Source organism: Micromonospora desertarenae (genome assembly GCF_056150265.1).
In genome coordinates, this window is record NZ_JAXCFQ010000008.1 from 1 (window position 1) to 56,569 (window position 56,569).

The following is a 56,569-nucleotide window of genomic DNA, read 5'->3' on the forward strand; positions in this document are numbered from 1 at the left end:
CCGATCACACCCACGAACCCGACAAACACCCCACACCGGCACGGCGGCGGCCCATGTGCCGGCCGCAGCCGACGCATGATCGACTCCATACCGCCGATATGGGGCCATCCCGACCCAGTTGACACCGCCACATCGGCGAAACGGCGCACGCTTCTCAGGCGGATACCGTCACATCGGCGACACGGCGCAGGCCCCGGGTTGACACCGCCACATCGGCGAAACGGCGGGGGGTCCTCGCATGGGGGTGCCGGGGTGTGCGAGGGCTGCTGTTCGCCGAGGTGGCGGTATCGCATCGGGCGGACCGCGGCCACCAGCCATCAACGGCGACATCGGAAGCACGAACGCGCCGCGGACCCGGCACAACGAGGGCTGGCGCCCGTCGGAGAGTTCCGACGGACGCCAGCCCCAGGTGCCTCCGGGCCCTGCCCGGTGCTGAATCCGTCAGCTCGCCCCCGTACCCACGCGGTTGCGGCGACGCCAGGCGAGCGTCATGAGCAGCAGCACCGCGCCGGCGCCGACCAGGCCGCCGCCGAGCTTCATCGGCGTACCGAGGCTGTCACCGGTGACGGGCAGCGGCTGCTGGTCACCGCGCCGGGGCAGCACCCGGACCTCGGTGGAGGCAGTGCGGCCGGACTCGTCGCCGGTCGCCGTGAAGGTCAACAGGCCGGTGATCGACGGCTTGTACGGCTTGGTGAACCGGCCCCGCGAGTTGGTGTACGCGTAGAAGGTCAGCGGTGCCGCGGCCTGGAAGGCCACCGGGGCCATCGCGACCGTGCTGCCGTCGCTGCGCCGCGCCTGGCCGGGGGCCGGGGCGGCGAGCGGGGCGACGCTGACCACGATGGTCACGCGCTCGTTGGGGCCGAAGTTCCGGCCGGTGAGGACGACGGTCTCACCGAGGGTGATGGTGGCACGGTTGACGGTCAGCGTCGCCACCTGCCCCGGTGGGTACGGCGGTGGTTGGGGCGTCTCCGTCAGCGTGGGCGCCGGCTGCGGCTGCGCCGCCCCCGCTGCGGTCGGCACGGCCACCACGGCCAGACCGACCGTGAGCGCCATGATGATGCGGGATAGCCGCATGATGGTTCCCTCCTACTGGTCACAGCTTGGTGCGGTAACAACTTGGGTGGTCCATGGGGTGGCGGTGGGCGTGAGCCACAGCTCGGCCGCTCCGGCGCCGGTCTTCGCCGTCAGCACCGAGACCTCCAAGGTGCGGGAGGCTCCCGGTGCGACGTCCACGTTGGCCGTCGCCACCTGTCGGCGCCGTTCGGTGCCGGAGCCGAGCGCCACCTCGGTCCCGTCGAGACGGGCGTCGAGCACCGATCCGCCGGCCGGGCTGTACACCGAGACGAAGGTCCGCACGGTGTACGGGTCGCCCGCCAGGCCGAGGCCGAGAACGGACTTGCTGAGGCCGGTCTTCGGCGCCGTCGAGCGCAGGGTGACCCGCAGCCGGAGCTGCCGGCGGCCGTCGGGTCGGCATTCGCCGACCGTCAGGTCCGCCGCCGGGCGCAGGTAGTAGCCGAGCTTCGCGCCGCTGCCGTCGTTGAGGAACACGCCGACGGTCGGCACGGTGTCCTGCTCGGGGAGCGTTCCGGCCATCCGGCTGTCGCCGAACGTCCGCTGCTCCTCCGGGCGGGCACTCCAGAACAATATCCGGCGTTCCCGGACAGCACGGTCGAATACGGACAATAACACCTTCGGGTTGACATTCTTCTTGAAGAAGGTGTCGAAGACCGCGGCCGCCGCCGCGGTGAAGTACTCGTCCTGCTGCCGGGTGTCGAGTCGCTGGTAGCTGTCGCTGAGCAGGGTCCGCACCGCGGTCTCGCTGTCCAACGGGGCGTGCCCGGGCACCAGCACCGGCCCGGTCGCCTTGAGCAGGTACGACAGCACCACGGGGTCGACCGCCAGCACGCCGTCGACGTTCATGCCGGTCTGCCGCCGGACCATCTGCCGGTAGAGGTTCGCGGCGGTCGGGAAGTGCGGGGTCAGGTTGACGTCCGCCGGGTAGATGCCGGGCAGGTCGCCCCAGAGCCGGCGCACCTCGGCGGGCACCGTGAACGGCTTGGTGAAGCGCCCCAACGCGGCACTGCTGCCCTGCCGGCCCATCCGCACCCGGCCGTCGTCGGCGTGCAGCACGGCGTACGCGCCGAACATCCCACCGGTGGCCCGCAGCTCCGCGTTGTTCTGCGAGACCAGCAGGTAGCGGCGCGGCCCGTCGACGCCGAGCAGCGGCGGCAGCAGTCGGGCGGCCTGGTCGGCCGCGGCGGTGAGGTCGGCCAGCCGGTCGATCTCGCCGCGCAGGTCGGTCAGCGCCTGGCGGACCTGGCTGACCAGGTCGTCGACGGGCACCTTGGCGAGGCTGGTCCGGGTCTCGCGAACCGTCCGGTGCACGGTGGACAGGTCGGTGGAGAGGGTGCGCAGCCGGGCCACGTCCAACCGCCCCTCGGTGGGCACGAGGCCGGCGAGGTCGGTGCGGAGCAGGCTCGGGAACGCCTGCCGGGCCAGGTCGTCGATCGCGATCGAGATCTGGCGTACGGCGGCCAGGTCGTCGCCCGCGAACGGCGCGCGCCGGCCGACCCACCAGCCGGGGTCGGCGGTCGCCGCCCGCGCGGCCCCGGACTGCTCCTGCAACGCGGCGAGGGTGCGCTGGGCCCGCGCGGTGTCCCCGCCGACGACCTGGGCGCTGAGCTCCCGGGCCAGCCCGGCGGCGTTGACCAGGTGGGCGCGGGCCTGCCAGCCCCGGAAGCCCACCCAGCCGGCGGAGACCAGCAGCAGCGAGCCGACCACCAGCGCGCTGAGCAGGGCCCGACGCAGCCGGGCGCGCCGGCGCCGCCGGGACCGACCGCGCCGGCGGCGCGGGCTTTCGCTCTCCGTCACACCGTTCTCCATTTCCGAAACCGGACAGAAGGGCACGTTTTTCTCTGACGTTCTTAGCACGTAACGAGTCTTCTGGGTCGGAAATGACGGTCTGACCGGTATGCGAATATCGCTCGTCGGTCAGCGGGCGCCGGCGCGGGCCGCAACGACCTCGTGGAGCAGCCCCTCGATCCGGTCCACCCCGGCGCCCAGCGACATCTCCCGCAGGTACGCCTCCCGGCCCCGCCGGCCCATGTCGACCCGGGCGGGCGGCGGGATGGTGGCGGCCAGCCAGAACCGGTCCGCCAGCGCGGCCCAGTCCTCGGGCGGGCAGGAGAGCCCCGCCCGGGCCCGCTCGACCAGCTCGGCGGTGTCGCCGCCGGCGGACGCGACGACGGGCGCCGCGCAGGAGAAGGCTGCCTGGAGCTTGGCCGGCACCGTGCCGCGCAACTCGGGCAGGTCACGGAGCATGACCAGCTGGTAGTCGGCGGCGGCGTACAGGTCCGGCATGTCCAGTGGAGACCGGCGCTCGACGAAGCGCACGTTGTCCGCCCGCAGCTCGGCGGCGAGCCCCCGCACCCGCCGCTCCTGCGCGCCCGACCCCACCAGGACCAGGTCCATCGTGCCGTCCAGCGCGGCCGCCGCGCGGACCGCGGTCTCCAGGCCCTGCCGGTTGCCGATGGTCCCGGCGTGCATCACCACGCACCGGCCGTCCCGGCGGACCAGCCGCTGGGCGGCGGGGCTCGGGCGGGCCGGGTGGAAGATCCGCTCGTCGGTCCAGTTGAGCACCACCCGGACCCGGGCCGGATCCGCGCCGGCGGCCACCACCGTGTCCCGCAGCGACGGCGCGGCCACCGCTATCGCGTCGGCCGCCCGGTAGGTGCGGGCCATCGCCGCGCTGATCCGCGCCGTCCAGCCGCCGCCGTCGGCCGCGCCCGGTTCGTCCCGGGCGCACACGTCCGGCACGTGCAGGACGGTCGGCACCCGGCCGAGCAGCCGCAGCAGCCCGGCCGCGGCGAACGCGGTCGCCGGCGGCTGGTGGACGTATAGCGCGTCCACCTCGGCGAGGTAGCGGCGCCCGGCCAGCACCGCGCTGCCGGCGAAGGAGAGGTAGCCGGCCATCCGCGCCGCCACCGAGGCGTCCCCGCCCGCGTACCGGGGCACCCGCCGGACGGTCAGCCGCTCGCTGCGCGTCTCGTGCTGCCAGCGCTGGCGCCAGCCCGGATAGACGTGCCCGCCCGGGTAGTCCGGGAAGCCGGTGAGCACCCGTACCTCGTGCCCCCGGGCGGCGAGTTCCTCGGCCAGGCTGCCCGGGATGAAGGCCGGCTCCGGCGGGAAGTGGTACGACAGCAGGCCGATCCTCACCGGGTCACCTCCGTCCGGCGCGGACGGTCCGGCGCGGCAGCACCGGTCACCGGGGGGTGCCCCGCGTACGATGCCGACAACCCCTCCGCGGTCGGCCGTCCCCGGCCGGCCGCCGTCGCGGCGACCCGCGCCGCGACCGCGCCGACGAGAGGGGTCCAGATGACCGACCGGGTGCTGTTCGTCTGCCACGCCAACCTGTGCCGGTCGCCGATGGCCGAGTACCTGGCCCGGCGGCTGCTGGCCGATCGACCGGTCACCGTCTCCAGCGCCGGCACCGACGCCGTCGAGGGCCTGGCCATGCACCCGTACGCCGCCGAGGTGGCGGCCGAGACCGGCGCGGACCCGTCGGGGTTCCGCAGCCGGCTGCTGCGCCCGGAGCACCTCGAGGGCGCCACGTTGGTGCTCACCTCGACGCGGCGCCAGCGCTCGGTGTGCACCGCGATGGTGCCGGCGGTGCTGCACCGCACCTTCACCCTGCGCCAGTTCGGCCGGCTGGCCGCGGCGGCCGAGCCGCCGGAGGACCTGGCCGACGACTCGCTGCGGGCCGCCGTCGTGGCGGCCGCCCGGGCCCGGGGGCGGCTGCAACCCGCCGCCCCCGGCGCGGACGACCTGCTGGACCCGATCGGCGGCACCGCCACCGACTTCCGAGGCTGCGCGGAGGAGATCGAACGGTCGCTACGACCCCTCGCCGCGCTCATCGGGGCAGCCGGGTGAGTTCCTGCGTGCGGTCCGGGATCCCGGCGTCGGCGCGCTCGGCGTGCCGGCCGCTGGCGGCCCGGTCCGCCGGTACCGACGTGGTGGCGGTCGAGGCGACCACCCGGTAGGCCTCGTACTGGTACGCCTCGGTCTTCGGGACCTTGGCCATGTTCAGCACGCAGCCGAGCAGGCGCACCGAGACCGAGTTCAGCGCGCGGGCGGCGGCGGCCACCTGGGTACGCGAGGTCCGGCCCTGCTGGGAGACGAGCAGCGCGCCGTCGGCCTGCACGGCCACCACCACGCCGTCGGTGACGGCCAGCAGCGGCGCGGTGTCGATGATGACGATGTCCGCCGACTCCCGCAGCGCCAGCAGCAGGTCCGCCATCGCCTTGGAGCCGAGCAGCTCGCTCGGGTTCGGCGGCGCCGAGCCGCTGGGCAGCACCAGCAGGGACTTGTCGCCCCAGCGCTGCACCACGTCCCCGACCTGCACGTCGCCGACCAGCACGTCGGTGAGGCCGACGCCGGCGTCCAGGCCGAGGTAGTCGTCGACCTTGGGCCGGCGCAGGTCGGCGTCGACCAGCAGCACCCGCCAGCCGGCCTCGGCCAGCGCGATGGCCAGGTTGCAGGAGAGGGTGGTCTTGCCCTCGCCCTGCAGCGCGCTGGTCACGGCGATCACCCGGGCGGGCTCGTGCACGTCGACGAAGCGCAGGTTGGTGCGCAGCTTGCGGACCGCCTCGGCCCGCGCCGAGTTCACCGCCTCGCCGACGATCAGCGGCTCCGACCTGGCGCTGCCCTCGAACGGGATCTCGCCGAGCAGCGGGCTGCCGGTGGTGCGTTGCAGGGTGGCCGCGTCGCGCAGCCGGACGTCGGCCAGGCCGCGCAGGATCGCCAGGCCCATCCCGCAGAGCAGGCCGAGCAGGCCGCCGATGGCGAAGTTGCGTACCGGCTGGGGCGAGACCGGGCTCGAGCTGACCCGCGGGCCGCTGACCACCTCGATCTTGATCGGGCCGGTCTGTCCGTTCGCCGGTGTCTCGACCTTCTGCACGAGTTCGACGAACTTCGCCGACAGCGTCTCGGTCACCCGCAGCGCGCGGGTCTGGTCGGTGTCGGTCACCGACGCCCGCAGCAGGACGGTGCCGGTCTCGGTCGAGGTGCTGACCCGGCGCTGGACCTCCTCGGCGGTCAGCCCGACCGAGTTCTCGGCCACCACGGCCTGCGCGAGCCGGTCGCTGGTCAGCAGCTCGGCGTACGACTTGACGCGCTGCTGCATGAGCAGGCCGCCCTGGTAGGCGTCCGTGACGCCCTGGCTCGGGGTGGTGACGAAGAAGGTCACCGAGGCGACGTACCGGGGCTCGGCCCGGACCGTGACGAAGGCGGTCACCCCGAGCGCCACCATGATCGTGAGCAGCACGATCCACCAGTGCTGGCGGACCAGGCGAAGCTGGCGGTACAGGTCCATCAGGCGCGCCTCCGTACCAAACCGGTAACGCCAAAGAACTTCACGAAAACCCCCAAGGTCGACTTAATCTCGGGACCATTAAAGCCGCTCATACGCCTTTATGTCCGGAGTTATCTGTTTTCGTCGACGCGAGAACGCGCGCCCGGAATTACCAACCCGAGAAGTGGTCGTTCGGCATCGCCCCGGAAGCAGAAAAAGCCCGCCCGGTGCGGGACGGGGACCGACCGGTGGGCGGCGGCGTCACCGGCGGCCGGGAGGGCCGGGAGCGGCTGGTGAGCGAACGCGGGGGTGTGGCGGATCGCCGCCCCGCCGCGGGCGGGACCCTCGCCCGACTCCCATGGCGGGCGCGGTCGGTGTCGTCGCCTGGGGGCGCCCGGGTCCGAGCCGGACCGGACGAGGAGCCGGGACGGCGAGCGGGGGCGCCGGCCACGCCGACGCCCCCGCTCGCGTACGCCTCAGCGGCGCCGGTCGGCCGGCGCCCGCTCCTCGGCCTCGTCGGCGAGCGCGTCGGTCACCGGCTCGGTGAAGTCGTCGGCCGGCACCGCCACCTCCTCGGCCAGGTCCTGCTCGTCGGCCCGCCCACCCGGCGGCGGCTCGGGAGCGGTGGCGCCGCCGGCGAACCCGTACTCGTTCGGCTCGTCGTGCTTGCTCATCTGGTCGTCCTCCCGGTTTCTCCGCTTTTCGCCTGCTACCGCTCACGGTAGGTGGTGATCCCTGTGCCCGCTGGGCGCCGGCGATAGTCACCCCGGCGGCGGATGATCGCGGACTGGCGCTGCCGTGCCCGGCTCAACGCAGCTCGGCCACCGCCTCCAGGATCAGCCAGAGGCCGCAGATGGCGAAGAGCACAGCGGCGCCGTAGCGGATGGTCCGCTCCGGCAGCTTCCGGCCGAGCATCCGGCCGACCAGGATGGCCAGCGCGTCCGCCGCCACCATGCCCACTGTCGAGCCGAGCCAGGTGCCGAACCAGCCGTACTTGGTGGCCAGGGTGATGGTGGCCAGCATCGTCTTGTCGCCCAGCTCGGCCAGGAAGAACGCGACCGACACCGCGATGATGGCGGACTTGCTGGTCTTCTCCGCCTTGCGCCGCTCCTCCTCGGTGAGGGTGTCCCCGCGCAGGGTCCACGCCCCGAAGCCGAGGAACGCCAGACCCGCGATCAGCGAGATCCAGCCGGTCGGCAGGGCGGCGCCGAGGCCGTAACCGATCGCCACCGAGGCCAGGTGCACCACGGCGGTGGCCACGGTGATCCCGATCAGCACCGGCAGCGGCTTGAAGCGGGTGGCGAAGGTCAGCGCCATCAACTGGGACTTGTCGCCGAGTTCGGCGACGAAGATGACGCCGAAGCTGACCACCAGCGCGACGAGGAAACCCTCCATGACATCCTTCCGGTCCACGCCGGGAGGAGGTACGGGGCGACCTCGACCCGGCTGTACAGCCTGGGTCGAAGGTCTCGCCCGCCCCGCCGCCGGCGGGGCCGCGTGGCCGGATGCGGAACGCACCAGTATGTCGACCACGACATTGGGGGCTACTCCCCTTCGCGCCGGTCAGCCTAGCCGATCACCTCCGCGCGCGGCCCCCGGGGTGAACAGGCTCACCCGGTTCAGTCCGCCCGGGCCAGCGTGACCCCGAACAGGCCGTCCGGATCGGTCCAGAACTCCTCGACGGCGAACCCGGCAGCGGCCAGTTCCCCGGCGATCCCGGCCGGGCGGAACTTCGCGGAGACCTCGGTGCGCAACTCCTCGCCCGCGGCGAACCGGACGTCCAGGTCGAGCACCCGCACCCGCATCGGCCGGCGGGCCCGCAGCCGCATCTCGATCCACTCCCGCTCCGGATCCCAGCGGGCCACGTGGTCGAACGCCGCCGGGTCGAAGTCCGCGCCCAACTCCCGGTTGATGACCCGCAGCACGTTGCGGTTGAACTCGGCGGTCACCCCGGCCGCGTCGTCGTACGCCGGCACCACCACGGACGGGTCCTTGACCAGGTCGGTGCCGAGCAGCAGCCAGTCCCCCACCTCCAGGGCCGCCCGCATGTCGGCCAGGAACCGGGCCCGCTCGGCCGGCAGCAGGTTGCCGATGGTGCCGCCGAGGAAGACCACCAGCCGGCGTCCCCCCGTGGGCAGCCGGTCGAGGTGCCGGGTGAAGTCACCGACGATGCCGCGGACCCGCAGGCCCGGGTAGTCGGCGGCGATCTCGGCGGTGGACCGGCGCAGCGCGCTGACCGAGACGTCCAGCGGCACGAAGGTGCCGAGCCCGCCGTGCCGGGTGAAGGCGTCCAGCAGCAGCCGGGTCTTCTCGGACGAGCCGGAGCCGAGTTCGATCATCGTCTTCGCCGCGGTGAGCTCCGCGATCCGGTCGGCCCGCCCGGCCAGCACCGCCCGTTCCGCGCGGGTCGGGTAGTACTCCGGCAGCCGGGTGATCTCCTCGAACAGCTCGCTGCCCCGGGCGTCGTAGAACCACTTCGGTGGCAGCCACTTCGGATCGGCGCTCAGCCCGGTGCGGACGTCGTCGCGCAGGCCACGGTCGAGGTCCCCGGGTTCGAGGTGGATCTCCAACGGCTCGGTGCTCATCTGGGCTCCCTTCGTACGGGCGACAGGTGCTCTCCCCGGCCGGGCGGCGGTCACACCTGCCCGATGGCGCGCACCCGCACCACGGTCGCGGTGCCGGACACCAGGTGCCCGTCGGGCACCTCCCGCCAGCCGGGTTCGTCGTCGTGCGGTTCGGACGCCAGCAGCACCGACCGCTGTGTGGTGCGGATCGACAGCGCGTGCCCGGCCGCGCTGGCGGCCACCGTCCGCCCGTCGGTGAGCAGCAGGTTGAGCCGGGAACCGGGAGCCGCGGCGGCGACCGCGGCGACCGTCTCGGCCACCGCCCGGGCCGGGTCCACCCCGGCGCGCAGCCGGTGCCGCACCAGCGCCCAGAGCAGCGCCGAGTCGGTGGCGGCGTCCAGGGTGAGCAGGTCACGTACCGGCAGCCCGGCGGCCAGCGGCACCATCGAGTCGGGCCAGCCGCGCACCACCCCGTTGTGGCTGAACAGCCAGCGCCCCTCGGCGAACGGCGCGGCGGCGTTGTCGAGCACCGCCATGCCGACCGTGGCCGAGCGCACCGCCGCCAGTACCGCGCCGGCCGAGGTGACCGCGGCGAGTTGGGCGATCGTCGGGTCGCTCCAGATCGGCTGGGCGCGCCGGTAGCGCACCGGGTCGCCGTCGCCGGGATACCAGCCGACGCCGAAGCCGTCGGCGTTGATCGTCCCGCCGCCGCGCATGTCGCGCGGCGCCCAGGACTGCCGCAGCAGCGAGTACGGCGGGTCGAACAGCAGCTCCCGCAGGGTGACCGGCGGCCCCAGGTAGGCCAGGTGGCGACACATCAGCCGGCACCGCCGCCCGCGCGCCGGGTGGCTGGCGCCGCTTGGCTGGTACGCGTCGCGGCTGCCGGGGTCACCCGTGCGCCTCCTCGGCGGTGGCGTCGCGGGCGCAGCGGAAGCCGCTGAAGATCTGCCGGCGGATCGGGTAGTCCCAGTTGCGGAAGGTGCCCCGGCAGGCGGCCCGGTCGGTGCCGAACGACCCGCCGCGCAGCACCCGGTAGTCGTCGCCGAAGAAGACCTCCGAGTACTCCCGGTAGGGGAAGGCGGTGAAGCCCGGGTGCCCGCGGAAGGTGGTCGAGGTCCACTCCCACACGTCGCCGATCAACTGGTGCACGCCGAGCGGCGAGGCGCCGTCCGGGTAGGCCCCGACCGGGGCCGGCCAGAGGTGCCGCTGGCCCAGGTTCGCGTGCGCGGCGGTGGGGTCGTCGTCACCCCACGGGTAGCGCCGGGAGCGGCCGGTGGCCGGGTCCCAGCGGGCCGCCTTCTCCCACTCCGCCTCGGTGGGCAGGCGCTTGCCCGCCCAGGTCGCGTACGCCTGCGCCTCGTGGAAGCAGACGTGCACCACCGGCTCGTCGTCGCGGACCGGGGTCCACCGGCCGAAGCGGCGGCAGGCCCAGCCGTCGCCGTCGCGCCGCCAGTGCATCGGCGCGGTCAACCCGGCCTCGGTGCGGTGCCGCCAGCCCTCCGGCGTCCACCAGCGCGGGTCGTGGTAGCCACCGTCGGCGATGAACGCGCGATAGGCGCCGTTGGTGACCGGCGCGGCGTCGATGACGTACGCGGGCAGCTCGACCCGGTGGGCCGGGCGCTCGTTGTCCAGCGCCCAGGGGTCGGTGTCGGTGCCCATGGTGAACGGCCCCGCCGGCACCAGCACCTCGGCGCCGACCCGGGCCCGCGGCTCGGGCGGCGGGGGCGCGTCCAGCACCGCCGGGCCGGCGCGCAGCTGGTGGGTGGCGAGCATCGTCTCGTCGTGCTGCTGCTCGTGCTGGACGATCATCCCGAAGGCGAACCCGTCGGCGACCAGCGGCCGGTCGGTGAACCGGATCCCGTCCAGCAGGTCGAAGACCTTGTCGCGGACGGTGCTGACGTAGGCGCGGGCCTCGGCCGGGGGCAGCAGCGGCAGGGCCGGGCGGTCCTTGCGGGGCTGCTTGAACGCGTCGTAGAGGTCGTCGATGTCGCGCCGGACCGGCTCGCGCCCGCCCACGTCGCGGACCAGCCAGAGTTCCTCCTGGTTGCCGACGTGGGCGAGGTCCCAGACCAGCGGGGACATCAGCGGCGAGTGCTGCCGCATCAGGTCGGCGTCGTCGACCACCTCGGTCAGCAGGGCCGTGCGGGCGCGGGTCCGTGCCAACTCCTCGGCGATCCGGCCGCGCAGCCGTTCCAAGCCGTCCCGCTCGGTCACTTCTCCGGTCACCGGTGTCCCCTCTCCGCGACGGCGCGCCGCCGCCGTACGCCTCGGTGGATCTCGTCGTGCAGCGCCGCCGGCAGGTCGAGCCGGGGCAGCGCCGCCAGGGCCAGGTCGAACAGGGTCGCCGCGGCGGCGGCCAGCGCCCGGTCGCGCAGGCCGAACCGGGCGGCGGCGTGCCAGCGGTGCGCCACCGGCGCGGCGACCGCCCGGGCCGCGTCGACGGTGTCGGGGCCGCTGAGCAGGGCGGCGAGCACCCCCAGCGGCAGCGTCCAGCCGCGGCCGGGCTGCGCGTCGAGGTAGCGCAGTTCCAGGTAGCCGCGCGGGCGCACCGGCGGGAAGAGCGTGCTGACGTGGTATTCCAGGTCGTCGGTGGTGGGCGGCCGGGGCAGCGCGCCGTCGATCCAGTCGGCGAAGGTGACCCCGGGTGGCGGGGTCCAGTCGGCGCCGGTGCCGCGCAGGCAGAGCAGCGGCGCCGCCAGCACGTACGCCGTCCAGGCCGGCACCGGGTCCAGGTCGGCGTGCCGCGGCGTCCAGACCGGCCGGGTGCGGGCCGGGTCGATGCTCAGCCAGGCGGCCATCCGGGCCGACGCCCAGCCGGTGGGCCGGCCGGCGTGCCGGTCGGCGGTGGCGAAGGCGGCCAGCAGCGGCGGACCGACCGCGTGCACCAGTGCCCAGCGGGCGGCGAGCCGCTCCGGCTCGCCCGCGTCGAGGCAGATCTGCAGGCCGGCGGTGCTGTACATCATCGTCCGGCCGGCCGGCCCGCGACGGTCGAAGACCTGCCGCATGGCCCGGTAGCGGGGCGTCTCGACGACCGGGCGCGGGAGCCGGTGGGGGTCGATGCCGCTTCGCCCGAGGGTCAGCCCGGCGCCGGCCAGCAGGCCGGTGAGCTGGGCGATGTCGGCCTCGGTGGCCTGGACCAACGCGGCGATCGAGGGCCGCGGCGCGGTGGAGACCTCCAGTTGCCCGCCCGGCTCCACGGTCACGGTGCTGCCGTGCCGGAGCTGCTCGGCGGGGCTGGCGGGATCGAGGGTGACGGGGCTGTGCCGCCCCAGTGCCGTCCGGAGCCGCTCGCCGCCGATCGGGCGGGCGGGATCGGCGGCGTCGTGCACGGTCCATTCCAGTTCGACGCCGGTGCGGGTGGGCGGGCCGGTCTTGAAGCAGATCCGGGCGAGGTGGCGGGCGGCCGCGCCCGACTCGCGCAGCACGGTGGACTGGTCCAGCTCCGGCGACGTCACCACGGGATTCCCCCTCTCCCTGCCGACCTTGGGCCACCGTAACCCGGCCCACCGACAACGATGCGGGCGTCCGCGGCGATCAGCCCCGGGTAGCGGCGCACGGCGCACGGGGACCCGGCCGTGCGAGCGGCCGGCGCCCAGGTGGGCCGGGCCGGCGGTGTCCAGGCAGCCGGCCGGGCGGTGCTGCGCTTTGAGCTGGGCGGACCGGCGCCCGTCCCGGCCGCCGGGGTGGGCGGGGGCGCCGGGCGTTCCCGTGGAACGGCGACTCGAGCGGGGCGAGAAGGGGCCGGCAACCCGCCGGGGCGGGCGCAGGGCCGGTGCTACCGGGGCGCGGCGCCTCGGAGCCGGACGAACGGGGGCCGGGTCAGCCTGCCCGGGGCAGGGGCGGGGTCGGTGTTACAGCGGCGCCTCGGAGCCGGACGGATCGGGCCGGTCAGCTGGCCCGGCGGGCGGGCGGCCTCGGGTCTCGGCCGGCCGGCGGAGCGTCCGGGTCCGCCGACGGAGCGTCCGGGTCGGCCGACGGGATGTCGCGGCCGGCGGCGGGCGCGGCGGGCGGATCGGCGGCGGGCCGGTTCGCCGGCTTGGCCTTCGAGGACTTCTCCGGCTTGGCGTTCTCGGACTTCGCCGGCCTGGCGCTCGCCGGCGTGGCCGGCTCGGCCGCGGGAGACCCGCCCGGCTCGACGGCGTCGGGCGCCAGGGCGTGGCAGTAGTCCTCGACCCGGTCCCGACCACCGGCGGCGGTGACCAGCCGGCCGAACGCCGGCGTGTCCAGCGCCTTCGCCCGCTGCGCCGGCGACTTCGCCAGGAACGCCCGGCACAGCCCGGCGAGCTGCTGCTCCCCGGCGGGCGACGAGGGCCCGCCGGCGGGCCCGCTGGTGGGCGCCGCCGGGTCGGGCGCTTCGGTGCCGCCGGGCGTGGCGGGCCCGCCGCCCCGCTCGCTGCTCGGGGCCGGCGCCGGGGTGGCCGGCGGGGCCGGGGGCACCGGATCGTCCGGGCGGTCCAGTGTGGCGGCGGCGAACGCCGCGCCGGCGGTCGCGGTGGCCGCGATTCCGGCGATCCAGGCCACGGCGCCGGCGGTGAACCCGCGACGGCGCGGGGCCCGCGCCGGCGCGGCGGCCGGACCGGCCGCGCGGGCGGCGCGGAAGGCGGCCAGCGCCGCTTCCTCACCGGCCAGCTCGCCGGGACGGGCCGGGGCGGCCGCCGCCGACAGCAGCCGGGCGAGCGGATCGGTCCCGGTGTCAGTGCCGGGACCGGCGGCGTCGAGCAGCCGGTCGGACTCGGTGCGGTCGGCGGGCCGACCGGACCGGCGCAGGCTCATCCTGAATCCCCTCACGTCAACCGTCCGCCGGCTCGGCGTGCGGCGTCTGCCGCCGCCCGGTACGGGGACGGGGCGGGGTGGTGCTCTCCGACGTGGCCGGCTGGTCGGCGGGGTCGTGGCGTTCCATCAACGCGGCGAGCCGCCGCAACCCGCGGTGCGCGGCGGTGCGCACCGCGCCGGGCCGCCGACCGAGCACCCGGCCGGCGGTCTCCGCGTCCAGCCCGATGACCGCCCGCAGCAGCACGGCTTCGGCCTCCCGGGGCGGCAGGGTGGAGATCAGTGCCAGCGCCGCCTCGGTGCCGATCGTCTCGCCGGCCCGTTCGGCGGTGTCGGCGTCGCCGGCGAGTTCGCTGAGCGCCTGCACGGGCACCGGCAGGGACGGTCGGCGGCGCTGCCGGCGCAGGTGGTCCATTGCCCGGTTGCGGGCGATGGTCACCGTCCAGGCACGGAACTCGCCGCCGGTGAAGCTGGGCAGGTCGCGGGAGATCTGCAGCCAGGTCTCCGAGGCCACGTCCTCGGCGTCCGCGCCGACCAGGGCGGTGAGGTAGCGCAGCAGGCCCGGCTGGAGGCTGCGGTAGAGGTAGCGGAACGCGTCCTCGTCGCCGGCCTGGGCGGCGACGACCGCCTCGGTCAGTTCACCGGACATGGGTCCGCCGGCTCCGGGGCAGGGTGCGGCGGCGCACGCCGGACGTGGCGTGCGCGACGCCAGCCCGGTCCGGCAGCCGGACCTGATCCCGCACCCTCAGCCCCCCGCTGACCTGTTCGCACCCCCGACCGCCGTGGCTCGGACGGTATGTCTGGACACTCGCCACGGCGCGGGCCGGCGGCGTGGGGCCGCGGCGGGGCCGTGGGGCGGGCCCGAGTTCGGCTAACGCTAGGAGCCGGTGGCCGATCCGACAAGTCGGTGACCGTGGGGAAAAGAGTGAGATTTATCTGGCCGAACGGACGGCGAGTCGCCGTAACACCATCCGCGCACGGGACGCTGCGGCGTCACGAATGGGACGGCCAACGCGCTCTTTCCGACCATTCGCCCAGCCCAGCGCGGACCCGAGCGGATCACGTCACGCATCGTCCCGGCCCGGTCACAGCGTATCGGAGGAGATCGAGGTTCCGCTGCCCCGCCCGCCCCGGCCCGCCGCCGGGGACGCCCCGGTCGCGGCGCGTGCTTTCCGGCACCGCTGGGTACGGTAATGCCTGTGTTGTCATCGGAGGTCGTGCTCAGCGGTCGCTACCGCTTGGACGAACGTGTCGCCACCGGCGGCATGGGCGACGTCTGGCGTGCCTCGGACCTGGTCCTCGGCCGTTCGGTCGCGGTGAAGGTGCTGCTGCCGGCGCTGGTCTCCGATCCCGACTTCATCGCCCGCTTCCGCGCCGAGGCACGGATCATGGCCGCGCTGCGGCACAAGGGCATCGTGCAGGTCTTCGACTGCGGTGAGGACGAGCTGCCCGACGGCTCCCGGGCCGACTACCTGGTCATGGAGTTCGTCACCGGCGAGCCGCTGTCGAAGCGGATCGAGGCGCTCGGCCGGTTGGACGTGGCCGAGACGATGTCGATCGTGGCCCAGGTCGCCCAGGCGCTGCACGCGGCGCACACCGGCGGCATCGTGCACCGCGACGTCAAGCCGAGCAACCTGCTGGTGCAGGAGGACGGCTCGGTCGTGCTGGTCGACTTCGGGGTCGCCCGGTCGACCAACGTCACCAGCATCACCAGCACCAACGCGGTGCCCGGCACCGCCCTCTACATGGCCCCCGAGCAGGCCGCCGGCCGGCCGGTCTCCGGCGCCACCGACATCTACGCCCTGGGCGCGGTGGCGTACTGCTGCCTGACCGGCAGCCCGCCGTTCACCGGCGACAACCCGCTCCAGGTGGCCGTCCGGCACCTCGACGACGAGCCGCCGGAGCTGCCGCACGACATCCCGGAGGCGGTCCGCGCCCTGGTCGGGCGCGCCCTGGCCAAGGATCCGGCCGACCGGTTCAGCAGCGGCGCGGCGATGGCCGCGGCGGCCCGGGCCGCGGTCTCCGACCCGTCCGCCCCGACCGCCATGGTGCCGGCGGCGGCGGGCGGGCTGCGCAACGCCGGGCCGGACACCCGCACCGACGTGCCGGCGGCGGTCGGCACGCCGGGCGGGCGGCGGCGCGGCACCCTGGTCGGCGCGGGCGCGGCGGTGCTGGTCGCGCTCGCCGCGCTCGGCGCGGCGCTGGGCGCGGCCCGCGAGGCCAACGCGCCGGCGGTGGAGATGCCGACCAGCGTGCCGGCGACCGCGCCGAGCGGCCAGGCGGAGCAGCCGGTGTCGGACGGCGAGAGTTCGGTCAACCCGGGAAACCGGCCGTTCCGCCCGGCCGGCTCCACCGGCAGCCCGTCGGCCTCGGTCAGCCCGACCCCGAGCGCGCAGCCCAGCGAGACCACCAGCCCTAATCCGGTGCCGAGTGAGACCGCCACGACGCCGGACGATCCCCCGACGTCGTCGTCGGCACCCCCGCCCGCGTCGGACCCGCCCGTCACGCCGTCGACGGAGGCGGGTGGCGGCGGTTCGGCGCAGTGAGCACGGGCCGCCGGGCACTGCCGTCCCACTGACCCCGTTGTTCCCAAAACGGACTCATGATGGCAAGGACGGCGCTATGGTCGGGGGCAGGCGGGGCTTCGGCGCGTACCCCAGGAGGGCAGCCGCGCCGCGGCACCGGTTGACCCGGCACCGCTGGCCGGTCCCACCGCCCTGACGGGCGGCGGGACCGGCCGGCGGGTGTCACCCGGGCGCGGTCACTGGTCGCCGAGGGCCTCCACCACCGGCCGGGACAGTGCCCGGCGGGCCGGCAGCACCGAGGCGCCCAGCGCCGCCAGCACCGCGACGCCCAGGATGAGCCCGAGCTGTCCCAGCGGCAGCACCACGTGGAAGTCCCCGCCGATCCGGCCGAGCAGGGCCATCGCGGCGGCGCTGACGCCGGTGCCCAGACCCACCCCGAGCACCGCGCCGACCAGCGCCATCAGCACCGCCTCGACGGCCAGCATGGCGCGCATCCGGCCCCGGGTCAGCCCGACGGCCCGCAGCACCGCGTTCTCCCGGGTGCGCTCCACCACCGACAGGCTCAGCGTGTTGGCCACCCCGACCAGCGCGATCACCACGGCCAGGCCGAGCAGTGCGGTGACGAACGCCAGCAGCATGTCCACCGTGCTGGTCAGCATCTGCTTGTACGCCCCCTGGTCCATCAGGTTGACCGTCGGGTAGCGGGCCAGGACCGCCTCCACGGCGGCGCGGGCCGAGCCGGCGGAGACCCCGTCGGCCGGGTCGATCTCGGCCAGGAAGCCGCGCCGGTCCGGGAAGAGCGCGGTGAAGTCGTCGTCCGCCACCTCGATCACGTGACCGGGCGGTACCGAGCTGCCCGCCGGCCCCGGCCCGTCGTCGGTGACCACGGCGGCGACCCGCAGCGCCCGGTCCCGCACGGTGACCGTCGAGCCCGCCGTCCAGCCCCGCGCCCGCGCCAGTTCCCGGTGCACCAGCGCCGTGCCGGGGCCGAACCGGTCGAGGTCGCCGGCGACCACTCCGGTCAGCGTCCGGGCGACCAGCGCCGGGTGGGCGGCCCGGATCTCCATTCCGGCGCTGACCGCGCTGCGCTGCTCGTGCACCACGCCCAGCTCGGGGCGGGCGCGCAGCTCGCCGGCGAGGGTCGCCGGCAGGTCGCCGCCGATCCCGGTGACCACGAGGTCCACCCCGATCTCGGCGTCCACGCTGCGCTCGATGCCGTCCTTGGTGCTGCGGGCACCCACCACGAAGGCGGAGACCAGCCCGATCCCGATCACCAGCGCGGTGGCGGTGGCGGCGATCCGGCGGGGATTGCGCACCGCGTTGGCCACGGCCAGGCCGGCGGTCGCCCCGAACAGCCGGCGGGCCGGCCAGCCGAACAGCCGCACCAGCGCCGGCACCAGCACCGGCCCGAACAGCACGATGCCGAAGAAGGCCAGCACCCCGCCGGCCGCGACCAGCACCACCTGGACGGCGAACGCGGCGCCGACCAGCGCGGCGATCCCGGCCGCGAAGACGACCGCGCCGACGGCCAGCCGGAACCGGCCGGCATCCCGGGTGGGCTGCACCGCCGCGTCGGTGAGCGCGGCGACCGGGGCGACCCGGGTGCCCCGCCAGGCCGGCAGGAGGGCCGCGCCGACCGTGATCGCGGTGCCCAGCACCAGACTGAGCAGCACCGTCGGGGCGGTGACGGTGAGCCCGCCGGAGGCCGGCGCGTCGAGGCGGGACATCAGCTCGCCCAGGCCGGCGGCCAGGCCGACGCCGATCAGCACGCCGGCCGCCGAGGCGGCCAGCCCGACCACCGCCGCCTCCAGCAGCGCGGCGCGGAACAGCTGGCCGCGGGTCGCGCCGACCAGCCGCAGCAGCGCGGTCCGCCGGGTCCGCTGGGCCAGCACGATGGCGAACGTGTTGGCGATGACGAACCCGGCCACCACCACCGCGACCGCGGCGAAGGTGAGCAGCACCATGTTGAACTGCTCCAGGCTGCGGACCGCCTCGTCGACCGCGTCGTCGAGGATCTGCTGGCGGGTCTTCACGCTCGGCCCGGCGCCGGCCGCCGCGGCGACCCGGTCGACCAGCTCCGCCTCGGACACACCCGGCCGGGCGGCCACCATGATCCGGCCGTAGCCGCGCTCCCCGGTGACCGCGAGGGCGTCGGAGCCGACCAGGCCGATGAACGGGCCGCCGACGTCGCGCGCGGTGTCGGCCACGTCGACCGTGCCCACCAGGGTGTACGGCCGGGCCGCTCCCCCGGCCCCGCCGACGCGGACCGGGGCGCCGAGGGTGAAGCCCTCGGCGGCGACCGTCGGGGCGTCCAGCACCACCTCGCCGGGACGGTCCGGCAGCCGCCCGGCGACCACGTCGTACGAGCGCAGGGCCGGCTCGACCGGGATGGCGGCGAGCACGGCGTAGCCGAGCACCGGCCGGCCGTCGGTGCCGAGCACGCCGCCGGAGCCGGTCAGCTCGCCGGCCGCGGCGGCCACCCCGTCGACCGCGCGCACCCGGTCGACCAGGGCCGGCGGCAGCGCCTCGGACTCGGCGTAGACCCCGAGGTCGGTGTGCCGGTCGAAGGTGCCGGCCCGCTCGTACGCGCCGGCCCGCATGCCGTCCACGAAGATCAGCGTGCCGGCGACGAACGCCACGCCGAGCACGATGGCCAGCGCGGAGAGCAGCAGGCGCAGCGCCTCGGCGCGCAGTGAGCGCAGGGTCAGCCGGATCACCGGGCCACCGCCTCGCGGGTGGCCGGGCCGGCCGGGTCGAGCCCGGCGAGCGCGTCCAGGACCCGCTCGGCGGTGGGCGCGGTGAGGTCGCGCACCAGCCGGCCGTCGGCGAGGAAGACCACCCGGTCGGCGTGCGCGGCGGCCCCCGGGTCGTGAGTCACCATGACGACGGTCTGCCCGAGGGTGTCGACCGCCTCGCGGAGCAGCCGCAGCACCTCCGCGCCGGCCCGGGAGTCCAGGTTGCCGGTGGGCTCGTCGGCGAAGACCACCCACGGCTTGGTGATCAGGGCCCGGGCCACCGCCACCCGCTGCTGCTGGCCGCCGGAGAGCTCCGCCGGCCGGTGCCGCAGCCGGTCGGTTAGCCCCACCGCGGCCACCACCTGGCGCAGCCAGCCGGGGTCGGGGCGGCGGCCGGCGATGGCCAGCGGCAGCACGATGTTCTCCTCGGCGCTCAGCGCGGGCAGCAGGTTGAACTTCTGGAACACGAAGCCGACCCGGTCGCGGCGCAGCAGGGTGAGCCGGCGGTCGTCCAGTCGGCCGAGGTCGGCGTCGCCGATGCGCACCGCGCCGGCGGTGGGCCGGTCCAGGCCGGCCAGGCAGTGCATGAGGGTGGACTTGCCGGAGCCGGACGGGCCCATGATGGCGGTGAACCGGCCGGCGGCGAAGTCGACGTCGACGCCGTCGAGGGCGACGACGGCGGCCTGGCCGCTGCCGTACCGCTTGGACAGGCCGCGGGCGGTGACCGCGACGCCGGCGGCGGCGTGCGCGGGAGGTGCGACGGACACGTGGGACTCCCCGTGGAGATCGTTTGGTGGGACGTCTCCGACGCTATGGGCGGGCCGGCCCGGTGGCGTCCACCCGCGCGCTCGACCCCGCTGCGACCTCGGGCTCCCCTGACCGGGCGGACCCGTACGACCTGGGTCGTACGCCGGCTCAGCCGCCGGGGGTCACCAGCCCGCTCTCGTACGCCAGCACCACGGCCTGCACCCGGTCGCGGAGCTGGAGCTTGGCCAGGATCCGCCCCACGTGGGTCTTCACGGTGGCCTCGGCCACGTGTACCCGGGCGGCGATCTCGGCGTTGGACAACCCCTGCGCCACCAGCAGCAGGATCTCCCGCTCCCGCTCGGTGAGCTGGGCCAGCCGGGGATCCTCGGTCGGGCCGGGGCCGAGCTGGCCGGCGAACCGGTCGAGCAGCCGCCGGGTGATCGACGGGGCGACCACCGAGTCGCCCCGGGCGACCACCCGGATCGCGGCCAGCAGCTCCTCCGGCGGGACGTTCTTGAGCAGGAACCCGCTGGCCCCGGCCCGGAGGGCGGCGAACGCGTCGGCCTCGGTGTCGAAGGTGGTCAGGACCAGCACCCGGGGCGGCCCGGCGGGCCGCCCGGCGCAGAGCCGCCGGGTCGCCTCCACCCCGTCCATGGTCGGCATCCGGATGTCCATCACCACCACGTCCGCGGCGACCCGGTCGAGCACCCGCAGCGCGTCGGCGCCGTCGATCGCCTCGCCGACCACCTCGAGGTCGGGCTGGGAGTCGAGCACCATCCGGAACCCGGCGCGCACCAGCGCCTGGTCGTCCACGATCACCACGCGGACCGTCATGCCGCCACCACCTCCGTTCCGGCGCTCGACGGTAGCGGCAGCCGCGCCCGCACCTGCCAGCCCCCGGCCAGCCGGGGTCCGGCGGTCAGGCTGCCGTCGTACACCGCCACGCGCTCGCGCATGCCGACCAGGCCGTGACCGCCGGACGGCGCCGGGCCGACCACTGTCCGGCCGCGCCCGTCGTCGACCACCTCGACCAGCACGGCGCCGGGCTCGTGGGCGAGGGTGACCTCGACGGCGGCGCCGACCCCGGCGTGCTTGAGCGCGTTGGTCAGCCCCTCCTGCACCACCCGGTAGACGGTCAGCTCCAGCCCGGCCGGCAGCGACGCCGGCTCGCCGGTCACCGTGTGCCGCACCCGCAGGCCGGCGGCCCGGAACCGGTCCAGCAGCGCGGGCAGTTCGGTCAGCGCCAGCCGGCGGCGCTCCGGGTCCGCGGCCACCCCGGCGCCGCCGGGCTCGGCCGCCGCGCCCGGTCCGGCCGCCGTCTCCGGCCGGCCCTCCTCCCGCAGTACGCCGACCAGCCGGCGCATCTCCTCCAGCGCCGCCCGGCCGGTGTCGGCGACCACCTTGACCGCGGCCCGGGCGGTCTCCGGGTCGCGGTCGAGCATGTACCGCGCCCCGTCGGCCTGCACGATCATGACGGCCATGCTGTGCGCCACCACGTCGTGCAGCTCGCGGGCGATCCGGGTGCGCTCGCCGGCGACCGCGGCCCGCGCCTCGGCCTCGCGCTCCCGCTCCAGGGTGGCGGCCCGCTCCTCCAGGCTGAGCACGTACAGCCGGCGGGTGCGCACGTTGAGCCCCATCAGCCAGACCGCCCCGGTGACCAGGGCGAAGTAGATGGCCGTGGTCCACCAGGAGAGCACTCCCCTGGTCTGCACGGCGGCGAGCACCACCCCGACGGCGGCGACCGCGCCGGCCAGGATCCCGTCGCGGAGCCGGTCGGCGTACTTGACCACGCTGTAGAGGGCGATCAGCACGCCGAGGTCGAAGGCCAGCGGGCCCCAGCCGGCGAACACCTGGACCAGGGCGAGGACGGCCACCACGGCGGCGACCGCCGACGGGTGGGTCCGGCGGAACAGCAGCGCCACCGCCATCGCCACGCCGACCAGGGTGGCCTTCCACCCGCCCGGCTGGGCCACGACGCCGGCGACGGCGAAGAGCACCACCACGCCGGAGACGAAGGCGTCGAAGGCGACGCTGCGCAGCGGGCGGCCGAAGATCGTGCGGTTCACGGTCACCCAGCGTACGTGCCCGGTCGGTCGGGCGGGCGGTCCATGATCGTCGCGGCGGGCCGGGCGGGTCAGGAGGCGAGGAGTTCGCGCATCCGGTCGATCTCGACGGACTGTTCGGTGGCCACCGAGTTGGCGAACTCGGAGAGGGTCAGCTCGGAACCGACCTTGAGCAGTTCGGTGGCCATCTCGATGGCGCCCTGGTGGTGCTCGGTCATCATCCGCACGAAGAGCCGGTCGAACTCGGCGCCCCGGGCGTCGGCGAGCCGGCGCATCGCCTCGGCCGACTGCATGCCGCGCATGCTGCCGTGGTCGTGCCCGTCGACCTGCTCGGGCAGGCCACGGGTCTGCAACCAGCCGCGGAGCATGCCGATCTCCGGGCCCTGGCTGGCCCGGATCCGGTCGGCGATGGCCCGCACGTCCGGGTCGGCGGCCCGGTCGGGGGCGAGTTCGGCCATCGCCAGGGCCTGGCCGTGGTGCGGGATCATCATCCGCACGAACTCGACGTCCATCGCGTTGTGCGGGCGCTCGGCGGCGCGGACCTGCTCGGCGGGGCGGACGGCCGCCGACTCACCGGGCCGGCCGGGCACGATGACCGGCGGACCGGTCGGGGCGGGGGTGGCGGTCGCGGCGGCCGGCCGGGCCGCGTCGGACGCCGGGTCGGCGCTGGCGCGGACCACGATCAGGACCACCAGCGGCAGCACGAGGGCCAGTGTGACGACGGCCAGGGTCCGCGCGCGCCGGTTGGTCATGGGCCACTCCCTGAGGTCGAGGTCACCGCGATGGTATCCATTGACGGACCTGATGAGATGTGACCCAGGTCACATCGACACCTGTCGTCGGACGGTAAGGTGTGGACAATCGTCACCCCCCTTGCGAAGGGCTCGCCGATGATCAGATTCCCCACGCCGCGGACCCGGCGGTTCAGGGTCGTCAGCCTGGCCGCGGCCGGGCTGCTCCTGGCCAGCGTCGTGACCGCACCACCGAGCAGCGCCGGCCTGGCGCCGCAGCCGGCGTCGGCCGGCACAGTGGACACCACCAACACCATTCCCGGCGTCGACGAGATCGTCAGCAGTCCCAACCTGCGACTGATCGCCAACCTGCCCAAGCAGGCCCCGCTGGACGCCACCAACAGCGACCTGGCGTTCCAGGGCCGGTACGCCTTCGCCGGCAACTACAACGGCTTCGTCGTCTGGGACATCTCCCGGCCCAGCGCGCCGACCGTGGTGTCGTCGGTGTTCTGCCCCGGTTCGCAGAACGACATCTCCGTCCACGACGACCTGCTCTTCCTCTCCACCGACTCGCCGCGCAGCGACGACTCGTGCAACAGCACCGGCCTGCCGGCCACGGAGAAGGAGTCGTGGGAGGGCATCAAGATCTTCGACATCCGGGACAAGGCCAACCCGCGCTACATCAAGTCCGTCGAGACGGCCTGCGGCTCGCACACCCACACGCTGGTGCCGGCCAAGGACAACCGCTCCGTCTACCTGTACGTCTCCTCGTACAGCCCGCGGGCGGAGTTCCCGGACTGCCAGCCGCCGCACGACTCCATCTCCATCGTCAAGGTGCCGCTGAAGAAGCCCACCGCGGCGGCGGTGGTGGCCACGCCCAACCTGTTCCCGGACGGCGGCTACGAGGGCGTGCCGGGCGAGAAGTCGGCGACCACCGGCTGCCACGACATCACGGCGTACCCGCAGAAGGACCTGGCCGCGGGCGCGTGCATGGGTGACGGCATCCTGATGGACATCCGCGACCGCGAGGCGCCCCGGGTGATCAACCGGGTCCGGGACACGACCAACTTCGCGTTCTGGCACTCGGCCACCTTCAACAACGCCGGCACCAAGGTCGTCTTCACCGACGAGCTGGGTGGCGGCGGCGCCGCGACCTGCAACGAGACGGTCGGGCCGAAGCGGGGTGCGGACGCCATCTACGACATCACCGGCCGCGGTGACAAGCGGACGATGGTCTTCCGCAGCTACTTCAAGATCCCCCGGACCAACGCCGACACCGAGAACTGCGTGGCGCACAACGGCTCGCTGATCCCGGTGCTCGGGCGGGACATCATGGTCCAGGCGTGGTACCAGGGCGGCGTGTCGGTGTGGGACTTCACCGACTCGGCCAACCCGAAGGAGATCGCGTTCTGGGAGCGCGGGCCGATCTCGACGGAGGCGCCGGTGGGCGGCGGCTCGTGGTCCGCGTACTACTACAACGGCTACATCTACTCCAACGACATCGCCAAGGGCTTCGACGTACTGAAGCTGACCGACTGGCGGACCTGGACGGCGGAGCTGGTCCGGTACCGCGAGCTGAACGTGCAGACCCAGCCGCGCTACCTGGGCTGGTAACCCACGCGACAGGCCGGGCCCGGTCCCCGTTCGGGGGCCGGGCCCGGCCACGTCAGCGGCCGGAGCCGCTCGCCTCAGCCCGCGGGCGGGTACGGGTCGTCCTGGTAGGTGTACTCCGTCTCGATCTTCCCGTCCGCGGTGTGCACGACGAGCTGGCTCGGCTCGTTGCCGTGCGCCGCCTCGCGGCCCGCCTCGACGGCACGCTGCTTGGTGTCGAAGGTGCCGACGACCTGGTTGCCCCGCTCGACCTTCCAGCCGCCACCGTTGGGTACGACGTGGTATTCGTTGCGCTTCATGCCACCTGCCTCTCGTTCGTGGCGGTTCAGGTACCCGGCTCCAGCGGACCGAAAACCGGGCCGGTGGACAACCGTCTATCGCTGCCCTAGCGTCCAACAGATATGCGGAGGACTCTGTGGGGCGCCGGTGTCGCCCTGGTGCTGGCCGTGACCGCCTGTTCCACACCCGACCCGGCCGGCCCCGCACCGGCCACGCCCGCCGTGACCGGCACGCCGATCGCCTCCCGGCAGGACCCGGGCCAGGTCGAGCAGACCCTGACCAGCCTGCGCAAGGTCGACGACCTGCCGCTCTACGAGATGACCTACGTCGGGGCGTACGACCCGACGGTGGGCACGGACGCCAACCCGACCACGAAGCCGTTCGGCTGCTCGCTCTTCGTCGCCGCCGGCGACCCGGCCCGGCCGCTGTTCGCCCGCAACTTCGACTGGGACGCCAACCCGGCGATGGTGCTGCGCACCGACCCGCCGGACGGCTACGCGAGCATCTCCGTGGTGGACATGTCCTACCTCGGCGTCGGTGCCGACCCGACCGGCGACCGGCGGCTGCTCAACGCCCCGCTGCTGCCCTTCGACGGCATGAACGAACGCGGCCTGGCGGTGGGGCTGGCCGCCGACGACGGCGCCCGGGCCGACCGCGACCCGGGCAAGCCGACCGTCGGGTCGGTACGCATCCTGCGGCTGGTGCTCGACCAGGCGGCCACGGTGGACGAGGCGGTCGCCGTGTTCCACCGGTACAACGTGGACTTCGACGGCGGGCCGCCGCTGCACTACCTCATCGCCGACGCCACCGGCGCCTCGGTGGTGGTCGAGTTCACCGACGGCCGGCTGCGCGTCGAGCGGGGATCGGGCGGCTGGCAGGCGCTGACCAACGTGCCGGTCGCCGGGGTGCCGGAGCAGCGCCGCCGGGAGGACCGCCGGTACCAGGTGATCGCCGAGGCGCTCAGCCGCACCGGTGGGGTGGCCGACGCACCGGCCGCCTTCGCGATCCTCACCGACGTCCGTCAGGCACACACCCGCTGGTCGGTGACGTACGGCCTGCGCAGCGGCGAGGTCCGGCTGACCACCGCCAGCGGCGGCGGCGAGCGGCGCTACCAGCTTCCGGTGAGCTGACGCCCTCCGGCGCGCCGCGACGGCCGGCGGACCGGCCACCGCGCGCTGCCTCCGATCCGGGCGGCCGGCGCGTCGCGCGCGCCGGTGCACCGGCCGGGGTCAGCGGTCCGGGATCCGGTCGAGCTGCGCCCGGATCGCCTCGGTGCTCAGCGCCGGGCGGCCGCCCGGGTGGCCGACGGTGGCGCCGGCGGCGGCGACGGCGAAGCGGGCCACCCGGTCGCGGGGTTCGTCGCGGAGCAGGCCGAGGGTGAGCGCGGCGACGAACGCGTCCCCGGCCCCGGTGTCGTCCACCGTGGGCGTCTCGCTCAGCGGCACGAACACCTCCCCGTCCGGCCAGACGAACGCGTTGCCGACCCCGGACACCTCGACGGCCAGCAGCGACGGGCCGCGCCGCAGCAGCTTCCGCCCGGCCGCCAGGCCGCTCTCGGGGTCGGTCGGCTCGTCGCCGGTGAGCAGCTCGACCTCGTGGGCGTCCGCGCGCAGCACGTCGGCGAGGGCCAGCAGTTCGTCGGCGGCCGGGTCCTCGGGCGCCCCGTCGAGCACCACCAGCCGGTCGGCCGACCGGGCGACCCGGGCCGCGGCGAGGGCCGCCGCCGGTGGCTGCTGCAACTGCACCAGCACGGCCCGGGCGCTCCGCAGCGCGTCGGCGGCCGCGGCGACGTCCTCGGGGGTGAGCAGGGTCGCCTCGGGCAGGTCCTCCAGGTAGCGCCAGCGGGCCGCCCGGTCGACCAGGTCGACGATCAGCCCGCTGCGGGTGCCCGCCCGGCGCACCACCGGACCGACGTCCACGCCGTCGGCGCGCGCCCGGGCGAGCAGCCGCTCCCCCACCTCGTCGTCGCCGACCACGCCGAGCAGCCCGACCCGGGCGCCGAGCTGGGCCAGCGCGACGGCCTGGTTGGCGCCCTTGGCGCCGAGCAGTTCCCGGCGCCGCCGCACCGGGGCGCTGCCCCCGGCCGCGGGCACCTCGTCCACCAGCAGCACGAGATCCCGGGCCACCTGCCCGACCGTCAGCACGTCCAGTCCCGCCATGTCCGGGCTACTACCCCCGGCCGGTGCGGCCACGCCCCGTCCGAGCCGACCGCCCGCCCGGGTGCCACCTTCCGGGAGGCGCCCGTCCGGCGCCCCGGGGTCTTGCCGACGCGCCGCGCCGGCCATAAGCTTTGCATTGCAAAGCTATCGCTGACGCAAAGCCAGATGGGAGTACGCCATGGAGCCCGGCGCCACCGGACAGGCCGAAGACACCCTTGCCGCCCTGGAGCGGTTGCGCCGACGCAGCCACCGGCGCGCCCACGGCGGCGCCTGGCTGCCCGCCCTCGGCATCGCCGTACTGCTGCTGGCCAGCACGGCGCTCTACCGGCACCCGCTGACCTCCACCACCTCCATCGCGGCCGAACACCCCTGGTGGGCCGGGCTGCCCGACGAGCAGCGCAGCCCGGTGGCCTCATACGCGTTCTGGTTCGTCGGCACCCCGCTGCTGTTCGCCGGCATCGGCCTCTGGTACCGCTGGCGGGCGCGGCGGCTCGGCGTCCGGGTGGCGTGGCCGGTCGTCGCCGGCACCGGGCTCGGGGTGCTGGCCCTGCTGGCCGTGCTCGCCGCGGTGCCGACCGGTCCGGTGCCCGACGGGCTCGCCGCGCCCGACGGGCCGTACTGGCCGGGGCTGCTCACTCCGCTGCTGCCGCTCGCCGCCGCGGTCGTGGTGCTCGGCCGGGCCGAGCGCAGTCCCGGGCTCCTCGCGGCCGGGGTGTGGATGGGCCTGCTCACGGCCTGGCTCTGCACCTCGTTCCCGCTGGGCGCGCTGCCCGGCTGGGCGGGCCGGCTGCTCGGCGGGGGCGGTGGCCTCGGCGGCCAGCTCGGGCTGCGGCCCGGCCACTATCTTGTCCTGATGGCACTTCCCCTGCTCGCGGTCGCCGCCGTCCGGCTGGTGTCCGGCCGCGGTCCGGACCGCGCGTGACGCAGCAGCACCCACCGCACCCCGCCACGGCCCTGGACGACGTGGTCCACCAGCGGGTCCGGCTGGGCATCCTCACCGTGCTGAGCGAGGCGCACGAGTGCCGGTTCGCGGTCCTGCGCGACGAGCTCGGGCTGACCGACGGCAACCTCAACCGGCACCTGCGCATCCTGGAGGAGGCCGGCCTGCTCCAGGTGACCAAGGGCTACGAGGGCCGCCGTCCGTGCACCTGGGTGCGGCTCACCCGGCAGGGCCGGGCCGCGCTGCGGGCCGAGGTCGCCGTGCTGGAGCAACTGGTGGACCGGATCCGCACCGCCACCGACCGGCCGGACGCCGACGGCTGAGCCCACCGCCGCCCACCGTCGCGGCGGGCGGCGGTGGCGCCGTCAGCCGTGCCGCACCGGGAGCTGGAGTTCGGTGACCCCCTGCTCCGGCGCGTCCGGGCAGTAGTCCAGGTAGACCTCCCGGGCGAACCCGTCGGCCCGGTAGCCGTTCTCCTCGATCCAGCGGGCCAGCACCTGCATGCTCTGCTCCACCTCGTCCATCGGGCCGTGGTGGATCACCGTCGCCGCGGCGGGCACCGCCGGCAGGTCGACGACCGCGACGCCGGCCGCCGGGTCGGGGTCGACGCCGACGACCACCCCGGCGTGCACCACGACGGCCTCGCCGCCGGGCTCGCCGGCCGGGGAGTACCAGGCGATGCCCGGCCCGCTCGCCCGGATCCCCGCGGCGTCCAGCCGGCGGAACAGCTCCGGGTAGAGCGGCTGGATCACCGGGCCGACGTCCTCGGTCTGGTAGCTGCGGGCGGTGGCGCTCAACTCGGCGAGGCGCACCGGCGCGATCGGTTTCAGTACGACGTCCTGGGTGGTCATCCGACCCTCCGTCTCGATCATCCGGAGCCTCGCCTCGATCCCGGCCAGCCGGGCGGTGTCCGCGGCCACCTGCGCCTCCAGTTGCGAGCGGCGCAGCCGCAGCATGCCGCGCAGTTCGGCGACGTCGACGGCGTCGTCGAGGATCGCCTGCACCTGGGCCAGGGTGAGGCCCAGCTCCTTCAGGGCGATCACCCGGTTGAGCCGGCGCAGCTGCTCGGCGGTGTAGTAGCGGTACCCGCTGTGCGGGTCGACGGCGGCCGGGCGGAGCAGGCCGATGCTGTCGTAGTGGCGCAGCATCCGCACCGACACCCGGCCCAGCCTGGCGAAGTCTCCGATGGTGAACATGGCGCTCCCTACGGTCGGCGCTGACACCGTGTCAGAGTCAACCGGGGCGCGTCGGCTCAGCCCGGCAGCGGTGCCTCCTCGTCGCCGCGGGTGCGGCGCGGGCCGACCAGTCGGCGCACCATCGGCGCGGCGTTCCACCGCGCCGCGCCGACCAGGTCGCGGGCGTGCTCCAGCACCGTGTAGTCGGGCCGGGCCCGGCCAGCCGCGATGGCCCGGTCCAGGTCGTTGCCGCAGCGGGTGAGCACGGTGTCGAAGTCCCGGCGGACCGGCTCCAGCAGGTGGTAGCCGAACTGCCGGTGCAGCCGGGCGAAGAGCGGCTTGTAGAGCCGGGCCCGCTCGTGCAGCCCGGACGAGTACGACATCGGGTTCTTCGGCCGCCGCCGCACGTAGTCCGGCAGCAGGTCGGCGAAGGCCCGCCGGACGATCCACTTCTCCTGACCCTCGCGCAGCTTCAGCGTGACCGGCAGCCGCATCGCCAGCTCCACCACGTTCCGGTCGAGGAACGGCACCCGGGCCTCCACCCCGTGCCCCATGCTGGCCCGGTCGACCCGCTGCAACTCGGTCCGGCACAGGTTGCGGATCCGGTGCAGGAAGAGCCGGCGGGACGCCTCCGGCCCGACCTCGTGGTACATCGGGTAGCCGCCGAACAGCTCGTCGGAGCCGTCGCCGGTGAGCACCACCTTGACGCCGAGTTCCCGCAGCCGGCGGAAGATCGGCACCGAGACCACCGCGTTGATGATGTCGCCGTACTCGGTCAGCTCGGAGATCCGGATCGCGTCCCGGATCTCGGCCAGCCGGATGTCGCGCGGGCGCAGCTCGACCACCTCGTGCGGCACGCCCAGGTCGGCCGCGAGCCGCCGGGCGTACGCCACGTCGGGGCTGTCCGGCACGCCCACGGTGACCGCGACACAGTCCGGGTGCATCTCGCGCACGTGCAGCAGGGCCAGCGAGCTGTCCAACCCGCCGGAGAGCACCACCCCCACGGTGAGGTCGGTGTCCACCCGGACCCGGATGCTGTCGGTCAGGGCGGCACGGACGAGCAGGGCGGCCTCGTCCGGGTCGTCCACCACCGGCAGCCCCTCGCCGAGCCGGAGCAGGTCGAGGTACGGGCGCAGCCGCACCCGCCCGTCGGCGTCGGCCCAGCCGTGGTGCCCGGGCGGCACCTCGGCGATCCGGGTGCGGTGCCCGACCAGCGCCTTGACCTCGCTGGCCAGGTGCAGGCAGCCGGGGGTGCGGGTCCAGTAGAGCGGCTTCACCCCGAGCGGGTCGCGGACCAGGTAGGCGCGGCCGGTGGCCCGCTCGACGATGGCGAAGGCGTACTCGCCGCGCAGCCGGTCCACCATCCGCTCGCCCCACTGCAGGAACGCGGCCAGCACCACCTCGGTGTCGCTGACGCTGCGGAACCGGTGCCCGAGCCGCGTCAGCTCCCCGCGCAGCTCGTGGTGGTTGAAGACCTCGCCGTTGTAGCAGAGCACCCACCGTTCGTCGGCGGAGGTCCACGGCTGCACCGCCCGTTCCCGGTCCACCACCCGCAGCCGCCGGACGCCGGCGAGCAGGCCGTTCTCGTACCGGGTCTCGGTGACCTCGCCGCGCGGGGCGAGCACCGTCAGCATCCGCCGGAAGATCGCCGGGTCGGCCTCCGGGCCGAGGCTCAGCACGATGCCGCACATCGCTCAGATCCCCATCTCGGCCTCGTACGCCCGGCGCAGCCGCCGCCGCGCACCGGGCGCGAGGCAGACGTGCCAGGCCTGGCCCTCGTCGACCACGTTGGCCTCGCCGGCCTGTTGCCGGGCCAGCAGCAGCGCGGCCAGGGTCTCCCGGGCGCCGAACCGCTCGTACCAGGCCAGCTCCACGTCGACCGCCCAGCCGAGGCAGTGCCCGCTGGGCACCATGGCGGCGTAGCCGAGGCGGCGCAGCCGGTACTGGTGCTCGGCGCTGCGGACCAGGCTGGTCACCCAGAGCGGCGGGGTGCCCGGTGGGGTGCTGGCGGCGAACTCGCGGGCGACGTCGTTGAGGAAGGCGACCATCTCCCGCCGGGCCCGGCGGAACAGCAGCCCCGCGGTGCGCGGTGTGGCGTCCGGCCGCAGCCGGCGGCGCAGCGCCCGCACGCCGCGCCCCAGGATGGTGGCCGGCTGCTCCTGGTAGCGGAAGCGCAGCAGTTCCCGCCGGCGCAGCCACTCCAGGTCCACCAGGTCCTGGCTGGCGTTGACCTGCTCGTCGGTGAGGTAGGTGGGCGCGTCCCGCCACCACATCACGTCGATCCGGGAGAGCAGGTAGATCCGGACCAGGGCGGTCAGGTCGGCGGCCGAGCTGCGCTCGTTCGGCTGGTAGCGGGCCATCTCCAGCAGCAGCGTCTCGCGGGCACCGACGAAGCCCTGCGGGGTGGCGTCGAGCACCGCCGCGATGGCCGGTTCGCGCAGCCGGGCGTCGATCAGCACCTGCCGGGCCGCGGTGGACGGCGCGGTGGCCAGCGCGCCGACCTCCACCAGCAGCTCGGCCACCGCCGCCCGGTAGGCGTCCAGGTCGGGGCCGGGCGACGGGACGCGGCGCGACGGGCCGGCCGGCGGCCGCCGACGGGCCGGGGCGCTCGACGCCGCGGGCGGACCGGGCTGGTGCCCCGGGCTTCGGCTCGGCACTCGCATGGTCGGTCCTCTCTCCCGTCACGACAACGGTGGGCAACCTCTGCGGCACACCGTAATCGGCCGGACCGGGTCAAGCCCGAACAATCCTCCTATCTTCCTCCGAAGGGATACGAGCAGGTCAGGACGGCTGCGGCGCGGCCCGCGGGGGACGAACCGCTACCCGGCGGACGGGTCACCCAGCCGCTGCGTCTCGGCGTACGAGGGCAGCCCCGGCGGGACGCCCGCGCCGTCGAGGACGGCGAGCGCCCCGGCGAGCGCGGCCCGGAACAGCAGGGAGCCGGTGCTCACCCGGGCCACCCCGAGCGCGCCCAGCTCGGCCGGGCCCGGCCCGCCGGGCGACAGCAGCACGTTGAGCGGGGCGTCGATCGCGGCGGCCAGCCCGGCGATCAGGTGGGGGTCGGCGACGCCGGGCACGAAGACCCCGTCCGCGCCGGCGTCCCGGTAGGCACGGGCCCGGCGCAGCGTCTCCGGAAGCGGGTCGGGCGTGCCCAGCCACCAGGTGTCGGTCCGGGCGTTGACGAACAGGCCCGGCACGGCCGCCTTGACCGCGGCCACCGTGGCGGCGGTCAGCTCGGCCGGGGCGAGGGCGCCGTCGGCCCGGCCGTCCTCGACGTTGATCCCGACCACCCCGAGCGCGGCCAGCTCGGCCACCAGGTCGGCGACCTCGGCCGGGTCGTCGCTGAACCCGGCCTCCACGTCGACGGTGAGCAGCACCGGAAGCCGGCGCAGCAGCCGGGCCAGCCGCACCGTCTCCGCCCGGGTGGCGGCCGCGCCGTCGGGCAGGCCGGCGGCCGCGGCGACGCCGAGGCTGGTGGTGCCGATCGCCCGATACCCGCGGGCGGCGAACGCGGCGGCGCTGGCGTGGTCCCAGGCGTTGGGCAGCAGCAGCGGCCGGCCGGCGTGGTGCAGGGCGTGGAAGGCGGCGAAGCGGTCGGTCATCGGGGGCGTACCTCCAGTCGGGTCGGCACGCGCAGCAGCGCGTGCGGTTCGTGGCGCACCGGCGCGGGCACCGGCCGGCAGCGGCGGCGCAGCACGTCCACCACGCCGGTGGCCAGCGCCAGCGCATGCCGCTCCCCCGGGCAGCCGCGCGGTCCGGCGCCGAAGGTCAGCGCCGCGCCCGGGCGGCCGGGCAGCAGGCGGTCCGGCTCGGCGAAGACCGCCGGGTCCCGGTTCGCGGCGTCGAAGCGCAGCAGCACCGCGCTGCCCGGTGCCAGGTCCCGCCCGCCCAGCCGGACCGGGCCGGCGGTGACCCGCCGGGTGCCGCGTACCGGCGGGTCGAGCCGGAGCACCTCGGCGAGCAGGGCCCCGGTGGGCACGTCGGCGGGCCAGGCCAGCACGTGCCGGGTGGCGGCGCCGATCAGGCCGGCGGTGGCGTCGCCGGCCTGGACCAGCAGGCCGATCCGGTTTGCCCGGACCTCCGACGGCTCGGGTGGGGTCAGCGCCAGCAAGGCGGCCACGGCCCGGTCCGCGCGCCGCACCGTGGCCGGGTCGGCGCCGGGATGGTAGGCGGCCGCGACAGCGGTCACCGCCGGCACGGCGGCGTCCGGGTCGGCCAGCCCGAGCCGGTCGGCCAGCACCCGCAGCGGTACGCGGCGGGCGAGCACCGCCATCACGTCCAGCCGGTCGCCGGCGCGGTCGAGCGCTTCCCCGGTACGCCGGGCGGCCGCCGCGCGCAACTCGTCGGGGTCGAGCGCGGCCAGCATCGCCGCGCCGGCGGCGCGCCGGGTCGGGTGGGTCGCGGGCGGGCTGAACCGGCTCACCGTGCCGCGCAGCCAGGCGAGGGTGCCGGGCGGGCCGGGCCGGGCGACCGGCACGTGGCAGGCCGGGTCGAGCAGCGCGGCGCGCACGTCGGCGTGCCGGGTCACGGTCCAGCCGGTGGCCGGGTCGAGGACGGGCGGGCCGCACGGCGGCGTGCCGGTGGCGGGATCGAGGAGGTGGGTCACGACTGTCACCCGGCCGACGGTAGGGCCGGATCGGTTCGGTCCCCGCCGAAGAACGCGCGACCCGACGGGCTGATCCGCCCGACTTCCGCGATGTCGCGGTATCGATGACGCCCGGAGGACCCGAGGTCCGGGAACCGGAGTGGAGCACGCGGCGCCGATCCGGGAGTCGCGGTACCGACGACGCCGGGACGACCCGAGGTCCGGGAACCGGAGTGGAGCACGCGGCGGCCGATCCGCGCCCGCCGGTACGGGGATCAGGCGCGGCCGCCGCCGGTGTCCGTGCTGGTGGCGGGGGCGAGGTCGGTGACGGTCAGGCCGAGCGCGCCGGCCAGCGCGGGCCCGCCGGCCGGGGTCAGCCGGACCGCCCGGCCGGTCCCCCGGGTGAGCCAGCCGAGGTCGAACAGCCGGCCGCAGAGCGCCGCGCCGAGCACGCCGGCCAGGTGCGGGCGCCGCTCGGTCCAGTCCAGGCAGTCGCGCAGCAGCGGACGCCGGCCCGCCGCGGCCACCGGCACGTCGAGCCCGCCCAGCCAGTCCCGACCGGCCGGGGTCAGGGTGAGCCCGGCCCGCTCGTCGAGCAGCCCCCGGGCCAGCATGGTGTCGCGCAGCAGCACGCCGAGCCGGCCGGCCAGGTGGTCGTAGCAGGTGCGGGCGTACGCCAGCGCCGCGTCGGCCCGCACGGCGCGCAGCGAGCGGGCGGGCCGGTCGGCGCCCGGCGCGTGGCCGGCCAGGTCCTCGACCAGCTGGGCCACCGACGGCCCGGCCAGCCGGAGGTAGCGGTGCCGGCCCTGGCGTTCCTCGACCAGCAGCCCACCGGTGACCAGGCGGTCCAGGTGCTCGCTCGCGGTCGACGGGGCGACCCCGGCGGCGCGGGCCAGCTCGCCCGCCGTCCAGGCCCGGCCGTCGAGCAGGGCCAGGCAGAAGCTGGCCCGGGTGCGGTCGGCGAGCAGGGCGGCGAGGCGGGCCAGCGCCGCGCCGTCGGTGCTGGTGGCGCTCATCGGCCCATGCTGGCACGGGCACGGTTCGGCGCGCACCGACGGGTCACCGACTCTTTACAACGTTGTATCCATCGTTGTAGAAACGGACGGAGTCACCCTCGTCGACATTCCCCCACCCGAGGCAGGTCTGATGGGACAACTCCGTCGTGGCGGTGCGCTCGCCGCCGCACTCGGTCTGCTGCTGGCGGCGACGGCGTCCGCGCCGGCCGTCGCCGCCCCCGACCCCGGCTACCGCAACCCGGTCTCGGCCGCCTTCGCCGACACCTTCGCCGACCCGGTGATCGTCCGTGGCGACGACGGCTACTGGTACGCCTACGGCACCACCGACCCGCTGCGCGAGGGCGAGCGGCAGTTCCACCGGGTGCCCATGGCCCGCTCGGCCGACCTGGTGGACTGGGCGTACGTCGGGGACGCCTTCGGCGCCGACCAGCGGCCCCCGTACGCGGCGCCCGGGGCCGGCTTCTGGGCGCCCGACGTGCGCCGGATCGGCGACCGCTACGTCATGTACGTGACGGTCACCGACACCACCGTCTCGCCGGAGGGCAGCGACTTCACCATCGGTGCGGCGACCGCGCCGACCCCGACCGGCCCGTGGACCTTCGCCGACCAGCCGGTGGTGGCGCCCCGCCCCGGCGGCGGCGGCTGGCTGTGGACGATCGACCCCACCCAGTTCACCGACGTCGACGGCACCAGCTACCTCTACTACGGCAGCTACTACGGGGGCATCTCGGTCACCGAACTCTCCCCCGACGGGCTGCGCGCGGTCGGCCAGCCGACCCTGGTGGCGATCGACAACAAGTTCGAGGGCAGCTACGTGCTGCGCCACGACGGCTGGTACTACCTGTTCGCCTCGACCGCGAACTGCTGCGCCGGCCCGGCCACCGGCTACTCCGTCCACGTCGGCCGGTCACGTAGCCCGCGCGGCCCGTTCCTGGACCGCGACGGCATCCCGCTGACCGCCTCCCGGGCCGGCGGCACGCCGGTGCTCACCCAGAACGGCAACCGGTGGATCGGCACCGGCCACAACGGCTTCCTCACCGACCTGTCCGGCCAGGACTGGATCGTCTACCACGCGATCGACCGGGCCGACCCGTACCTGGACGAGCCGTTCGGCATCAACGAGCGGCCGATGCTGCTGGACCGGCTCGACTGGATCGACGGCTGGCCCACGGTCGACGCCGGGGCCGGCCCGTCCGACGGAAACCGTCCCGCCCCGGTGACCACCGGCCGGGTCGACGAGCGGTTCGACGCCGGGCTGGCCGGCTGGCGCGGCACCGGCGGCTGGCGGGTCGCCGACGGCCGGCTCACCGGCAGCGGCACGCTGACCAGCCGGAGCACGCTGGGTGGTGACGTGCGGGCGGAGACCGACCTGCGGCTGGCCGGCGCCGACGCGGCCGGGCTGACCCTCGGCCGGGTCGAGGTGCGCGTCGACGCGGCGGCCGGCCGGCTGGTGGCCCGCGGCGGCGGCCGCACCGCCACCGCCGCGCTGCCGCCCGGCCACCGCCTGACCGACCGGCACAACCTGGCCGTCGAGGTACGCGGCCGGCAGCTGGTGGCCGAGCTGAGCCCGGCCCGCCAAGGCGACCAGCTCGCCACGGTCACCCTGCGGCTGGACCGCCCGGTGCCCGGGCGGCTCGGGTTGACCGCGACCGGCGGGGCCGCCGAGTTCGACAACGTCAGCCTGGCCCGGCTGCACCGGCCGGCCCGCCACGCCGTGCCCGAGCCCCGGACCGGCGCCCTGCTGCCCGGCTGGTCCGACGAGTTCACCGACGGCCTCGACCCGGCCTGGAGCTGGGTGCGGCCGGACCCGGCGGCCACCGTGTCCGGCGGGGCGCTGCGCTGGCCGACGCAGGCCGCCGACCTGGTCGGCACCGGCAACACCGCCGGTGTGCTGCTGCGCGACGCGCCGGCCGGCGACTACGTGGTGGAGACGAAGGTGACCCTCGACCTGGGCGAGGAGACGGTGCGCAACTACCAGCAGGCCGGCCTGGTCGCCTACGTCGACGACGACCGGTTCGCCCGGCTGGCCCAGGTCGCGATCTGGAACACCCGCCAGGTGGAGTACGGCTACGAACTGCCGTTCGCCGGCCAGCCGGTGTACGGCGGCAATATCGTCGGCACCCCGGCCACCACCACCTGGCTGCGGCTGGCGCACCGGGTCGACCCGGTCACCGGCGAGCACGAGTTCCGGGCCGGCTCCAGCCGGGACGGGAAACACTGGACGTGGGGCGGGGTGTGGACCTTCCCGGCCGACACCACGCCCCGGATCGGCCTGGTCGCCCACGGCGGCGCGCAGCCGCCGGTCACCGCGGAGTTCCACTACCTGCGCTTCCACCGCTGACCCGGCGGTCGGGCCCCCGCCGTCGCGGGGGCCCGACCCGGCCGGCTCAGAGCTTCTCGTAGCAGGGCCGGTCCAGGTTGTACGCCCCGGCGGTCGGCCCGGTGAACAGCTCCCGGACCTGGCTCACCCCGGTCGGGGAGGCCTTGTCCGGCTTGTAGACGGCGGTGACCCGCACCGCGCCGTCGTTCGCCCCGGCGGCGTAGTTGCCGGCGGTGGCCGGCAGCATCCCCTCGTAGTCCACCGAGGTCAACGACTTGACCGCCTTGAGCAGCCCGGCCCGGGTCAGGTCGCCGTCGGCCACCGCCTTGGCCAGCGCCGCCTTCATCGGGTACGACCAGACCCACCCGGAGGTGTAGCCGTCGTTCGGGGTGACCCCGGGCAGCGCCTCGCGCAGCGCCCGGTGCCCCGGGGTGTCGGTGCTCCAGGTGTTCCACGGCGCGGTCTGCTCGTAGCGGGCCAGCAGCGCCGGGGCCGCCGGGCTCTGCAGCAGCGCCGGGTTCCAGGTCGGGCTGGTGCCGATGAACCGGCCGGCGAAGCCACGGGCCACCGCCTGCCCGACGATGGTCGCCGCGTCCGCCGGCCCCATGGTGAGCACCACCAGGTCCGGCTTGCCGGCGAGGATGGCCTGGATGGCGCCGGCCTGCTTGTCCGCCCCGGAGTCGGTCTTGACGTCGGTGAAGGTCATCCCGAGCGTCTGCGCGGCCAGCTTCACCCCGGCCGCGGCGTCGTCGCCGTAGTCGCCGGCCAGGTGCACCGCCATCACCGACTTCGGCGCGTACGTCTCGCGGGCGTAGTCGAGCGCGTTCATCGACTCCACGCAGTAGTTCGCGCCGGACTCGATGATGACGTCCTCGAAGGCGTAGCCGGAGGTCCAGGCGGCCGGGGCGGCGATCACGTTGCTCGCCTTCATGTCGCCCAGGATGGCGCCGGTGGTGGGCGAGCCCAGGCTCTGCGCCAGCGCCAGCACGTTCGGCTTGATCTCCTGGTAGACCTGGTTGTGGGTCTGCGGGTTGTACTTGTTGTCCCGCACGTACCGGGTCACGTCCACCTCGTAGTCGCCGATCCCGCCGGCGCTGTTGACCCGCTTCCAGAACGCCTTCTGCGCGTCGGTGATCGGCACCGCGAGGGCCCGGAACGGCCCCTCGGTGAGGTCGGAGATGATGCCGAGGTAGATGCAGCCCTTGTTGCGGTCGACCGCCTCCGGGCACGGCTCGGCGGTGACGCCGACGTCGGTGCGCAACCCGGATTCGTCCGTTGTGCTGTCCCCGCCACGGCACGCGGTGAGCGTGCCGGCCAGCAGGATCAGGGCCACCCCGAGGGCGGTCCGCGACGTCCGTAGTGCCATGGCTTCCTCGCTCGGGTCAGTAGGAGAACGGCCACGCCTTCCAGTAGGCGCGGGCCCGGACCCAGAGCCCGAACAGCCCGCGCGGTTCGAAGATCAGGAAGACGATGATGAGTACGCCGTAGAGGATCGTCTCCACCTGGAAGACGTTCGGCACCTCGTTCGGCTGGGTGCTGATGAACGGCACCCACGCCTGCAGTTCCCGGGTGAGCCGGGGCAGCAGGGTGATGAAGAACGCCCCGGCGATCGCGCCGGAGATGGTGCCCGCGCCGCCGATCAGCACCATGGCGATGTACTGCACGGACAGCAGCAGGCTGAACGAGCTCGGGTCGAAGAAGCCGGTGACGGTGTAGAGCAGCGCCCCGGCGCAGCCGGCGTAGGCCGACGACACCGCGAACGCCAGGGTCTTGTACCGGGGCAGGTTCACCCCGATCACCCCGGCGGCGATGTCCCGGTCCCGGATTGCGGTGAACGCCCGCCCGATCCGGGAGCGGGCCAGGTTCCGGGCGGCCACCGCGAAGACCACCAGCAGCGCCAGCATCAGCCAGTACAGCTTCTGGTCGCGGGTGGCGGTGGCGTCGGTGACCGCGAGCGGCTGGCCGAGGAACTCCAGGGTGGCCGCCGGCCGGCCGACCCCGGCGCCGCCGGTCAGCGCCGACCACTCGTTGAACACGTGCTGACCGATGAAGACCAGGCCGAGGGTGACGATGGCCAGGTAGAGCCCGCGCAGCCGGGTGGCCAGCGGGGCGACCAGCACCCCGGCCAGCGCGGCCACCAGGCCGGCCGCGGGCAGCCAGACCGCGATGTCGGTGACCCCGAGGCCGATCACCCGGCCGGCCGGGTCGCCGCTGATCGCCGCCGCGGTGTACGCGCCGATGCCGAGGAAGAACGCGTGGCCGAGGGAGACCTGGCCGGCGTACCCGGTGACCAGGCCGAGGCCGATCGCGCCGATCGCGGCCACGCAGCAGACCGCGAGCAGTTGCAGCAGGTCGTCGGTGAGCAGGAAGGGCAGCGCGAGCGCCAGCGCCAGCAGCGCGCCGGTCCACCACCGCTTGGCCGGGGTGTCCAGCAGCGCCAGGTCCTGGGCGTACGAGGTGCGCAGCAGCGGCCGGTGTCTCATACCCGCTCGACCTCCCGGGTGCCGAACAGCCCGTACGGGCGGACCAGCAGCACGACCAGCATCAGCACGTACGGGGTGATCACCGAGACGTTGCCGCCCAGCCAGGCGAGGTCGTTGGCGTAGGTGGCGGTGAGTTCCTGGAGCACGCCGACGGCGAGCCCACCGACCACCGCGCCGGGCAGCGAGTCGAGCCCGCCCAGGATGATCACCGGCAGCGCGGTCAGCGCGATCAGCCAGAGCGCGGCGTCCACGCTGGCCCCGGCGGCGGCGAAGGTGCCGGCCACCGCGGCCAGGCCGCCGGCCAGCGCCCAGCTGACCGCGAAGACCGCGCCGACCGACACGCCGTGCGCGAGCGCCGCCTCCTGGTCCAGCGCGGCGGCCCGCATCGCCAGCCCGGTGCGGGTGAACCGGAAGAACGCGAAGAGCCCGGCGACCAGCAGGCCGGTGGCCGCCACCGCGGCCAGGTGCCGCTGTTGCAGCTCCACCGGGCCGAGCGACAGGGTGCGCAGCCCCCACGGGTCGCCGACGTGCCGCACGTCCAGGCCGATGAACGCGTTGACCACCACCCGGACGGCGACGTCCACGCCGAGGGTGATGATGGCGACCACGAACGCCGGGCGGCCGACCATCGGCCGCACGGCGGCGCGCTCGACGCCGAGCGCGAGCAGGCCGGTGCCGACCGCCGCCAGCGGCACCGCCGCCCAGAAGCCGACGGCCGGCGCGAGGTAGGTGACCGCGACGACGCCGGCCAGCATGAACGCCGGCTGGGCGAAACTGATCACCCGGGTGGCCTTGTAGATGATGACGAAGCCGAGGGCGAGCAGGGCGTAGACGCTGCCGGTGCCCAGCCCGCGCAGCACGCTCTCGGTCAGTTCGGTCACCGGTCACCGCCCGGCGCGTACAGCTCGTCGACCAGGTCGGCGAAGGCCCGGGTGACCGCCTCCCGGCGGACCTTCTGGGTCGCGGTCAGCTCGCCGTCGTCCTGGTCGAGTTCCTTGGGCAGCAGCCGGAACCGCCTGATCCGCTCGACCCGCGGGTGCCGGGAGTTGACCTCGTCCACCACGCCGCGGATCAGCTCGACCACCTCCGGCTTGGCGCTTAGGTCGCGGTAGGTGGTGTACGGCAGCCGGCGCCGCTGCGCCCACTGCCCCACCGTGTCGGCCTCGATGCCGATCAGCGCCACCAGGTAGGGCCGGCGGTCGCCGATCAGCACCGCCTCCTTGACGTACGCCGACGCCTTCAGCTCGTTCTCGATGCCGGCCGGGCCGATGTTCTTCCCACCAGCGGTGATCATGATGTCCTTGGCCCGGCCGGTGATCCGCATGTGCGTGCCGTCCACCCACTCGCCCACATCGCCGGTGTGCAGCCAGCCGTCCGGTTCCAGCACCGCGGCGGTGGCGGCCGGGTCGTCCAGGTAGCCGGCGAAGACCCCGGGGTGGCGGGTGAGGATCTCCCCGGTGGTCTCGTCGACCCGCAGCTCGACGCCCTGCTGCGGCTCGCCGACCGTGCCGAGCTTCACCCGGCCGGGCCGGTTGCCGGTGGCGATGGCGGAGTTCTCCGTCATCCCGTACACCTCGTGCATCGGCACCCCGATGCCCATGAAGAAGCGGAGCACCTCGGGGGCGATCGGGGCGGCGCCGGAGGCGGCGTAGCGCACCCGGCGCACGCCGATCCGCTCGCGCAGCGCCCGGTAGCAGAACAGCCAGCCCACCGCGTACGCCAGCCGGCTGGCGGTGGTGTGCCGGCCCCCGGTGGCCACCAGGGTGGCGCCGATCCGGTCGGCCACCCGCAGCCAGAACCGGGCCACCGCCCGCTTCAGCGGGGACGCCGAGGCCACCCGGATGGTGACCGTGGCGAGGATCTTCTCCCAGATCCGGGGCACCCCGAACAGGATGGTCGGCTGCACCTCGCGCAGGTTCGCCGGCACGGTGGCGACCGACTCGGCGAAGTTCACCTGCACGCCGGCGCCGGCGCTGCTCCAGGTGGTGAAGACCCGCTCGGCGACGTGGCAGAGCGGCAGGTAGGACAGGAGCAGGTCGTCCGGGCCGGGCGGGGGGTCGGCCAGCCCGCCGCCCTCGGTGACCGTCCGCACCGCGAAGTCGACGTTGGCGACGGTGAGCATCGCGCCCTTCGGCCGGCCGGTGGTGCCGGAGGTGTAGATCACGGTGGCCAGGTCGGTGCCGGTGGCGGCGGCCATCAACTCGTCCACCGCGCCCGGGTGGGCGACCCGGTGGGCGGTACCGAGGGCCAGGAAGTCGTCCCAGTACAGCAGCGCCGGGTGCGGGTAGCGGCCCCGGACGCCGCGCGGTTCGAGGTAGACGACGCGGTCCAGGTCGGGGCAGTCGTCGAGCACGGCGAGGGCCTTGTCGACCTGCTCCTGGTCCTCGGCGACGAGCACCCGCGCGCCGGAGTGGGCCAGCAGGTAGCCGATCTCGGCGGCCGGGTTGGTCGGGTAGAGCCCGACGGTGGCGCCCCGGACGGCGACGGTGGCCACGTCCGTCCAGAGCCACTCGCGACGGTTCTCGGCCAGCACCGCGACCCGCTCTCCCGGGCCGACGCCGAGGGCCAGCAGGCCGTGCGCCACGGTCTGCGCGGTGTCCCAGTACGCCGCCCAGGTCACCTCCTGCCAGATCCCGCGGATCTTCTCCCGCAGCGCCACCCGGTGCGGGGTGGCCCGGGCGCGCTCGCGTACCCGCGCGGCGATGGTCGGGACGGCGGCGCCGGCGGTGTCCGTGCCGGGCGTGCCGGTCGGCGCGCTGGTGGTGCTCATGCCCCCGCTCCGCTTCGCTCCGCGGCGCCACGAGGCACCGCCGGGCTGTGTCGATGGTTCGCTCGCCGGCGCTCGCTCACGTGGTGGTCACCTCCCCCAGGTAGGCGCGGATCACGTCGGGGTGGTGCTGGATCTCGGCCGGGGTGCCGGTGGCCACCGGTTGTCCGAAGTCGACCACCAGCACCCGGTCGGCGAGGTCCATCACCAGGCCCATGTCGTGCTCGACCAGCACCACCGGGATGCCCAGCTCCTCGCGGACGTCGAGGATGTAGCGGGCCATGTCCTCGGTCTCCTCGAGGTTCATCCCGCCGACCGGCTCGTCGAGCAGCAGCAGCTTCGGCTCCATGGCCAGCGCCCGGCCCAGCTCCACCCGCTTCTGCACCCCGTACGGCAGCAGCCCGACCGGCATCCGCCGCCACTGCTCCAGCTCCAGGAAGTCGACGATCTCCTCCACGGCGGCCCGGGCGGCCAGTTCGGCGCGCCGGGCCCGGCCCCGCCAGAGCACCGCCGCCAGCGGCCCGTACCGGAGGTGGTGGTGCCGGCCGAGCAGCAGGTTCTCCAGCACGGTGAGGTTGGCGAAGAGCTCGACGTTCTGGAAGGTGCGGGCCAGCCCGAGCGCGGCGATCTGGTGCGGTCGCCGGCCGAGGAGATCGACACCGTCGAAGACCACCCGGCCGGCCTGCGGCCGGTAGACCCCGGAGAGCACGTTGAAGATCGACGTCTTGCCGGCGCCGTTCGGCCCGATCACGGCGAACAGCTCCTGCCGGCCGACCGTGAAGCTCACCCCGTCGATCGCCCGGACACCGGCGAAGCTCAGCCGCACGTCGGTGAAGCGCAGGATCTCGTCGGTCATGACAGCCACCGCTTCCGTCGCCGGTAGTGCTTGACGTCGCGGAACGAGCGCCGGCCGGTGTCCGCGCCGGCGTGCAGGCCGAGGTAGAACTCGCGGACGTCGTCGTCGGCGAGCAGCTGCGCGGCCGGCTTGTCGAGCACCACCCGACCGGTCTCCAGCACGTAGCCGTGCGCGGCGACCGAGAGCGCCATGGCCGCGTTCTGCTCGACCAGCAGCACGCCGGTGCCGGCGGCGTTGATCCGCACGATCAGCTCCCGGACCTGCTCGACCAGGCGCGGGGCGAGGCCGAGGCTGGGCTCGTCCAGCAGCAGGTAGCGGGGGCCGGCCATCAGCGCGCGGCCCATCGCCAGCATCTGCTGCTCGCCGCCGGAGAGGTAGCCGGCGGTGCGCCGGCGCCGCTCGGCCAGCACCGGGAAGAGTCCGTACACCTCGTCGAGCCGGCCCGGGATCCGGCGCGGGTCGGTGTGCCCGCCCAGGCGCAGGTTCTCCTCCACGGTCAGCTCGCCGAAGATCCGCCGCCCCTCCATCACCTGGGCCACGCCGCGGCGCACGATCGCGGCCGGGCGCAGCCGGTGCAGCGGCTGGCCGTCCAGGGTGACCTCGCCGCGGACCACCTCGCCGTGGTGGATGTCGAGCAGCCCGGTGATGGCCCGCAGCAGGGTGGTCTTGCCCGCGCCGTTGGCGCCGAGCAGCGCGACGATCCCGCCCGGCGGGACGGTGATGCTCAGGCCGCGGAGCACCAGCATCACGTCGTCGTAGACGACCTCGAGGTTGCGCACCTGCAGCATGGCCGGCGCTCCCGGGGGCTCGAGTGTGGCGTGCGCCACAAGTTACCGAGCATTAAACCGCGCGGAACGTCCCGGCAAAAGATCGGAACGGTTGGATCCGCCGCTCCCGGTCGACGGTCGGCCCGATCCCGCCGGCGGGTGCCCGTGCGCGGCGACGCGGTGGGCCGCCGCGAGCACCGGTTTGGCGGTCAGCCGGCCGGCGTGCCGAGCGGGTGGACCGAGCGGGTCGCGCCGTGGTAGCTGCGCGCGGCGACGAACTCACCGACCGGCCGGGTGTCACCGACCACCGCCCGGGCCAGGCCGGCGTCGGCGTCGCGGAACCGCAACGCCAGGCTCAGGTGCGGCCGCCAGCGCCGCGGCGCGTGCCAGGGGTTGCGTCCGTCGGCGTCGGCGAGGACGTGCCACACCGCCGCGTGCAGCGCGGTCAGCTCGGCGCAGGGGCGCACCAGCCAGACCAGCGGCGCGCTGCCGTCGAGGACCGCTACTTCGCCGAGCCGGGCCGGCAGCGGCAGCGCCGCGTCGACCAGCGCGGCCAGCCGGGCCACCGCGCCCGGAGGGAACTCGTCGGCCGCGGCCAGGGTCAGGTGCGGCCGGTTGGTCGGGTGGGTGTTGCGGGCCAGGCTGGGCAGCCCCGCCGCGGCCAGCCGGCCCCAGGCGGCCCGGACGGCGGCGTCGAGCCCCGCCGAGCAGACCAGTTCGACCGTACGCACGCCGTGAGGTTAACCGGGTGTGGCGGCCCGTGGCGGGGTCCGCGCGGCGGTCGAGGGCGGCTAGAGCCAGCCGGCCTCGCGGGCGATCCGCACCGCCTCGGCGCGGTCGGCCGCGCCCAGCTTCTGCACGCTCGCCGCCAGGTGGTTGCGGACCGTCCCGGCGGCCAGGTGGGTACGCCGGGCGATCACCGCGACCGGGGCGCCGAGTTCGGCCAGCCGCAGCGTCTCCAGCTCCCGGGCGGTCAGCGGGCACTCGGGCAGGGTGAGCGCGTCGGCGGCCAGCGACGGGTCGACGTACCGCCCGCCGGCGTGCACCCGGCGGATCACGTCGGCCAGCGCGCCGCCGGGCGAGCCCTTGGGCAGGAAGCCCCGGGCCCCGGCGGTGAGCGCCTGCCGCAGGTGGGCCGGCCGGCCGTGGCCGGTCAGCAGGACCACCGCGCACTCGGGGCGGGCCCGGGTCAGCTCGGCGGCGACCTGGATGCCGGTGAGCCCCGGCATCTCCAGGTCCACCACCGCCACGTCCGGCCGGTGGGCCAGGGCCGCGGTGACCGCGGCCGGCCCGTCGGCGGCCTGCGCCACCACCTCGAGGTCGGGTTCCAGCGCGAGCAGGGCGGCGACCGCCACCCGGACCAGCTCCTCGTCGTCGGCGAGCAGGACCCGGATCATGAGGCGACCGGCACGGTGGCCTCCAGGGTGAACACCGCACCCTCCCGGCGGACCCGCAGCCGGCCGCCGGCCGCGCCGAGCCGGTCGGTCAGCCCGCGCAGACCGCTGCTGCGCGGGTCCGGCCCCCGGTCGGTGGCGCCGTCGTTGGTCACCGTCATCCTGGCCACGGCCCCCTCCTGGACGATCTCGATCCGGCACCAGCCGGCCCGGCTGTGCCGCAGCACGTTCGTGCTCGCCTCGCGCAGCACCGCCGCCAGCTCGCTCGCCGCCGCCGCCGGCAGGTCGGCCGGCGGGGACGGCACCGTGCACCGTACGCCGCACGAGCGCAGCACGCCGGCCACGGCGGCGAGCTGCTCGCCCAGGTCGACGGTGCGGTAGCCGTGCACGGTCCGGCGCACCTCGGTCAGCGCGGCGGCGGCCAGCCGCTGCACCTCGGCCGCCTCGCGGCCGGCCCGGGCGGGGTCGCTCGGGGCGAGCCGGGCGGCCAGCTCGGCCTTCAACGCGATCACCGTCAGGTCGTGCCCGAGCACGTCGTGCACCTCCCGGGCCAGGCGCAGCCGCTCCTCGGCGGCGGCCAGCCGGGCCTGCGCGGCCTGGCCCTGCCGGGCCTCGACGAGCAGGTCCCAGAACCAGACCTGGAACCAGTTGAGCAGCGCGATGCCGGCCCCCACCCCGCCGGTCACGGCGAGGTGCCGGCCGAGCGAGCCCCCGGTCCAGCCGGCCACGCCGGCGGCGACCGCGACGGCGAGCGCCGCCACCGCCAGGGCGACCGGCGGGCGGACCAGCAGCGGCGCCATGCCGACCAGGGAGGCGCCCAGCCACGCCCAGGTGGGCCAGTCGCCGGCGGCGACCGGACCGACGGTGGGGACGCTGAGCACCGCCGCCGCGGCCAGGCACGCCTGGAACCGCCGGCGCCGGCGCTGCGCCAGCCAGGGCGTGGCCGCCGCGTACAGCACGGCGGCCTGGGCGGCGGCGAAGGCGAGCACGCCGGCCGCGCCGAGCACCGCGCGCCCCGGGTCGGGCTCCCGCAGCACGCCGACGGCCGGCAGCAGCAGGCTGGCCCAACCGCCGGTGGCCAGCGACACCAGGGTGGCGAACCGGGCACGGCGCAGCCGCCGGTCCGCCCGGGGTACCGCCGCCTGCTGCGCCACGCCGCAGATCCTAGGGCGGCCGGCCGCCCGGTTCACCCGTGAGAATCGCACGGTCCGGCCGTGCGGTCCGCCCGGAAATCCGGTGCCGGACGCGGCTGTCGGGCGGAGCGGCACCGCCGGCAGGGTCGAGGGCATGAGAGAGACCCTGACGCCCCCCACGGTGGTCCCCGCTCCGCCGCCGGCCGCCCACCCGGCCGGCGGCGGACGACACCTGCTGCGGCACCTCGGCGAGATGGTGCTGGCGATGGTCGCCGGAATGCTGCTGCTCGGTCCGGTGTGGACGCTGGTCGGCGAACCGCTCGGGATCGCCGCCACGCTGGCCCGGCCGGACGTCGCCGCACTGGTGATGGCGACGAACATGACCGTCGGCATGACCGTCTGGATGCGGCACCGCCGGCACTCCTGGGCCGCCACCGGCGAGATGGCCGCCGCGATGTACCTGCCGTTCCTGCTGCTGTTCGGGCCGTACTGGGCGGGGCTGCTCGGGGCCGACGCGCTGATGCTCGGCGGGCACCTGCTGATGCTGCCCGCGATGGTGCTGGTGGCGGTGCGGCACCGGCACGCCGAGCCGGTCCCGGTACGCCGGCACCCGGCCGTGGTCGCGCTGGCCCGCCGGTGGCCCACCCTGGTCGCCCTGCTGATGACTGTCAGCCTGTGGGCCGCGCCGGACGTGCCGAGCCCGTGGCTGATGCTGGTGCTGCCCGGCGCGTACCTGCTGATCGGCGCGGTCCGGGGCCGGCTGCGCGGTCCCGGCGGGCTCGGCCGGCAGCTGGTCGGGCTGGCCGCCTGGTCGGCCCTGGTGGCGGTGGCGGTGGTGGTCGACGGCCGCACGGCGGCCTGCCTGGTGGCCGCCGGGTGGCTCGCCCATGCCGGCTGGGACCTGCTGCACCACCGCCGCGACGAGGTGGTGCCCCGGGCCTACGCCGAGTGGTGCGGGGTGCTCGACGCGGCCATCGGCGTCTCCGTCGTGCTGGCGATCCTGTCCGGCTGAGGGAGTGGTCGGGCCGGCCGGCGGACGGGGGCGGCCGGCCCGACGCGGGTTGTGCCGGTCGCCGCACCGCCCGGCCGGCGGTGATGAAAGGCTTGTCACATGAGTTCCGCACCCGTACCACCCGAACCACCCGCCCGTCCCGCCGCCGACCCGGACCCCGGGGCGGGCGCCTTCGCGGACCTCGGCCTGCGCGCCGAGCTGCTGAACGCGCTGACCGCGCTCGGCTACGAGGAGCCGACCCCGATCCAGCGGGAGGCGATCCCGCCGCTGCTGGCCGGACGGGACCTGCTCGGCCAGGCGGCGACCGGCACCGGCAAGACGGCCGCCTTCGCGCTGCCGCTGCTGCAGCGGATGCCGCCGCAGCGCGCCGGGGGCGACCCGATGGCGCTGGTGCTGGTGCCGACCCGGGAGCTCGCCGTGCAGGTCTCCGAGGCGTTCCACCGCTACGGCAAGGACCTGGGTACCCGGGTGCTGCCGATCTACGGCGGGCAGCCGATCGGCCGGCAGCTGCGCGCGCTGGACGCCGGGGTGGACGTCGTGGTGGCCACCCCCGGCCGGGCGCTGGACCACATCGCCCGGGGCACCCTGCGGCTGGGCGGGCTGGCCACCGTGGTGCTGGACGAGGCCGACGAGATGCTCGACATGGGCTTCGCCGAGGACATCGAGGCGATCCTGGAGCACGCCCCGGAGCAGCGGCAGACGGTGCTCTTCTCGGCGACCATGCCGGCCCGCATCGACGGGATGGCCCGCCAGCACCTCACCGACCCGGTGCGCATCCTGATCGCCCGGGAGCAGCCGGTGGCCGGCGAGGCGCCCCGGGTGCGGCAGAGCGCGTACATCGTCGCCCGGGCGCACAAGCCGGCGGCGCTGGGCCGGGTGCTGGACGTCGAGTCGCCCACCGCGGCGATCGTGTTCTGCCGCAGCCGGGAGGAGGTGGACCGGCTCACCGAGACGATGAACGGGCGCGGCTACCGGGCCGAGGCGCTGCACGGCGGGATGAGCCAGGAGCAGCGCGACCGGGTGATGGGCCGGCTGCGCTCGGGCACCGCCGACCTGCTGGTGGCCACCGACGTGGCGGCCCGGGGCCTGGACGTCGAGCAGCTCACCCACGTGGTCAACTACGACGTGCCGTCGGCGCCGGAGTCGTACGTGCACCGGATCGGCCGGGTGGGCCGGGCCGGCCGGGAGGGCGTGGCGATCACTCTCGCCGAGCCGCGCGAGCACCGGATGCTCAAGACCATCGAGCGGGTGACCGGCCAGCGGATCGCCATCGACAAGATCCCGACGGTGGCCGACCTGCGCACCCGGCGGCTGGAGCTGACCCAGGCCGCGCTGCGGGAGAGCCTGCTGGAGGACGACCTCGACCCGTTCCGGGCCATCGTGGAGTCGCTGACCGACGAGTTCGACCTGGTCGAGGTGGCCCTCGCCGCGGTGCGGCTGGCCCACGAGGCGACCTCGCCGGGCGCCGCCGACGAGGAGGAGATCCCGCAGGTCCCGGTGCGCGGCCCGCGGGAGGGGCGGCCGGAGGGGGGCCGGGCCGACCGGCGCGGTGGGCGGCCCCGCGCGGGCGGCACCACGCAGGTCTTCATCGGCCTGGGCCGGCGGGCCGGGGTACGCCCGCAGGACCTGGTCGGGGCGATCACCGGCGAGACCCGGGTCAGCGGCCGGGACATCGGCTCGATCGAGATCGCCGACCGGTTCTCCCTGGTCGAGGTCCCGTACGCGGTGGCCGACGAGGTGATCGCCGGGCTGCGCGGCAGCACCATCAAGGGGCGCAAGGCGACCGTGCGCCGCGACCGTGACGGGGACGGGGACGGGGACCGCCGGCCCGGCGGCGGCGCCGACCGGCGGCCGTACCGCGACGGTGACGGCGACCGGCGGCCGCGCCGGGACCGCTACTGAGGCCGTACGCCACGCGGCCCCCGGGCCGTCGCGCGGTGCGACGGCCGGGGGCCGCGGGTGTCGGCGCCGGTCAGGCGGCGGCGAGCGCCGGTCCGTCCAGCGACTCCGTGTCGATCTCGGCCGGGCGCAGCGCCAGGGCGAGCACGTCGGCCACGTCGGCCAGGGTGTGGATGGTCAGCGCCTCGCGCACCTCGGTCGGCAGGTCGTCCAGGTCCGGCTCGTTGCGCTTCGGGATGATCACCTCGGTCAGGCCGGCCCGGTGGGCGGCCAGCAGCTTCTGCTTCACCCCGCCGATGGGCAGCACCCGCCCGGAGAGGGTCACCTCGCCGGTCATCCCGAACTCGGGCCGCACCGGCCGCCCGGTCACCAGGGAGGCCAGCGCGGTCACCATGGTGATGCCGGCGCTGGGGCCGTCCTTGGGCACCGCGCCCGCCGGCACGTGCAGGTGGATCCGGCGCCCGGCGAGGGCGTTCGGGTCCAGCCCGTACCGGCGCCCGTTGGAGCGCAGGTACGACCACGCGATGTGCGCGGACTCCTTCATCACGTCGCCGAGCTGGCCGGTCAGGGTCAGCCCCGGCTCCCCCTCCATGCTGGTGGCCTCGATGAAGAGCACGTCGCCGCCGGCGCCGGTGACCGCCAGGCCGGTGGCCACGCCGGGCACCGCCGTGCGCTCGGCCGACTCCGGGGTGAACTTCGGCCGGCCCAGGTAGCGGGCCAGGTTGCCGGTGTCCACCCGGACCGGGGTCGGGTCGGTGGCCAGGGTGACCGCCACCTTGCGCAGGATCTTCGCCAGCGCCCGCTCCAACTGCCGGACGCCGGCCTCCCGGGTGTACTCCCCCGCGATCCGGGCCAGCGCCCCGTCGGCCACGGTCACCTCGTCGGCGGTCAGCCCGGCCCGCTCCCGCTGCCGGGGCAGCAGGTGGTCGCGGGCGATGGCGACCTTCTCGTCCTCGGTGTACCCGTCCAGGGTGACCAGCTCCATCCGGTCCAGCAGCGGGCCGGGGATGGCCTCCACCACGTTCGCGGTGGCCAGGAAGAGCACGTCGGACAGGTCGAGGTCGACCTCCAGGTAGTGGTCCCGGAAGGTGTGGTTCTGCGCCGGGTCGAGCACCTCCAGCAGCGCGGCGGCCGGGTCGCCGGAGTAGCCGGCGGCCAGCTTGTCGACCTCGTCGAGCAGCACCACCGGGTTCATCGAGCCGGCCTCGCGCAGGGCACGGACGATCCGGCCGGGCAGCGCGCCCACGTAGGTGCGCCGGTGACCGCGGATCTCCGCCTCGTCCCGCACGCCGCCCAGGCTGACCCGGACGAAGTTGCGGCCCAGCGCCCGGGCGACGGACTCGCCGAGGCTGGTCTTGCCGACGCCGGGCGGGCCGGCGAGGGCGAGCACCGCGCCGGAGCCGCGCCCGCCGACCACGCCGAGGTTGCGCTCGGCGCGGCGGTTGCGCACCGCCAGGTACTCCAGGATCCGGTCCTTCACGTCGGTCAGGCCGGCGTGGTCGGCGTCGAGCACCGCGCGGGCCGCGGCCAGGTCGGTGTTGTCCTGGGTACGCGTGTTCCACGGCATCTCCAGGACGGTGTCCAGCCAGGTCCGGATCCAGCCCGCCTCCGGGGAGGCGTCGCTGGCCCGCTCCAGCTTGCCGACCTCGCGCAGCGCCGCCTCGCGGACCTTCTCCGGCAGGTCGGCGGCCTCGACCCGGGACCGGTAGTCGGCCGAGCCGTCCGGCTCGTCCTCGCCGAGCTCCTTGCGGATCGCGGCGAGCTGCTGGCGCAGCAGGAACTCCCGCTGCGACTTCTCCAGCCCCTCGCGGACGTCGTTGTTGATCTGCTCGGTGACCTCCTGCTCGGCCAGGTGCTCCTTGACCCAGCCGACCAGCAGCTCCAGCCGGGCGGTGACGTCCGGCGCGGCGAGCAGCTCGCTCTTCTGGTCCAGGCTCAGCCAGGGCGCGTACCCGGCGGAGTCGGCCAGCTCGGAGAGGTCGGTCATCCGCTCCATCGCGTCGATGACCTGCCAGGCGCCCCGCTGCTGGAGCACCGAGGTCATCAGGGCGCGGTACTCGCGGGCGAGTTCCCGGGCCCGGCCGGCGGGAGCGGGTTCGTGCAGTTCGGTCGCCTCGACCCAGAGGGCGGCGCCGGGGCCGGGCACGCCCGAGCCGATCCGCGCCCGGGACAGGCCGCGGATGACGGCGGCCGGCTCGCCGCTGGGCAGCCGGCCGACCTTCTCGATGGTGGCCACCGCGCCGACCGGGCCGTACTCGCCGTCGAGGCGGGGCACGGCCAGCAGCTTGCGGTCGCCGGTGGCGCGGGCCGCGTCGACCGCGGCCTGGGTGGTCGGGTCGAGGGTCACCGGGATGACCATGCCGGGCAGCAGCACGGCGTCGGTCAGGGGAAGTACCGGAAGAGTTGCCATCGAACACCTGCTATCGCGTTGTCTTGAGCCTGTCTCGCTCAAGTAACAAAGCGTTCCCCTTGTTCCGGTGTGTGACCCACACCACTCCCGGTGACCGTTCGAGCCGGCACCCGGACCAGGTCGCGCAGCAGCCCGGCACCGCCGCCGAGGGCCACCGCGAGCGGGATCGCCAGGCTGGTCAGGGCCAGGGCGGCGACGGTCGGCCCGGGCATCCCGGCGAGCCAGGCGAGCCCGGTCAGCACGGTGAAGACCAGCAGCTTGACCCGGGTCCGGCCGACCGGCACCAGGGCGGTCGGCGGGGTGGGCGCGGTGGCGGGCATCGGTGTTCCCCTCTCCGGTTCGTGCGCGCGGCTTCATCGCGCAGCTTTCGTCGCTCGGGTCGTTCGCCCGGGTTCGTCGCCCGGGTTCGTCGCTCAGAGCAGGAGCAGCAGGGCGGCGCCGACGGCGGCCGCCGGGATGGTGGTGATCACGGTGGCCAGCGCGGCGGAGTGCCGGCGCATCGCGGCGAGCGGGATCAGGGCGTCGCCGTCCTGGCTGATCGCGTTGGCCACCAGGGTGGGCAGCGGCAGGCCGCCACTGACGTAGAGGCCGGTGAAGACGATCTGCACGGCGCAGCCCGGGATGAGTCCGATCGCCGCGCCGACCAGCACGCCGAGGATGCCGGTGAGGGCGATCTCGGATCCGTCGAAGCCGGTGCTGGTGCTGAACACCTGCCAGGCCAGGTAGGCCACCGCCACCCAGACGGTCACGAAGGACGCCTCGTGCGCGCTGTGCCGCAGCGTCTCCCGGAACGACCGGGCCTGCGCGGTCTCCAGGGTGTCGTCGGCCAGCCGCCCCCGCCCGGCGGCGAAGATCAGCATGGCGGTCAGCGTGCCGAGCACCCCCAGCGCGAGGTACGGGTCGACGCCGCCGAGCCGGTCGGTCAGCACCCCCGGGTCGACCATCTGGAACACCACCGGCACCGACACCAGGAAGGCCGGCGTGGTCAGCCCCCAGAACGCGGTGGAGGCCGGCACCCGGGGCAGCAGCCCGCCGAGCAGGCGGCGCGTACCGGCGAGGTCGGGCCCGCCCGCGGCGGCCAGACCGGCCGGCGCGGCGGCCGGTACGGCGGCGGGGGCGAGCCGGCGCCGCGCGGCGCGGGCCGGGTCGATGCCGAGCGCGTCGACGACGTAGCCGGTGACCAGGCCGACCCCGAAGAGCAGCAGGTGGATCTGGAGCGCGAAGATCGGGTTCCACGCGATCACCACCCAGGACGAGTCGCCCATGGTGGCGGCCAGCGCGGCGACGACGGTGCCGAAGGAGACCTTCCCCCGGGCGTAGAGCGGCATCAGGACGATCGCCCCGCCGCAGCCCGGGCTGACCCCGAGCAGCGCGCCGACCAGCGGGCCGAGCCGGCGCCGGCGGGTCAGCCCGTCGGTGACCCGGTCGCCGTAGCGCCACCGCAGCCAGCCGAAGAGCGCGACCATGACGGCGACGTACACACCCACCTGCATGAAGGCGTCCGCCAGCGGGCGGAGCAGGAGTTCGGTCACGGCACACCTCCTCCGGTACGGGCACCGCCGGACCGCCCGCCGAGCGGACGGTCCGGCGGAGGATCGTCAGGTGACCTTGCTCTTGACCTTGTTCACGACGCCGCCGGCGAGGCCGGGGTTGGTGCCGTACAGCCGCGGGTCGCCGGGCGGGAGCACCGGCTCGGGCGCGTGCGCCCGCGGGCTGTGGTCGTAGCGGAACTGGCCCTTGCCGTCCGGCGTCGGCCCGGACGCCCACCGGCCCTCGGCCGCGTCCTGGCCCGGGGAGAAGTCCAGGTACGTGTAGCTGAACTCCTCGGTGAACTCCTTGGAGTCGGGGAAGGCGTCCGGCACCGGCATCTCCTCCAGGCCGTCCTCCTTGAGCTGCTCGATGGCGGCCATCCACATGTTCTGGTGCATGGTGTCGCGGGCCAGCAGGAAGCGCAGCATCTGCTTGACGCCCGGGTCGTCGGTCATGTTGAACAGCCGGGCGACCTGGAGCCGGCCCTGCGCCTCCGCGGTCACGTTGAGCTGGAAATCGGCCATCAGGTTGCCGCTGGCGGTGATGAAGTTGCCGTTCCACGGCACGCCGGCGCTGTCCACGGGCAGCGCACCGCCGCCGCCGTGGATGAAGTGCGCCGGGTTGGAGCCGCCGTAGATCGCCCCCACCATCGGGTTGTCGTCGGCGGCCTCCTGCAACGACAGCGGCGCGTTCTCCAGCAGTCGGGTGATCATGGTGGCGATCATCTCGACGTGGCCCATCTCCTCGGTGCCGACGTCGAGGAAGAGATCCTTGTACTTGCCGGGCAGCCGGCAGTTCCAGCCCTGGTAGAGGTACTGGTTGGCGACGGTCATCTCGCCCCACTTGCCGCCCAGGACCTCCTGGAGCCGGCGGGCGAACGCAGCGTCGGGGCCGTCCGGCTTGGCCTCGAACTGCAGGTCCTTCATGTGGGTGAACACGGGTCCTCCTCGGTGCCACTGGTTCGGTACCGAGGACAGTTCCCGCCGCGCTGACCCGCCCGGGCCAACCGGTGGCCCCGCCGGGTCAGGTCGTCGCGGCGCCCCCCGGCAGCAACACCTCCAGCGCCACCCCGCGCGGACGCAGCCGGTGCGCCCGCACCGTGCCGCCGTCGGCGGCCAGCAGCCGCCGGACGATCCACAGCCCCAGGCCGGACATCCCGGTGGCCGGCGTGGGCCGGCGCAGCGCCGCCAGCAACGCGTCGTCCACCCGCCCCTCGTCGGTGACCAGGATGCTCAGCCCGGCCCGGCGCACCGAGGCGTAGATGCCGATCCGCCCCTCCGCCGGCCCGTGCCGCAGCGCGTTCTGCACCAGGTTGACCAGCACCTGCCGGGTCCGGCCGGCGGGCACCGGGCAGTCGGCGGCGCGCCGGGTGACCCGCACCCGGCGCCGGTGCCGGGGCACCAGGGCGGCGACCCCGCGCAGGACCTCCGCCAGCGGCACGGTCGTCGGCTCGGGCTGCGCGGCGAGCGCCAGGGCGCCGGTGCTGGCCGCCGCGTCCCGCAGCAGGTCCTGCAGATGGACGGCCTGGTCCCGGGCGAGTTCGCTGATCGCCCGCCGGTCGTCGCCGCTCAGCTCGCGACCGCCATCGGCGAGCGCCCGGGTCAGCGAGGTGAGACTGCTGACCGGGGTGCGGAACTCGTGGCAGAGCACCCGGAGCAGCAGCTCCGGGTCGCCGGGCGCGGGCGCCGCGGGCCGGCCGGCCCCGCCCCGCCGGAACCCGCGCAGCAATCCCTGGAAACCGTGCCGTCCGCGCATCGTCCGCCTCCCCCTCGTCCGGCCGCGCCGCATGATCGGTACCCGCTGGGGAAGGGACCAGACATGCCGAACTCCCCCACCCTCCGGCTGGCCGTGGTCGACGACCACCCGCTCTTCGTCCGAGGGCTGGAGCTGCTGCTGCCGGCCGCCACCGGCAAGCGGGCCGAGGTGGTGGGTTCCACCGGCGACGCGGCCTCGGCGGCCTCGCTGGTCAGCCGGTGCCTGCCCGACCTGGCCCTGGTCGACCTGCACATGCCCCCGCCGGGCGGGATCCGGGCGGTGGCCGCGATCCGCCGGACCAGCCCCCGGGTGCGGGTGGTGGCGATGTCCGGCGGGGACGAGCCGGAGCCCGCGCTGGACGCGTTGCGCGCCGGCGCCGAGGGCTTCCTGCCCAAGACCGCCGAGCCCGAGGAGCTGCTGCCGCCGCTGCTGGCCATCCTCGACGGGTGGGCGGTGCTGCCGGCCGAGCTGCTGCGGGCGCTGCTGCGGCCGTCCCGGGCCGCCCCGGTCGACCTGGACCCCGAGGAGCGCCGGCTGCTCCAGGCGATCGCCGCCGGCCGGAACACGCTGGAGATCGCCGACCAGCTGCACGTCTCGGAACGGACGGTCAAGCGGATGACGGCGGCGCTGCTGCGCAAACTCCGGGTGTCCAGCCGCGCGGAGGCCGCCGCGCTGGCCGGCCACGCCGGTCTGCTCAACGGGTGAACGAACCGCTTTCCCGGCCGCCGCCATTTGCACAGCGAAACGACCCGCCGAAATGAAAACAGCGGAATTGTTGCGGGTGTGCCGCGGGATGGGTCAAACTTTGACCACACCCCGCCGCACACAGGGAGTAATGGGCGATGGCAAGAAAAGTAATCACGGTGCTGACCGACGATCTGGACGGCGGAAAGGCCGACCGGACGGTCGAGTTCGGTCTCGACGGCGTGGCGTACACCATCGACCTCTCCGACGAGAACGCGGGAGTCCTCCGTAAGGCGCTGGACCCGTACCTCACCGCCGGCCGGCGGATCGGCCGGGGCACCCCCGACACCGGCCGGGCACCCCGGCGGGCGGGCGGAACCGGCGGCGCGGGAATGGATCGCGAGCAGAATCGCGCCATCCGGGAATGGGCCGCCAAGAACGGTTTCCAGATTTCCGAGCGGGGCCGGATCCCGGTCGAGGTCGTCGAGGCGTACAAGAACCGGTGAGCCGGGCGGGACGCGGTCCCGCGGGCGGGGTCGGGCTGGCGGGCAGCCCGGCCCCGCCGTTCGCTGTGGCGGGCGGTGGGCGCACCACCCCCGGACCACCGCGCCGGGGCGGCGCGGGGGCGTACGCCCTCGCGCCGCCCCGCCGCGGTCGGCTCAGTTGACCTCGATGCGCACCGCGTCGAAGGCCGGGGTCTGGTTGGCCCGCTCCATCATCGGGATCCGGTGCGAACCGTCACCGGCCCAGACCGCGCACTGGGCGATGCCCGACTCGGGCAGCCCCGGGATCTGGATGGTCACCTCGTCCGGCTCGGCGCCGCCGCGGCTGTCCTCGGTGGCGACGAAGAACGCGGGCACCTCCTGGGGCGCCGGCGGCTGGTCGAGGCTGTCCAGCATCCGGCAGGCGGTGTGGAAGTGGCCGCGGACCAGCCCCTGCTCGTTGAGCAGCGAGCTCTCCACGTAGTAGCCGCCCTGGCCGGCGGCGAGGAAGCGGTCCCGGACCAGGTTCCGGGTGGAGACCCGCAGGGTGAACGGCTGGTTGGCGCCCACCTGCTCGGGGAAGTCGGTGATCAGCAGTGACGGGTTGTTCGCCGCGGCCCCGACCTCGCCGAACGCGGTGCTCACGCAGCGGTTGCCGTTCTGGAAGCCGTCGTGTGGCTGCAGCTGGCTCTCGTCGCAGTCGTTGGCCAGCACGCCGAGCCCGGCGCCCGGACCGCCGTTGTTGCCACCGTTGTTCCCGCCGGTGTTGCCACCGTTGTTGCCGCCGCCGTTGTTGCCGCCGCCGGTGTTGCCTCCGCCGTTGTTGCC

The 56,569-nt window shown here is 75.2% G+C and carries 51 protein-coding genes (1 of these 51 cut by a window edge); 11 read left to right on the forward strand and 40 right to left on the reverse strand.

Annotated features, from left to right (window positions below):
- Nucleotides 1-441 precede the first annotated feature (441 nt).
- From SM577_RS17810 to SM577_RS17820, 3 genes are all read right to left on the reverse strand, one after another.
- Nucleotides 442-1,074 (reverse strand): hypothetical protein, encoded by a 633-nt coding sequence (locus SM577_RS17810; RefSeq protein ID WP_302922330.1) that lies wholly within the window; start codon nt 1,072-1,074, stop codon nt 442-444.
- Nucleotides 1,075-1,086: 12 nt separating this feature from the next.
- A complete protein-coding gene (locus SM577_RS17815) occupies nt 1,087-2,871 on the reverse strand; it encodes a DUF4012 domain-containing protein (protein ID WP_302922329.1) in 1,785 nt (594 codons plus the stop codon).
- A 120-nt stretch (nt 2,872-2,991) separates the two neighbouring features.
- Complete coding sequence (locus SM577_RS17820; RefSeq protein ID WP_302922328.1) at nt 2,992-4,215, reverse strand: glycosyltransferase family 4 protein; 1,224 nt, start codon at nt 4,213-4,215, stop codon at nt 2,992-2,994.
- Nucleotides 4,216-4,374: 159 nt separating this feature from the next.
- On the opposite strand from SM577_RS17820, the gene SM577_RS17825 reads away from it, so the two are divergent.
- Nucleotides 4,375-4,929: an arsenate reductase/protein-tyrosine-phosphatase family protein gene (locus SM577_RS17825; RefSeq protein WP_302922327.1), complete on the forward strand. Its 555-nt coding sequence runs from the start codon at nt 4,375-4,377 to the stop codon at nt 4,927-4,929.
- Here the strand turns inward: SM577_RS17825 and SM577_RS17830 are convergent.
- The 9 genes from SM577_RS17830 to SM577_RS17870 form a co-directional block, all read right to left on the reverse strand.
- Entirely contained in the window at nt 4,910-6,370 is a 1,461-nt protein-coding gene (locus SM577_RS17830) for a tyrosine-protein kinase domain-containing protein (protein ID WP_474587444.1), read from the reverse strand. The genes SM577_RS17825 and SM577_RS17830 overlap by 20 nt on opposite strands.
- A 455-nt stretch (nt 6,371-6,825) precedes the next feature.
- Nucleotides 6,826-7,023 carry a hypothetical protein gene (locus SM577_RS17835; RefSeq protein WP_474580743.1) on the reverse strand — a complete coding sequence of 66 codons (198 nt, stop codon included), beginning with the start codon at nt 7,021-7,023 and terminating at the stop codon, nt 6,826-6,828.
- A gap of 133 nt (nt 7,024-7,156) precedes the next feature.
- Entirely contained in the window at nt 7,157-7,744 is a 588-nt protein-coding gene (locus SM577_RS17840) for a TMEM165/GDT1 family protein (RefSeq protein ID WP_302922343.1), read from the reverse strand.
- Nucleotides 7,745-7,968: 224 nt separating this feature from the next.
- The gene (egtD, locus tag SM577_RS17845) at nt 7,969-8,934 is read right to left on the reverse strand and encodes an L-histidine N(alpha)-methyltransferase (protein ID WP_302922325.1); all 966 of its coding nucleotides are present in this window, start codon (nt 8,932-8,934) and stop codon (nt 7,969-7,971) included.
- A 50-nt stretch (nt 8,935-8,984) separates the two neighbouring features.
- Complete coding sequence (egtC, locus tag SM577_RS17850) at nt 8,985-9,731, reverse strand: ergothioneine biosynthesis protein EgtC (protein WP_474587445.1); 747 nt, start codon at nt 9,729-9,731, stop codon at nt 8,985-8,987.
- 70 nt (nt 9,732-9,801) lie between these two features.
- On the reverse strand, nt 9,802-11,139 hold the full coding sequence (gene egtB / locus SM577_RS17855) for an ergothioneine biosynthesis protein EgtB (protein ID WP_474587446.1): 1,338 nt from the start codon (nt 11,137-11,139) through the stop codon (nt 9,802-9,804).
- Complete coding sequence (egtA, locus tag SM577_RS17860; RefSeq protein WP_302922322.1) at nt 11,136-12,371, reverse strand: ergothioneine biosynthesis glutamate--cysteine ligase EgtA; 1,236 nt, start codon at nt 12,369-12,371, stop codon at nt 11,136-11,138. The genes egtB and egtA overlap by 4 nt, the downstream gene beginning before the upstream one ends.
- A gap of 430 nt (nt 12,372-12,801) precedes the next feature.
- Nucleotides 12,802-13,686, reverse strand: coding sequence for a hypothetical protein (locus SM577_RS17865; protein WP_474587447.1), 885 nt, complete (start codon nt 13,684-13,686; stop codon nt 12,802-12,804).
- 16 nt (nt 13,687-13,702) lie between these two features.
- Complete coding sequence (locus tag SM577_RS17870; RefSeq protein WP_474580740.1) at nt 13,703-14,332, reverse strand: RNA polymerase sigma factor; 630 nt, start codon at nt 14,330-14,332, stop codon at nt 13,703-13,705.
- Nucleotides 14,333-14,876: 544 nt separating this feature from the next.
- Here SM577_RS17870 and SM577_RS17875 point away from each other — a divergent pair.
- Nucleotides 14,877-16,229, forward strand: coding sequence for a serine/threonine-protein kinase (locus SM577_RS17875; RefSeq protein ID WP_302922319.1), 1,353 nt, complete (start codon nt 14,877-14,879; stop codon nt 16,227-16,229).
- A gap of 215 nt (nt 16,230-16,444) precedes the next feature.
- On the opposite strand, the gene SM577_RS17880 is transcribed toward SM577_RS17875, so the two are convergent.
- From SM577_RS17880 to SM577_RS17900, 5 genes are all read right to left on the reverse strand, one after another.
- Complete coding sequence (locus tag SM577_RS17880; RefSeq protein ID WP_474587448.1) at nt 16,445-18,925, reverse strand: ABC transporter permease; 2,481 nt, start codon at nt 18,923-18,925, stop codon at nt 16,445-16,447.
- Nucleotides 18,922-19,710, reverse strand: coding sequence for an ABC transporter ATP-binding protein (locus SM577_RS17885; RefSeq protein ID WP_302922317.1), 789 nt, complete (start codon nt 19,708-19,710; stop codon nt 18,922-18,924). The genes SM577_RS17880 and SM577_RS17885 overlap by 4 nt, the downstream gene beginning before the upstream one ends.
- Before the next feature lie 148 nt (nt 19,711-19,858).
- Nucleotides 19,859-20,524 (reverse strand): response regulator, encoded by a 666-nt coding sequence (locus SM577_RS17890; protein WP_302922316.1) that lies wholly within the window; start codon nt 20,522-20,524, stop codon nt 19,859-19,861.
- Nucleotides 20,521-21,762 (reverse strand): sensor histidine kinase, encoded by a 1,242-nt coding sequence (locus SM577_RS17895; RefSeq protein ID WP_474587449.1) that lies wholly within the window; start codon nt 21,760-21,762, stop codon nt 20,521-20,523. The genes SM577_RS17890 and SM577_RS17895 overlap by 4 nt, the downstream gene beginning before the upstream one ends.
- A gap of 62 nt (nt 21,763-21,824) precedes the next feature.
- On the reverse strand, nt 21,825-22,505 hold the full coding sequence (locus SM577_RS17900; protein WP_302922314.1) for a DUF305 domain-containing protein: 681 nt from the start codon (nt 22,503-22,505) through the stop codon (nt 21,825-21,827).
- Nucleotides 22,506-22,643: 138 nt separating this feature from the next.
- On the opposite strand from SM577_RS17900, the gene SM577_RS17905 reads away from it, so the two are divergent.
- Nucleotides 22,644-24,098 carry an LVIVD repeat-containing protein gene (locus tag SM577_RS17905; protein ID WP_302922313.1) on the forward strand — a complete coding sequence of 485 codons (1,455 nt, stop codon included), beginning with the start codon at nt 22,644-22,646 and terminating at the stop codon, nt 24,096-24,098.
- A 74-nt stretch (nt 24,099-24,172) separates the two neighbouring features.
- Here the strand turns inward: SM577_RS17905 and SM577_RS17910 are convergent, their stop codons facing one another.
- Nucleotides 24,173-24,394 (reverse strand): DUF2188 domain-containing protein, encoded by a 222-nt coding sequence (locus tag SM577_RS17910; protein WP_302922312.1) that lies wholly within the window; start codon nt 24,392-24,394, stop codon nt 24,173-24,175.
- Between the two features lie 102 nt (nt 24,395-24,496).
- Between SM577_RS17910 and SM577_RS17915 the strand changes: the two genes are divergently transcribed.
- Nucleotides 24,497-25,504: a linear amide C-N hydrolase gene (locus tag SM577_RS17915; protein WP_302922311.1), complete on the forward strand. Its 1,008-nt coding sequence runs from the start codon at nt 24,497-24,499 to the stop codon at nt 25,502-25,504.
- A 99-nt stretch (nt 25,505-25,603) separates the two neighbouring features.
- Here SM577_RS17915 and SM577_RS17920 read toward each other — a convergent pair whose 3' ends face one another.
- The gene (locus SM577_RS17920; protein ID WP_474587450.1) at nt 25,604-26,533 is read right to left on the reverse strand and encodes a PfkB family carbohydrate kinase; all 930 of its coding nucleotides are present in this window, start codon (nt 26,531-26,533) and stop codon (nt 25,604-25,606) included.
- Between the two features lie 178 nt (nt 26,534-26,711).
- Between SM577_RS17920 and SM577_RS17925 the strand changes: the two genes are divergently transcribed.
- On the forward strand, nt 26,712-27,455 hold the full coding sequence (locus SM577_RS17925) for a hypothetical protein (protein WP_474587451.1): 744 nt from the start codon (nt 26,712-26,714) through the stop codon (nt 27,453-27,455).
- Nucleotides 27,452-27,796 carry a winged helix-turn-helix domain-containing protein gene (locus tag SM577_RS17930; RefSeq protein WP_302922308.1) on the forward strand — a complete coding sequence of 115 codons (345 nt, stop codon included), beginning with the start codon at nt 27,452-27,454 and terminating at the stop codon, nt 27,794-27,796. The genes SM577_RS17925 and SM577_RS17930 overlap by 4 nt, the downstream gene beginning before the upstream one ends.
- Before the next feature lie 42 nt (nt 27,797-27,838).
- Here the strand turns inward: SM577_RS17930 and SM577_RS17935 are convergent, their stop codons facing one another.
- The 6 genes from SM577_RS17935 to SM577_RS17960 all read right to left on the reverse strand — a co-directional run bounded on the left by SM577_RS17935 (nt 27,839) and on the right by SM577_RS17960 (nt 34,249).
- Nucleotides 27,839-28,669: a MerR family transcriptional regulator gene (locus SM577_RS17935; RefSeq protein WP_302922307.1), complete on the reverse strand. Its 831-nt coding sequence runs from the start codon at nt 28,667-28,669 to the stop codon at nt 27,839-27,841.
- Between the two features lie 56 nt (nt 28,670-28,725).
- Nucleotides 28,726-30,339, reverse strand: coding sequence for an asparagine synthetase B family protein (locus tag SM577_RS17940; protein ID WP_474587452.1), 1,614 nt, complete (start codon nt 30,337-30,339; stop codon nt 28,726-28,728).
- A 3-nt stretch (nt 30,340-30,342) separates the two neighbouring features.
- Nucleotides 30,343-31,311 carry a DUF5715 family protein gene (locus SM577_RS17945; protein ID WP_474587453.1) on the reverse strand — a complete coding sequence of 323 codons (969 nt, stop codon included), beginning with the start codon at nt 31,309-31,311 and terminating at the stop codon, nt 30,343-30,345.
- 156 nt (nt 31,312-31,467) lie between these two features.
- Nucleotides 31,468-32,250 (reverse strand): isocitrate lyase/PEP mutase family protein, encoded by a 783-nt coding sequence (locus SM577_RS17950; protein ID WP_474587454.1) that lies wholly within the window; start codon nt 32,248-32,250, stop codon nt 31,468-31,470.
- On the reverse strand, nt 32,247-33,263 hold the full coding sequence (locus SM577_RS17955; RefSeq protein WP_474587455.1) for a cytochrome P450: 1,017 nt from the start codon (nt 33,261-33,263) through the stop codon (nt 32,247-32,249). The genes SM577_RS17950 and SM577_RS17955 overlap by 4 nt, the downstream gene beginning before the upstream one ends.
- A 245-nt stretch (nt 33,264-33,508) precedes the next feature.
- Complete coding sequence (locus SM577_RS17960; RefSeq protein WP_302922302.1) at nt 33,509-34,249, reverse strand: ArsR/SmtB family transcription factor; 741 nt, start codon at nt 34,247-34,249, stop codon at nt 33,509-33,511.
- A gap of 130 nt (nt 34,250-34,379) precedes the next feature.
- Here SM577_RS17960 and SM577_RS17965 point away from each other — a divergent pair, with 130 nt between their 5' ends.
- Entirely contained in the window at nt 34,380-36,590 is a 2,211-nt protein-coding gene (locus tag SM577_RS17965; protein WP_474587456.1) for a glycoside hydrolase family 43 protein, read from the forward strand.
- 46 nt (nt 36,591-36,636) lie between these two features.
- Here SM577_RS17965 and SM577_RS17970 read toward each other — a convergent pair whose 3' ends face one another.
- The 9 genes from SM577_RS17970 to SM577_RS18010 all read right to left on the reverse strand — a co-directional run bounded on the left by SM577_RS17970 (nt 36,637) and on the right by SM577_RS18010 (nt 45,990).
- Entirely contained in the window at nt 36,637-37,935 is a 1,299-nt protein-coding gene (locus SM577_RS17970) for an ABC transporter substrate-binding protein (RefSeq protein WP_474587457.1), read from the reverse strand.
- Nucleotides 37,936-37,951: 16 nt separating this feature from the next.
- Complete coding sequence (locus SM577_RS17975; RefSeq protein ID WP_302922300.1) at nt 37,952-39,052, reverse strand: branched-chain amino acid ABC transporter permease; 1,101 nt, start codon at nt 39,050-39,052, stop codon at nt 37,952-37,954.
- The gene (locus tag SM577_RS17980) at nt 39,049-39,933 is read right to left on the reverse strand and encodes a branched-chain amino acid ABC transporter permease (RefSeq protein ID WP_109901615.1); all 885 of its coding nucleotides are present in this window, start codon (nt 39,931-39,933) and stop codon (nt 39,049-39,051) included. The genes SM577_RS17975 and SM577_RS17980 overlap by 4 nt, the downstream gene beginning before the upstream one ends.
- Nucleotides 39,930-41,822, reverse strand: coding sequence for an AMP-dependent synthetase/ligase (locus tag SM577_RS17985; RefSeq protein ID WP_474587458.1), 1,893 nt, complete (start codon nt 41,820-41,822; stop codon nt 39,930-39,932). The genes SM577_RS17980 and SM577_RS17985 overlap by 4 nt, the downstream gene beginning before the upstream one ends.
- Nucleotides 41,823-41,898: 76 nt before the next feature.
- Nucleotides 41,899-42,675: an ABC transporter ATP-binding protein gene (locus tag SM577_RS17990; protein WP_302922298.1), complete on the reverse strand. Its 777-nt coding sequence runs from the start codon at nt 42,673-42,675 to the stop codon at nt 41,899-41,901.
- Nucleotides 42,672-43,463: an ABC transporter ATP-binding protein gene (locus SM577_RS17995; protein ID WP_302922297.1), complete on the reverse strand. Its 792-nt coding sequence runs from the start codon at nt 43,461-43,463 to the stop codon at nt 42,672-42,674. The genes SM577_RS17990 and SM577_RS17995 overlap by 4 nt, the downstream gene beginning before the upstream one ends.
- Nucleotides 43,464-43,651: 188 nt before the next feature.
- Nucleotides 43,652-44,173 carry a 2'-5' RNA ligase family protein gene (locus SM577_RS18000; protein ID WP_474587459.1) on the reverse strand — a complete coding sequence of 174 codons (522 nt, stop codon included), beginning with the start codon at nt 44,171-44,173 and terminating at the stop codon, nt 43,652-43,654.
- Between the two features lie 60 nt (nt 44,174-44,233).
- Nucleotides 44,234-44,839: a response regulator transcription factor gene (locus tag SM577_RS18005; RefSeq protein ID WP_474587460.1), complete on the reverse strand. Its 606-nt coding sequence runs from the start codon at nt 44,837-44,839 to the stop codon at nt 44,234-44,236.
- Nucleotides 44,836-45,990, reverse strand: coding sequence for a sensor histidine kinase (locus SM577_RS18010; protein ID WP_302922294.1), 1,155 nt, complete (start codon nt 45,988-45,990; stop codon nt 44,836-44,838). Before SM577_RS18010 ends, SM577_RS18005 begins: the two co-directional genes overlap by 4 nt.
- Nucleotides 45,991-46,123: 133 nt before the next feature.
- Between SM577_RS18010 and SM577_RS18015 the strand changes: the two genes are divergently transcribed.
- Together SM577_RS18015 and SM577_RS18020 are read left to right on the forward strand one after the other, a co-directional pair.
- On the forward strand, nt 46,124-46,981 hold the full coding sequence (locus SM577_RS18015; RefSeq protein WP_474587461.1) for a hypothetical protein: 858 nt from the start codon (nt 46,124-46,126) through the stop codon (nt 46,979-46,981).
- 99 nt (nt 46,982-47,080) lie between these two features.
- A complete protein-coding gene (locus SM577_RS18020) occupies nt 47,081-48,883 on the forward strand; it encodes a DEAD/DEAH box helicase (RefSeq protein ID WP_302922292.1) in 1,803 nt (600 codons plus the stop codon).
- Between the two features lie 70 nt (nt 48,884-48,953).
- Here SM577_RS18020 and lon read toward each other — a convergent pair whose 3' ends face one another.
- The 5 genes from lon to SM577_RS18045 all read right to left on the reverse strand — a co-directional run bounded on the left by lon (nt 48,954) and on the right by SM577_RS18045 (nt 54,575).
- Complete coding sequence (lon, locus tag SM577_RS18025) at nt 48,954-51,290, reverse strand: endopeptidase La (protein ID WP_474587462.1); 2,337 nt, start codon at nt 51,288-51,290, stop codon at nt 48,954-48,956.
- 38 nt (nt 51,291-51,328) lie between these two features.
- On the reverse strand, nt 51,329-51,610 hold the full coding sequence (locus SM577_RS18030; protein WP_302922290.1) for a hypothetical protein: 282 nt from the start codon (nt 51,608-51,610) through the stop codon (nt 51,329-51,331).
- A gap of 93 nt (nt 51,611-51,703) precedes the next feature.
- Nucleotides 51,704-52,822 carry a putative manganese transporter gene (locus SM577_RS18035; protein WP_302922289.1) on the reverse strand — a complete coding sequence of 373 codons (1,119 nt, stop codon included), beginning with the start codon at nt 52,820-52,822 and terminating at the stop codon, nt 51,704-51,706.
- A gap of 66 nt (nt 52,823-52,888) precedes the next feature.
- Nucleotides 52,889-53,758, reverse strand: coding sequence for a manganese catalase (locus SM577_RS18040; RefSeq protein WP_302922288.1), 870 nt, complete (start codon nt 53,756-53,758; stop codon nt 52,889-52,891).
- Between the two features lie 85 nt (nt 53,759-53,843).
- Nucleotides 53,844-54,575 carry a sensor histidine kinase gene (locus SM577_RS18045; protein WP_474587463.1) on the reverse strand — a complete coding sequence of 244 codons (732 nt, stop codon included), beginning with the start codon at nt 54,573-54,575 and terminating at the stop codon, nt 53,844-53,846.
- 63 nt (nt 54,576-54,638) lie between these two features.
- Here SM577_RS18045 and SM577_RS18050 point away from each other — a divergent pair, with 63 nt between their 5' ends.
- On the forward strand, nt 54,639-55,280 hold the full coding sequence (locus SM577_RS18050; RefSeq protein WP_302922286.1) for a response regulator transcription factor: 642 nt from the start codon (nt 54,639-54,641) through the stop codon (nt 55,278-55,280).
- Between the two features lie 137 nt (nt 55,281-55,417).
- Complete coding sequence (locus tag SM577_RS18055; RefSeq protein WP_302922285.1) at nt 55,418-55,765, forward strand: histone-like nucleoid-structuring protein Lsr2; 348 nt, start codon at nt 55,418-55,420, stop codon at nt 55,763-55,765.
- 153 nt (nt 55,766-55,918) lie between these two features.
- On the opposite strand, the gene SM577_RS18060 is transcribed toward SM577_RS18055, so the two are convergent.
- A protein-coding gene (locus SM577_RS18060; protein WP_474587464.1) for a hypothetical protein crosses the window boundary here: on the reverse strand, nt 55,919-56,569 show its 3' portion. The gene runs 630 nt beyond the window's last position; 651 of the gene's 1,281 nt are visible here — the last part of the coding sequence; its start codon lies off the right edge, out of view — the gene reads right to left on this strand; it ends in the stop codon at nt 55,919-55,921.

Excerpts from the sequence above, each read along its gene's own strand:
- SM577_RS17810 (WP_302922330.1), bottom strand. The coding sequence starts at position 1,074 with ATGCGGCTATCCCGCATCATCATGGCGCTCACGGTCGGTCTGGCCGTG.
- SM577_RS17825 (WP_302922327.1), top strand. The coding sequence starts at position 4,375 with ATGACCGACCGGGTGCTGTTCGTCTGCCACGCCAACCTGTGCCGGTCG.
- SM577_RS17830 (WP_474587444.1), bottom strand. The coding sequence starts at position 6,370 with ATGGACCTGTACCGCCAGCTTCGCCTGGTCCGCCAGCACTGGTGGATC.
- SM577_RS17835 (WP_474580743.1), bottom strand. The coding sequence starts at position 7,023 with ATGAGCAAGCACGACGAGCCGAACGAGTACGGGTTCGCCGGCGGCGCC.
- SM577_RS17840 (WP_302922343.1), bottom strand. The coding sequence starts at position 7,744 with ATGGAGGGTTTCCTCGTCGCGCTGGTGGTCAGCTTCGGCGTCATCTTC.
- egtD (WP_302922325.1), bottom strand. The coding sequence starts at position 8,934 with ATGAGCACCGAGCCGTTGGAGATCCACCTCGAACCCGGGGACCTCGAC.
- egtC (WP_474587445.1), bottom strand. The coding sequence starts at position 9,731 with ATGTGTCGCCACCTGGCCTACCTGGGGCCGCCGGTCACCCTGCGGGAG.
- SM577_RS17865 (WP_474587447.1), bottom strand. The coding sequence starts at position 13,686 with ATGAGCCTGCGCCGGTCCGGTCGGCCCGCCGACCGCACCGAGTCCGAC.
- SM577_RS17870 (WP_474580740.1), bottom strand. The coding sequence starts at position 14,332 with ATGTCCGGTGAACTGACCGAGGCGGTCGTCGCCGCCCAGGCCGGCGAC.
- SM577_RS17875 (WP_302922319.1), top strand. The coding sequence starts at position 14,877 with ATGCCTGTGTTGTCATCGGAGGTCGTGCTCAGCGGTCGCTACCGCTTG.
- SM577_RS17890 (WP_302922316.1), bottom strand. The coding sequence starts at position 20,524 with ATGACGGTCCGCGTGGTGATCGTGGACGACCAGGCGCTGGTGCGCGCC.
- SM577_RS17900 (WP_302922314.1), bottom strand. The coding sequence starts at position 22,505 with ATGACCAACCGGCGCGCGCGGACCCTGGCCGTCGTCACACTGGCCCTC.
- SM577_RS17905 (WP_302922313.1), top strand. The coding sequence starts at position 22,644 with ATGATCAGATTCCCCACGCCGCGGACCCGGCGGTTCAGGGTCGTCAGC.
- SM577_RS17910 (WP_302922312.1), bottom strand. The coding sequence starts at position 24,394 with ATGAAGCGCAACGAATACCACGTCGTACCCAACGGTGGCGGCTGGAAG.
- SM577_RS17915 (WP_302922311.1), top strand. The coding sequence starts at position 24,497 with ATGCGGAGGACTCTGTGGGGCGCCGGTGTCGCCCTGGTGCTGGCCGTG.
- SM577_RS17920 (WP_474587450.1), bottom strand. The coding sequence starts at position 26,533 with ATGGCGGGACTGGACGTGCTGACGGTCGGGCAGGTGGCCCGGGATCTC.
- SM577_RS17925 (WP_474587451.1), top strand. The coding sequence starts at position 26,712 with ATGGAGCCCGGCGCCACCGGACAGGCCGAAGACACCCTTGCCGCCCTG.
- SM577_RS17935 (WP_302922307.1), bottom strand. The coding sequence starts at position 28,669 with ATGTTCACCATCGGAGACTTCGCCAGGCTGGGCCGGGTGTCGGTGCGG.
- SM577_RS17940 (WP_474587452.1), bottom strand. The coding sequence starts at position 30,339 with ATGTGCGGCATCGTGCTGAGCCTCGGCCCGGAGGCCGACCCGGCGATC.
- SM577_RS17945 (WP_474587453.1), bottom strand. The coding sequence starts at position 31,311 with ATGCGAGTGCCGAGCCGAAGCCCGGGGCACCAGCCCGGTCCGCCCGCG.
- SM577_RS17950 (WP_474587454.1), bottom strand. The coding sequence starts at position 32,250 with ATGACCGACCGCTTCGCCGCCTTCCACGCCCTGCACCACGCCGGCCGG.
- SM577_RS17960 (WP_302922302.1), bottom strand. The coding sequence starts at position 34,249 with ATGAGCGCCACCAGCACCGACGGCGCGGCGCTGGCCCGCCTCGCCGCC.
- SM577_RS17965 (WP_474587456.1), top strand. The coding sequence starts at position 34,380 with ATGGGACAACTCCGTCGTGGCGGTGCGCTCGCCGCCGCACTCGGTCTG.
- SM577_RS17970 (WP_474587457.1), bottom strand. The coding sequence starts at position 37,935 with ATGGCACTACGGACGTCGCGGACCGCCCTCGGGGTGGCCCTGATCCTG.
- SM577_RS17975 (WP_302922300.1), bottom strand. The coding sequence starts at position 39,052 with ATGAGACACCGGCCGCTGCTGCGCACCTCGTACGCCCAGGACCTGGCG.
- SM577_RS17985 (WP_474587458.1), bottom strand. The coding sequence starts at position 41,822 with ATGAGCACCACCAGCGCGCCGACCGGCACGCCCGGCACGGACACCGCC.
- SM577_RS17990 (WP_302922298.1), bottom strand. The coding sequence starts at position 42,675 with ATGACCGACGAGATCCTGCGCTTCACCGACGTGCGGCTGAGCTTCGCC.
- SM577_RS17995 (WP_302922297.1), bottom strand. The coding sequence starts at position 43,463 with ATGCTGCAGGTGCGCAACCTCGAGGTCGTCTACGACGACGTGATGCTG.
- SM577_RS18005 (WP_474587460.1), bottom strand. The coding sequence starts at position 44,839 with ATGATCCGGGTCCTGCTCGCCGACGACGAGGAGCTGGTCCGGGTGGCG.
- SM577_RS18015 (WP_474587461.1), top strand. The coding sequence starts at position 46,124 with ATGAGAGAGACCCTGACGCCCCCCACGGTGGTCCCCGCTCCGCCGCCG.
- SM577_RS18020 (WP_302922292.1), top strand. The coding sequence starts at position 47,081 with ATGAGTTCCGCACCCGTACCACCCGAACCACCCGCCCGTCCCGCCGCC.
- lon (WP_474587462.1), bottom strand. The coding sequence starts at position 51,290 with ATGGCAACTCTTCCGGTACTTCCCCTGACCGACGCCGTGCTGCTGCCC.
- SM577_RS18030 (WP_302922290.1), bottom strand. The coding sequence starts at position 51,610 with ATGCCCGCCACCGCGCCCACCCCGCCGACCGCCCTGGTGCCGGTCGGC.
- SM577_RS18045 (WP_474587463.1), bottom strand. The coding sequence starts at position 54,575 with ATGCGCGGACGGCACGGTTTCCAGGGATTGCTGCGCGGGTTCCGGCGG.
- SM577_RS18050 (WP_302922286.1), top strand. The coding sequence starts at position 54,639 with ATGCCGAACTCCCCCACCCTCCGGCTGGCCGTGGTCGACGACCACCCG.
- SM577_RS18055 (WP_302922285.1), top strand. The coding sequence starts at position 55,418 with ATGGCAAGAAAAGTAATCACGGTGCTGACCGACGATCTGGACGGCGGA.